The following is a 56,783-nucleotide window of genomic DNA, read 5'->3' as shown; positions in this document are numbered from 1 at the left end:
CATGATCTGTCCGGAACGGCCCCATGATCCTTGAAGTCCCTGCGCACAGTAGTCACGGCACCAAGCCTGCCAGTCGCATTCGTCAGAAGAATGAAGAGGCCATTATCAAAGCCGCCGAAGACGAGTTCGCTCGCCACGGTTTCAAAGGCACCAGCATGAATACCATCGCGCTGAACGCCGGGCTGCCCAAGGCCAACCTTCATTACTACTTCACTAACAAACTCGGGCTGTACGTCGCGGTACTCAGCAACATCCTCGAGTTATGGGACAGCACCTTCAACAACCTGACCGTCGAGGACGATCCGGCTCTGGCATTGAGCCGATACATTCGAGCCAAAATGGAGTTCTCGCGTCGTCAGCCTCAGGCATCGCGGATTTTCGCCATGGAGATCATCAGTGGTGGCGAATGCCTCAACCAGTATTTCAGCCAGGATTACCAAGCCTGGTTTCAAGGGCGCGCCTCCGTTTTTCAGGCGTGGATCGACGCAGGCAAAATGGACCCTGTGGATCCGGTGCACCTGATCTTCCTGTTGTGGGGCAGCACTCAGCATTACGCCGACTTTGCTACGCAAATTTGCCAAGTGACCGGACGCACTCGCTTGACCAAGCAAGACATGGAAGTTGCGGGCGATAATCTGATTCGCATCATCCTCAAGGGTTGCGGCCTGACGCCTCCAGGCGCTTAACTGGCGACATCTGTTTACAGCTGGAACCCCCGCATGCCCTTTACTCTGGTAGGCCCTTGCGAATTTCGCGAAGAGATTCGCAAGAGCCGCTTCATCACCCTAGCCGCGCCCATCTCCAGTGCCGCCGACGCACAAGCGTTTATCGAGCAGAACAGCGACCTCAACGCGACTCACAATTGCTGGGCCTGGAAACTGGCCGATCAATACCGCAGCAATGACGATGGCGAACCTGGCGGCACAGCAGGACGACCGATTCTGGCCGCCATTGAAGCCCAGGAATTTGATCAGGTGGTGGTGCTGGTGATTCGCTGGTACGGCGGCATTCAACTGGGTACCGGCGGCCTCGCCCGGGCCTACGGCGGCGGTGCCAATAAATGCCTGCAACAGGCTGAGCGTCTAGCGTTGGTTACTCGGGTGCCATTGAGCCTGTCGTGCAGCTTCAGCGAACTGGCGCTGGTCAAATTGCGGGTCGCCGAATTGAACGGATTGGTGCAGAACGAAGACTTCACGGCTAATGGAGTGGACCTTGCGATCGCGGTTGGCCCCGAGCAGGTCGAAGTGCTGCAGCGGCAGTTGGCGGATTTGAGCCGGGGCCGGATTGTATTGAGTAAAGACGGGGAATGATGTCGCGTTGTGGTGCGCCACATGCAGGCCCATTCGGGAGACTTCTGTTTGCCCGCAATCCAGTAGGACCTGTGGGAGCTGAGCTTGCTCGCGATGAAGCTGGACGCGGTTCACATTGGATCGCGTCCTACCTTATCGCGAGCAAGCTCGGCTCCCACAGATCTGCGCGATGTCGCGGGAGTGCGAACTCGGACTGCACACATTTACTGTGCATCCGGCTGTGGACAAGCTGAGTACATGCCGCCGCAAGCCTTGCCACGCTTAGCTTTCAGCCAATTGATTACTTTTTATACAAAACTGTCACATACCGCGAAAAGCATCGTTAAAACAGCGCCTTACAATCTCTTATCGTCAGACGCTACTAGCGACTGCCCGCTTATATCGCACTTTTGCGCTTGCACACATTTACTGTGGAGGAACCTGTGGATAACAGGTGCAAGGGTTGCGGTGACGCCGGAGTTGCCTGACTCGACAGCGACTGTATGTTTTTTACTCAGACAGGCTGGTCGAAATTGAATCATTCAATGTCCGAAACGCCCTGATCTGGTGCCGATGCTGGCGATCAGTTGCACCACTGGAGCCACCCTATCGCTCTTGCGGCATCGTCGTTACAAGCAAATCAGCATTTACCCGCAAAAACCTGACTGCCTGGCCAGGAAATTGCTTTATCCACAGGCGATCCTCTTACCTTGAGCCTGTCATGCCAAACCCTGTGACATCTGCACGCCTGCAGCTGCGTGCCATCAGCAAGCGCTATCCCGGCTGCCTGGCCAACGATGCCATTGACCTGAATATCGCCCCCGGAGAAATCCACGCCCTGCTCGGCGAAAACGGCGCAGGCAAAAGCACCTTGATGAAGATCATCTACGGCGTGACGCAGCCCGATTCAGGCGAAATCGTCTGGCAGGGACAGGCTCTGAAAATGCGTAACCCAGCCCAGGCCCGCAGCCTGGGCATTGGCATGGTGTTTCAGCATTTCTCATTATTCGAAACCCTGACCGTAGCTCAGAACATCGCGCTGGCGATGGGCGGCGCGGCCGGTACGCCAAAGCAATTGGAACCCAAAATCCGTGAAGTCTCCCAACGCTATGGCATGGCGGTCGAGCCGCAACGACTTGTCCACAGCCTGTCGATCGGCGAGCGGCAGAAAGTCGAGATAATTCGTTGCCTGATGCAGGACATCCGCCTGTTGATTCTCGATGAGCCGACTTCAGTGCTGACGCCGCAGGAAGCCGACGAACTATTCGTCACCCTGCGCCGCCTGGCCGCTGAAGGCTGCAGCATTCTATTTATCAGTCACAAGCTGGGTGAAGTCCGCGCCTTGTGTCATAGCGCGACGGTATTGCGCGGCGGCAAAGTGTCCGGCCACTGTATTCCGGCACAATGTTCGGATCTGGAGCTGGCGCGGTTGATGGTCGGCGATGCTGAAGGCCTGACCGCGCAGTATCCAAAAGTCGCGGGGCATAAACCGTTCCTGCAGGTGGAAAAACTCTCCTGGCATAACCCCGATCCGTTCGGTTGCTCTCTGGTCAATCTCGATCTTGAAGTGCGCAGCGGCGAAATCGTCGGCATTGCGGGCGTCGCAGGTAATGGTCAGGACGAGCTGCTGGCCCTGCTCAGCGGCGAACAAACAGTAAGCGACTCGCTGTCATCCAGTATTCGCTTTGCAGACTTGAACGTTGGTCATCTACGTCCCGATGCACGGCGTAAAAACGGCCTGGCGTTTGTTCCAGCGGAACGACTCGGGCACGGCGCGGTGCCGGACTTGAGCCTAAGCGATAACGCGCTGCTGACGGCATTTCAGCAAGGACTGGTCAGCAAGGGCCTGGTCCAACGCGGCAAGGTCCGAAGCCTGGCCGATGAAATCATCAAACGCTTCGCAGTGAAAACTCCGGACGCTCAAGCGCCCGCTCGAAGCCTGTCCGGCGGTAACTTGCAGAAATTCATTCTGGGCCGCGAGATCTTGCAGAACCCGAAACTGCTGGTCGCCGCGCATCCAACGTGGGGCGTCGATGTGGGGGCCGCCGCAGCGATTCATCGCGCGTTGATTGCCTTGCGCGATGCGGGCGCAGCGATTCTGGTGATTTCCGAAGATCTCGACGAACTCTTCCAGATCAGCGACCGCCTTGCCGCGCTGAGCAGTGGCAGGCTCTCCCCTCTTGTACCGACCGGGCAGACCTCGCCCGTGCAGGTCGGCGGCTGGATGGCCGGTGAATTCGATGCACCGCCCGGCACTCAACCTCAATTCCAAGCCGCCGCGCTTAATTAACGGAGTTTCCGATGCTGCTTTCTCTGGAACCGCGCGGGCAACAATCGCGGGCCATGCTGTGGTTTTCGCCGCTGCTGGCCGCTGTATTGACCCTGATCTGCGGCTCATTACTGTTTATCGCCCTAGGTCTGGACCCTTTGCTCACTCTGCATACGTTGCTGATTGCACCGGTCAGCGACTGGTATGGCGTATCCGAATTGATGGTCAAGGCGCTGCCCATTCTGCTCTGCGCGCTGGGTTTGGCAGTGGCTTACCAGGCGCGTATCTGGAACATCGGTGCCGAAGGCCAATTGTTGATGGGCGCGCTGGCTGGCAGCGCATTGGCAGTCAATATCATCGACATGGAAAGCCGCTGGGCACTGGTGCTGGTTCTGCTGGTTGGCACACTCGGTGGCGCGGCATGGGCGGGCTTGACCGCCTGGCTGCGCACCCATTTCAATGCCAATGAAATCCTGACAAGCATCATGCTCAACTACATCGCGCTGAACCTGCTGCTGTTCTTCGTGCATGGACCGTTGAAAGACCCTGCCGGGATGAATTTCCCTGAGTCAGCGATGTTTGGTGACGCTAGCCGCTTGCCACTGCTGACCGAGGACGGCCGCGTGCATGCCGGTGTGTACTTCGCCTTGCTGGCTTTGGTCGCAGTCTGGGTTTTGCTGCAACGCAGCTTTGTCGGTTTCCAGATCAAAGTGCTGGGGCTGGATAAACGAGCTGCAGGTTTCGTCGGGTTTCGCGAAAAACGTCTGGTCTGGCTGGCCTTGCTGATAAGCGGCGGCCTCGCAGGATTGGCCGGGGTAAGCGAAGTCGCCGGGCCCATTGGTCAGCTAGTACCGCAAGTGTCGCCGGGTTACGGCTACGCAGCGATCACCGTGGCCTTTCTCGGCCGCCTGAATCCAATCGGGATTCTGTTCGCCAGCTTGCTGATGGCGTTGCTCTATCTGGGCGGCGAAAACGCGCAAATGGCTCTTAACCTGCCGCAAGCCATCACACAGCTGTTTCAAGGCATGATGCTGTTTTTCCTGCTGGCCTGCGATGTGCTGATTCTCTATCGCCCACGCCTGAATGCGCGCTGGGCCAAACGTCAGATGGCACCCGCTGCCACGGGAGCTGTGTGATGGATATCGATCTGCTGAGCAATATTTTCTTCGCCATGGTGCGTTGCGGGACTCCGCTGCTGCTGGTCGCACTGGGCGAATTGATCTGCGAAAAAAGCGGCGTCCTCAATCTTGGGCAAGAAGGCATGATGCTGTTCGGTGCGGTGATCGGTTTCATCATCGCCTTGACCACCGGCAACCTGTGGCTCGGTGTGCTGCTGGCGATGATGGCGGGCATGCTGCTGTCGGGATTATTCGCGGTGGTGGCGCTGGTCTTCAATGCCAATCAGGTCGCAACAGGTTTGGCGCTGACTATCTTTGGCGTTGGTTTGTCGAGCTTCGTCGGCGCAGCCTGGGTGGGTAAACCGCTGCAAGGTTTCGAGCCAATTCTGATCCCTTACTTGAGCGACATCCCGTTGATCGGCCGCATGCTGTTTGCTCAGGACATTCTGGTGTATCTGTCCTTCGCGCTGTTTGCCCTCGTGGCCTGGACGCTGCTGAAAAGCCGCGTCGGATTGATCATTCAGGCCGTTGGCGAGAACCCGGACGCAGCCAGCGCCATGGGCTTGCCGGTGCTGCGCGTGCGAACTCTAGCAGTGCTGTTCGGTGGCGCCATGGCCGGACTGGCCGGGGCTTACCTGTCTCTGGCGTACACGCCGATGTGGGCCGAAAACATGAGTGCCGGTCGTGGCTGGATCGCCCTGGCGCTGGTGGTGTTCGCCAGTTGGAGAGTGTGGCGCCTGTTGTTGGGTGCGTACCTGTTCGGCCTCGCCAGCATCCTCCATCTGGTGGCGCAAGGTATCGGCCTGGCGATCCCGTCCAACCTGTTGGCGATGCTGCCTTACGTCGCGACCATCGTCGTGTTGGTGCTGCTGTCGCGCAATGCCCTGCGCACGCGTCTTTATGCCCCGGTTTCGCTAGGACAGCCCTGGCAGGCGGGGCATTAACGCAGCGCTGAAAAAAATGATGCTGTAGGAACACAACGAGCACCGCGAGGCCGCGATAGCGTTCGGCCTGAAACACCGCTATCGCCGCCTCGCCGTGCTCGTGGGCTCCTACAGTCGCTGGTTAATCGGGCGAACCGGCCACAGCTGCAACACCGCCCACATCATTTCCATGATCAGGAATCCCGCCAGCAACCACGTTGCTCCCTGCATCAGGGCATAGGCCTGCCACGTCGCGAAGAGCAGTCGACCTGCCGCGTCGTAACGTCCGAACACCATCTGCGGATCGCGAATCCGAAGCACTGACCACACGCAAACAATCGAACCCAACAAGTTGGCCATCAACATATGCATGGGCTCGAACGGTGGCAGCGCGCCGGGAACATTCCAGGCTTGGCTCACACTGGATAAAAGCCCATGCAATGCAACAAAACTCCATGGTGTTACAAAAGCAGCTGTGACGATCAGGTCGTACCAGCCACTGGCACGAACCAGTTGCCTATAGTGTTGCGGTTGCCACATAAAACGCTCCAGAGGATTTAATATTCCAACAGGCTAAAGGCTGGAGTACGCTCCAGGGTCAACCCCAAGGAACGGAAAAATGCGCATTGGTGAATTGGCTCAAGCCACCGCGGTCAGCCGCGACACTCTGCGGTTTTATGAGCAGCGTGGTTTGATTGCAGCGCAACGCAGCGATAACGGCTATCGGCACTATCCTGCGGAGATGGTGCAACTGGTGCAGTTCATCAAAACCGCGCAGCGCCTGGGTTTCAGCCTGAACGAAATCGGACACAGCGTTGCCGAACTCTGGAAGGCTCCAGCGCCAGACCTGGCCATTGCTCAATTACTTCGGGACAAACTCGTGCTGATTGAGACACGCATCGCTGAACTCGGCGAACTGCGCATCGAGTTACAGAATCGTCTGGGCCAGTGCTGCCCGCTGAGCCCCTGATAACTTTTCAAGGAGAAAACTCTTGTCCACTCAAAAAACTGCACTGATCGTCGGCGCCTCTCGTGGCATCGGCCTGGGACTGGTCAAACGGCTGACTGAACAAAACTGGAACGTCACTGCCACCGTTCGCGATCCACAAAAAGCAACTGATCTCAAAGCAATATCCGGCGTCCGTATCGAGACTCTTGATCTGGATGACGTCGCATCTCTGGATGCTCTGAAAAACAAACTGGACGGGCAAGTCTTCGATGCGCTGGTCATCAATGCCGGGATCATGGGGCCGAGGCCACAAAGTGCCGAGCAGGTCACCACGGCGGAACTGACTCAATTGTTCCTCACTAACGCTATAGCACCTATCCGGCTGGCTGAACGCCTCGTTCAGCAGATCCGGCCCACTACAGGTGTATTGGCTTTCATGAGTTCCAGATTTGGCAGCGTTACCTGTCCGGACGGGGCAGATGCTTCGCTGTACAAGGCGAGCAAAGCGGCCCTCAACTCCCTGACCAACACTTTCGTCCTGCAGTTGCCAGAACCTCGCCCCACCGTTTTGTCTTTACACCCGGGCTGGGTGAAAACCGATATGGGCGGCGAAGGTGCGGCTATCGACGTTGAAACCAGCACTAGCGGGCTGGTGGAACAGCTCGTGGCCTATGCGGGTAAAGGCGGACATCATTTTGTGGACTACAAGGGCGAAACTATTCCGTGGTGAAATAGCTATCAGAATCGGAACGTTCCTCTGTAGCAGCGACCGCCTGGCACCACGCTAACCGGTACAGGCTGTGTGAAAACCTCACGAGCCAATTAGCTGGCTAAAAAACGCTCAAAAAACCGCGCTCCTACGTGAGTTTGAGGTCTGTGACCCACACAAACTTTTAAAGATTTCACGTGAGCGCGCGCAGTTTGTTTTTGTCTAAGGGTTTTCACACAGTCTGGGTAGGAGCGAACTTGTTCGCGAGGCGGCAGACCTGCATCACCGCCCATAACCCTCTCGCCAACAAGTTGCCTCCTACCTGGCACGGCGTTAGCCGGTAGGAGCAACTTGTTCGCGAGGCGCAGACCTGAATAAGCGCGTATATCACCCTCGCCAACAAGTTGGCTCCTGCCGGGGTTCACAGGTAGAATCTCGGCCTCGCCGACGCTGCAAAGCGCAGGCGACCCTGGATCAGCAGACAGGGCAACACTGAGCTGGCTAACCTGAACCTGTCTTTCAGAGGAGCCGGCACGATGCCTGCGATCCGTATCTGGTTGAAAAATCCCCTCGCTGTTTTCACGGCCAATGCCCTTGATGCCCGAGGCGGTCTGGTGATTGAAAACGGTGTCATCGTCGAAATGCTCGGCGTGGGTCAGCAACCCGCCAGCCCGTGCGACCAAGTATTCGACGCCCGCGAGCATGTGCTGCTGCCGGGCTTGATCAACACCCATCACCATTTTTATCAAACCCTGACCCGTGCCTGGGCTCCGGTGGTCAACCAGCCTTTGTTTCCGTGGCTGAAGACGTTGTATCCGGTCTGGGCGAGGCTGACTCCCGAGAAGCTCGCGCTGGCCAGCAAAGTCGCACTGGCCGAGCTGCTGCTGTCGGGTTGCACCACAGCAGCGGATCATCACTACCTGTTTCCGGACGGGCTGGAACACGCCATTGATGTTCAGGTTGAAAGCGTCCGTGAGTTGGGAATGCGCGCCATGCTCACCCGAGGCTCGATGAGCCTGGGTGAAGACGATGGAGGTTTGCCGCCGCAACAAACCGTGCAGCAGGGAGAGGTGATTCTTGAAGACAGCCAGCGCCTGATCGAGCGCTATCACCAGCGTGGCGCCGGCGCGCAGATCCAGATCGCACTGGCGCCCTGCTCGCCCTTCTCAGTCACGCCGCAGATCATGCGTGAAAGCGCAGCGCTGGCGGAAAAGCTCGACGTGCGCCTGCACACGCACCTGGCCGAAACCCTCGACGAAGAAGATTTCTGCCTGCAGCGTTTCGGCCTGCGCACGGTGGATTATCTCGACAGCGTTGGCTGGCTGGGGCCGCGGACCTGGCTGGCCCACGGCATTCATTTCAACCCTGACGAAATCGCCCGACTGGGCGCAGCAGGCACCGGTGTTTGTCATTGCCCGAGCTCCAACATGCGCCTGGCTTCCGGCATTTGCCCGACACTGGATCTGATCGCAGCAGGCGCGCCGTTGGGGCTTGGCGTAGACGGCTCGGCCTCCAATGACGCCTCGAACATGATCCTCGAAACGCGGCAGGCGCTGTACCTGCAACGTCTGCGTTATGGCGCAGAAAAAATCACACCCGAGCTGGTGCTTGGCTGGGCAACAAAGGGCTCGGCGCAGTTACTCGGCCGTAGCGACATAGGTGAGCTGGCAGTCGGTAAACAGGCGGACCTGGCACTGTTCAAGCTGGATGAACTGCGCTTTTCCGGGAGCCATGATCCGTTATCGGCGCTGCTGTTGTGCGGCGCTGATCGTGCTGATCGGGTGATGATTGGCGGCCAGTGGAGAGTGATTGATGGTCAGGTCGAAGGGCTCGATCTGAAGGGGTTGATTGCTGATCACAGCCAGGCAGCGCGAGAGTTGATTCGCGGCTGATCAACGCGTTCCTGTTGGAGCGAGGCTTGCCCGCGAATGATACGCCTGGGTTCTACCAGAACGACCGCATCATCGCCCTTCGCGGGCAAGCCTCGCTCCAACATATTCAGCCAGTGGTGCGTTATTTCAAGAAAGCGCTATAACCCCAACAACGACAGCATGATGAACGTCGCGAACAACACAAAGTGGGTCATGCCCTCTATCGCGTTGGTTTCACCATCATTCAGGTTGATTGCGCTCACCAGCAGGGTGATGAAAATCATCACGGTCTGCACCGGGGTCATTGCCATTTGAAACGGTTGGCCGCTGTAAAGTGCCATGGCTTCCATGACGGGTACGGTGAGGATCACGGTCGACAGCGACGCACCCAGCGCGATATTCACCACCGATTGCATCCGGTTTGCCAAAGCAGCGCGCAATGCAGTCAGAATCTCCGGTGCCGCAGAAATGGCCGCCACCAGAATCGCCGTCATGACCGGCGGTGCGCCAGTACCTTCAAGCCCTAGATCAACGGTCTTGGACATGACTTCCGCCAGTGCACCAATCACCACCACGCCCAGCATCAGAATCCCGATCGACAGCGTCAGATTGACCGGTTCGCTCTCGGCTTCAGGTTGATCCTTGCGCTTCTTTTTCTCTGGATAGCTGTAGCTGAAAAAGTAGCTGTGCGGCCCGACCTGCATGCGCAGGAACAAGGTGTAAAGCAGGATCATCGCGCCAATGGTGAACGCCGAATACAGCTTCCAGTCGCCTTCGGGGATGAACTCGGGAACCACCATGGAAACGCCCATCGCGGTGAGAATCATCACGCTGTACGTGCGGGCTGAATCGTCGTTGTAGGACTGTTCGCCGTGCTTGATACCGCCCATCAGGGCAGCCAGACCAAGGATGCCATTGATATCGAGCATCACTGCCGAGTAAATCGTGTCGCGCACCAATGTTGGCGACGGTTCATTACTCATCATGATCGCCAGGATGACCACTTCGACCAGCACCGCCGAAAGGGTGAGGATCATGGTGCCGTAGGGATCGCCGACTTTCTCTGCAAGCAACTCCGCATGGTGAGCCACGCGCAACGACGCGCAGACGATAAAACCTACCAGCGCAATCCCCGCCGTCAGCGCAACGCCCTGCCCGTTATTGAGGAACGAATGCTCGAACACGTAGGCGACAACTGTCGCGATGATCGCGAGCAGGAGAAATTTTTCTTGCTTGAGTATTGAGCCCATTGACTAGCCTTTAAACCTTCCTGGGTGAAACGTCCGGATAACGTGTTCAAGGCGTTGAGAGTGCCGAGTGTAAGCAAAGGTTTCAAAACTGTTGATAACTTGATTGGAACGCCGCTACCCGTAGGAGCGCGCTTGCCCGCGATCCATTTGATCATTTAGCACCTCACCGCCTGGACTGACGCCATCGCGGGCAAGCGCGCTCCCACCCGTTCAGGAAAGGCGCACCAGTTGGCGGCAACACGTGCCTTTCTTGCACCGTCCAGCATCGCTTTGCGCTACTAAAAGCAGCTACAACCCCAGCCCTGTCATTAACTGTCCAGTTGGTCAGTTTTTTGCATTGTTCGAGCAACCCGCTTAGACGGCCGTGCCAACAAGACCACTAGGAGCTAGACCCGATGCACTCCACCACTCACCCGCGTCGCCCCCTGAAAAAATTGCTGTGCGCCATGGCCGCGGTCGTTGGCCTGGGTTCCAGCCTGCTGGCATCAGCGGCAGACCCGCTGAAAGTCGGCTTCGTCTATATCGGCCCGATCGGCGATCACGGCTGGACGTATCAGCATGAACAGGGCCGCAAGGCTATGGTTGAAGCTCTGGGCGACAAGGTCACCACCAGTTATGTCGAAAACGTGCCGGAAGGTGCGGACGCTGAGCGCGTGATCCGCAACATGGCCAAAGGTGGCTACGATCTGGTCTTCACCACCTCGTTTGGTTACATGAACCCGACGTTGAAAGTCGCCAAGCAGTTCCCGAAAGTGACTTTCGAGCACGCGACCGGCTACAAGCAAGACAAGAACATGGGTACCTATCTGGCGCGCACCTATGAAGGTCGCTACGTCGGCGGGTTTCTTGCGGCAAAAATGACCAAGACCAAAAAGATCGGTTACGTAGCCTCGTTCCCGATTCCTGAAGTACTGCGTGACATCGACGCCATTCAGCTGGCATTGAACAAATACAACCCGGGCACCGAGATCAAAGTCGTGTGGGTCAACTCCTGGTTCGATCCGGGCAAAGAAGCTGATGCTGCCAACGCGCTGATCGACCAGGGCGTGGACGTCATGTTCCAGCACACCGACAGCCCGGCGCCGATCCAGACGGCTGAGCGTCGTGGCGTCTACGCCGTGGGTTACGCCTCGGACATGGCTCACTTCGGCCCGAAAGCGGTGCTGACCTCCATCGTCAACAACTGGGGACCGCATTACATTCAGGCGACAGAAGGCGTGATCAACGGCACCTGGAAATCTCAGGATTACTGGGGCGGCCTGAAGGAAGGCACGGTTGAGTTGCCGATCAGCGATATCGTCCCGGCGGACGTCAAGGCAGAAGCCGAGAAGATCATTGCCGACATCAAAAGTGGCGCGTTCCACCCGTTCACCGGCCCGATCAAGGATCAGACCGGCGCAGTAAAAATCCCGGAAGGCAAGGTTGCGACCAATGCAGAACTGGCCTCGATGAACTATTACGTTGAGGGCATCAAGGCGGAATTGCCGAAGTAACCGGGGCGCACCATTGAAACCCTGTGGGACCGAATTTATTCGGGAAGGGGCCGGTACATTCGATAGATATTCATCGGCTGTGAAACCGCCTTCGCGAATGAATTCGCTCCTACAGTTAAAAAATCATAAGGACGGAACACCGTGAACCAACTCCCGATCATCGACATCGCCCCGCTCTACAGCGATGACCAAATCGCATGGCAAGACATTGCCCGGCAAATCGACCAGGCCTGTCGGGAGTGGGGTTTTTTCTATATCAAAGGACACCCGATCAGCGCTGAGCGGCTTGAACAAGTGGTCGGCACGGCGCAGCAATTCTTCGCCCTGCCCCAGGCTGAAAAGCTCAAGATCGATATCACTCAAAGCCGTCACCATAGAGGCTATGGCGCTATCGCGACCGAACAGCTGGACCCGAATATACCGAGCGATCTCAAAGAGACCTTCGACATGGGCTTTCATCTGCCCGCCGATCACCCTGAGGTCGTCGCTGGAAAACCATTACGCGGCCCCAACCGGCATCCCGACATGCCGGGCTGGGAAGCCTTGATGGAACAGCACTATCTGGATATGCAGGCACTCGCGCAGAAGTTGCTTCAGGCGATCACTGTCGCGCTGGGCATCGAGCGTGACTTCTTCGACAAGCGCTTTGTCGCCCCTGTGAGCGTGCTGCGCTTTATCCATTACCCGCCGCGCCATACCGCCACCAGCGCCGAACAACAAGGCGCGGGCGCACACACAGACTATGGCTGTATCACCCTTCTGCATCAGGACTCTGCGGGCGGATTGCAAGTGCGAGATGTGCGCGGCCAGTGGATCGACGCGCCGCCGATTGACGGCACGTTTGTGGTCAACATAGGCGACATGATGGCGCGCTGGAGTAACGACCGATATGTGTCCACGCCCCATCGGGTGGTCAGTCCACTGGGCGTTGATCGCTATTCGATGCCGTTTTTTGTCGAGCCCAACCCGGACACTGAAATTGAATGCTTGCCCGGCTGCAAGAGCGAAACCGAGCCAGCACGCTACCCTGTTACTACTTGCTCGGCATTTTTGCTGTCGCGTTTCGCCGATACCTATGCCTATCGACGGGAGCAAGAGGCCGGGTAAATTTGAACCGCTTGGTCAGGTTTTGCCCATCCCGAAGCACGACTCTGTAGAATGCCGGGCATCTGCACCTGATGAGATAAGCACATGTACGACTGGTTGAACGCACTGCCCAAGGCAGAACTGCACCTGCACCTTGAGGGCTCTCTCGAGCCCGAGTTGCTCTTTGCACTCGCCGAACGCAACAAGATCGCGCTGCCGTGGAATGACGTCGAAGCCCTGCGCGGCGCTTACGCCTTCAACAACCTGCAGGAATTCCTCGACCTCTATTACCAGGGCGCAGATGTACTGCGTACCGAGCAGGATTTCTACGACCTGACCTGGGCGTATCTGGAGCGCTGCAAGGCCCAGAACGTGATTCACACCGAACCGTTCTTCGATCCGCAAACTCATACTGACCGGGGTATCCCTTTCGAAGTGGTACTGAACGGCATCACGGGAGCCCTGAAAGACGGCCAATCAAAGCTAGGGATCGGCAGCGGTCTGATTCTCAGCTTCCTGCGCCACTTGAGCGAAGAAGAAGCAGAAAAAACCCTGGACCAGGCGCTGCCGTTTCGCGATGCGTTCGTCGCCGTGGGGTTGGACAGCTCGGAGATGGGCCATCCACCGAGCAAGTTCAAACGCGTCTTCGACCGTGCTCGTCATGAAGGCTTCCTGACCGTGGCCCACGCTGGTGAAGAAGGCCCGCCCGAATACATATGGGAAGCACTGGACCTGCTGAAAATCCAGCGTATCGACCATGGTGTGCGCGCCATCGAAGACGAGCGCCTTATGCAGCGCATCATCGACGAGCAGATTCCGCTGACGGTCTGCCCGCTATCGAACACCAAGCTCTGCGTCTTCGATGACATGGCAAAACACAACATCCTCGACATGCTTGAGCGTGGCGTGAAGGTCACGGTGAATTCCGATGATCCCGCTTATTTCGGCGGCTACGTCACCGAGAACTTCCATGCGCTGTATACCCATCTGGGCATGACCGAGGATCAGGCGAAACGTCTTGCACAAAACAGCCTGGACGCACGACTGATCAAGCCTTGAGCTGACTCCTTATCAGGCGGCAGCCGCGATCTTGTCGATCTCGCGCTGCCCGCTGGACGAAACTTGCAAGGTGCTGGACTCCTCTGTAATGCGCAGCCAGCCCATCTGAATAAAAAGCTGCAACAAACCTGCGCCTAACGCACCGCCCAAATGCGGCGTGACCTCGCTCCTGTCGGCACAGGCACAAACAGTCTCGCGCTGACGCAAAGCAAGTGCCGGCACGTAAATCCCCCTCTCTGCAAACCTCGCCACCCCCACGCTGGTAACTTCGACACGATGTTCCTGTTGTTCGATCCACCCCGCTCCCAGCAACCGTTGATACAACTCGGCAGCCATATCACCGCCAAGGTGATCACTGCAAATACGCGCCTCACGCAAAGGCATGGAAGGCAAAGGTTGCGCAACATTACGGTTGATCTGGGCTGCACTCGCGGCAGAGGCACATGCAAGCGCTTGAAGTGCCGTCGCCACCTGCGGACCCGCCAGACGGAAAAAACGCTTGCGGCCCCGCACTTCCTGCTTCAATAAACCACCAGCAGCCAGTCGCGCCAAATGCGCCCCGGCAGATGATGTCGTCAAGCCCGCAAGCAGGGCCAGCTCATTGGCGGATCGCGCACTACCGTCCATCAAGGCCCAGATCATTGCACTACGCTTCGGGTCAGCCAGCAATGTTGCAACGTGGCTGATGCAAGGTGCATATTCCATATACTGGGGCTTGCTAACCGTTACTAATGGACTACTTTATGGACAGCAGTTTACGAAACAGCAATGTGCAGTAGACCTGCTCTTGAACGGAGTTACTGATTCAATAGGTTTGGGGAATCTCGCCTATGGAGCTTGTTTGGGCCACTAAAGAGTTCGTAATTTCTGGGCGCTCTTATCCCGGTTTCCCTATCTTATTGATGGACACAATGGAGAGCTGTGTTCCTGCTAATGACTTCTTCCGTCACTATATTCTGCGAGGATCAATCGGCTCGAAAAAGACATGGCCAAGCGTCGGTCGTGCGATGTACGACTTTTTCAGCTTTCTTCAAGCACACGAACTTGATTGGCACGACGTTGATCGTGGCGAGGCTAAGAGCCTGATCGCTGCCTATCGAGGTTACTGCGAAGACCAGTGCGCCTTGGCGACTTCAACTATCAGACAAAGATTGCATTACGTCTGTTGTTTCTACCAGTACGCGCAGACCCAAGGGTGGGTTAGCAGACTCCCCTTTAGTTTCGAGGAGCGAACAGTTAGACGTGAGACAGGGTTCCTGGCTCACGCCGATGCCAGAGGCGGAAAAGGCATGACGAATAACGCGATGCCTCGGAAGACTAGAAACCTGCCCAAATTCCTAAGCCTGGCTGAGGTCAAGGTACTATTGGCTACGGCAGAGAACCCCCATCATCGAATGATGATCCGACTAGGCCTCCAGACCGGACTGCGGCGGGAAGAAATCTCCACATTTCCCTTAGCCTATGTCTTCGACCCCAATAAAGCTCGCAGGCACGAGCGCAATATTCTTATTCGTCTCGACCCACATGATGGTCATGGGATGCGTACAAAGGGAAATAGAGCACGCAATATCTATGTAAGTCGCCGCTTTCTATCCGACTTGCATCGCTACGTGATTCAAACTCGTGGTGAACGCAAAGACCTGAACATGCGCGAACAGAAACCTTTATTTTTAAACCAGTCGGGTGAACCCTTTGCCGATGATGGGAAGGGCATTGGTCGCATAGTAAGGGATATCGGCAAAAGGGCTGGCATTAAAGCTCATCCACACATGCTGCGCCATACTTATGCAACCCACACACTGGTCGCTTTACAGCGTTCATCGGCCGGCATAGAACCTTTAGTGTTTCTGCAACGCCAGCTAGGACATAGCTCTATTCAGACAACAATGATCTACCTGCATTTAATCAATGAGCAGGCTGATAGCGCGGTGCTTGACTATGACGAAGAACTGAACGACTTCCTGGACGACAACTGATGGGTAAACGCAAGATCTATATCAAGACCGACCTGACAATCCCAGAGGTACGGCACTCCGTTGATCAGGACAGGCATACCTTTGTCCCTCATGAAGTGATTCCCCCAACAAACACGCAGGTGGCTTTTGGTCGTAACGCGACCCGAATGCGATTTTATGATTTTGCACGCTGGTACGGGTCAGGGATAGATCAAATCGTATATGCATGCCACAAACAAATTGAACGTTTCCTGGCCAAACAAGATGCCGAAGTCGAAGCGAGTACCGTGACCAGCTATTGCAAAACAGGACTGCGTACGTTCCTTGACTTCCTTCTTCTACAGGCGACTGCTCTCCAACGCGAGCTCACCTTATCAGATATTAACCGAGACTTAATAGATTCTTATATCGCGCATAATGCTGATTGCGGGTTAGCAATTAGCTCCCAGCAATGTCGCTTGAGTTACACGAAGTCAGTACTACAAGCGCTTGGGCGCCGAGGGATAATCAACCTGATCGACTCAGGCGATTCCGCAACATTTCCTCTTAATCCATTCCCTAATAGTAACCGTACGAAAAAGGGCGAAGTTCCCCTCCTTAAGCAGCAGCGTCAAGAGTTTGCCGCCGCAGTCAAACAGGCGGTTATGCCAATTTGGGACAAGGACTTTCCCGTTACAAGCGAGCTAGTCAGCTATGCGCTACTTATCATAGCACTGCACACAGGACGCAATACTACGCCATTGCTAGAAATGAGCCGTGACTGTCTGCGCGCGCACCCCAAAGACAACAACACTTTCCTAGTTCTTTGGAAACGTCGCGGACACAACAACAGTAAAGTAATTCTGCGTGCAGACAGCACACACGAACGTCTATTGGAGGTCACTCCTACAATTAAAACTAACGTTGATCGCCTCATCCGGCATCTGATATTTCGCACCGCCGAGTTGGTTTCTGAAGCGCCCAGCGACCTTCAAGATCGTGTCTGGCTATATCGGTCACGCGCTTATAACCAGGCAGGCCAAGTGACAGCACTTACCCTGAATCAACTTGAAAAGTCGATTGAGCGACTTATCAATGAATATCAGCTTACAGAAAGTAATGGAAGTCCGTTACGTCTCAATATCTCCAGACTGCGAAAAACCTTCGGAAATAGGGTTTTCGAACTATTGGACGGTGACCTTACAGCTACCGCGACAGCACTTGGCAACTCACCGCAGGTAGCTGACACTAGTTATTTACTGCCCACTATAGAAGCCAAGAACAACTGGCGGTTCATGGGGCAAGTACTTGTTAAAGAATTGCTAAGCTACACCATAGGGGCAACGTTCAAGAAAGTACCAACGGGGCTTTGTCGCGACCCGGAAAATGGCCAATACGCACCTAAAAAAGAAGGTGCTACCTGTATCAATTTCTTAAATTGTGTACGTTGCCGGCATTACGTTGTGACAGCCGAAGACTTGTACAAGCTATTCAGCTTTTATTTCCGGATACTTTCTGAACGCAATCGCGTAGATAAACGGCGCTGGCAACAATACTACGCCCACATACCGCGCCTGATCGATGATTACATTGTAGCGGAAGGCCTGAAACGCGGGATATTCAGCAACACTGTCGTCGAACAGGCCCGTACTCAAGCGCGCGCGCAACCTCATCCTTTCTGGTCATACGATTTAATTACATCCCTGGAGGTCTTCGTATGAAAAAAAACACAGCCAAAGCCTTGCGTCAGGAAGGAGTTAAACCAGAACTATGGGATCTCCGTCAACTGCCCGAGAACGAGCGCAATGCGTTTATTGTAACGGCGCACAAAATCAGTGATCGCTGGGTCGTTCAAAGTCGCTACGGCGATGACCAGTGGAAGTTCAAAGGAGGTCCGAATAATAAAAATAACTACAGAAAACAGGTGAATTTTTTGCGCGTGCCGCCTCCATTCAGGGAGGTGATAAAGGGTGTCATGTTTCGCTACAAGCAGCGAGGTCGGGAGGGAAAAGTGAGACCCAAAGGAGCGACTCTATGTAGCTTTTTCGAGTCCATATTGCCCTTTCTGCGATATCTAGATTCACTCGAGATCGGCTATTTTAGTGAGATCCCCCAAATCGTCTTTGCGAACTATGTCGCGGACTACAAAGAAGGTAATACGGGGCTGGGGACACGATTATCTCAGGGGACCCTTTTGATGCGCCTCCAGGCAGTGGAGGCACTTTACGAGCTGAGTCAGTACACAAACGACCCTATACTTAAACACCCGTGGCCAGACGCCTCACCTCTGTCCTTGGCGGGGCTGACAGGTAGCGGCTCGCGCCATCGGCAAGGAAGCCTAACTCCATTGATTCCTGACGATATTTTCTGTGACTTGTTCGTCACGGCTTACAAAAAAGTGCAACAAGGCAAATATTTGCTAGATCTCCGAGACTCCGTTGCAAACATTGGTAAAGAACGCGAAGGCACTAGACACTACTTCGTTAGCGATGCAAAAAAACATTATCTAACCACCGTGGGCTGGGTTGGAGGACTTGCCTCGCTCAGCCGGAATCTAAACGATCTACGTACAGCCTGCTACATAGTCCTCGCCAGCACCTCAGGCTGTCGCAATCACGAGCTGGCTAATCTACGATTAGGGTCACATCGCCGCACCAAAGACGATGACGGTACAGTTTTTCATTGGATGCGTTCCAAGTCAGAAAAAACGAACGCTGAGGAACGTGATTGGATGATCCCCTCAGCTGCCGTAGAGGCATTGCGTTTAATGGAACGTTGGGCCGCCCCATACCAAGCCATTATTGCGGCTGAGATTGCTGAGCGGCGTCGAATCGATCCCGCGGATCTAGAAATAATAAACGCGAATGAGCACCGCCATGCTCTTTTTCTCGGAGTAAGCATTAAGAAAGGCAAGGAGGTTCGAACCCTGTCATTAGCCGCATTCAATATTAACTTGAAGAAATTCTGTCGCCAGGCAGGATTAAACTGGTCTCTCGCCAGTCATCAGTTCCGGCGTAAATTCGCCAACTACGCGGCACACAGTCAATTTGGTGATCTGCGCTATCTTCGAGAACACTTTGCGCATTGGTCTATGGATATGACACTAGGCTATGCCATGGACCCAGGGTGGGGTAGCCACCATGATCTAGAACTCTTAGACGATATTAATCAAGAGTACCAAGACATCAAACTTGGAGCAGTGACGGGTTGGTTTAGCGAGGATTCGCTAGGTGGTGGCCTTGGTCGCTCGCTCAAACAATGGCAGCGCGACCCATCAAACCTCGCCATCTTCAATGATCATGAGACGATGATAGTCTCTATTGCCGGAAGTATCTCTATACGAAGCAATGGCCATGCATGGTGCACTGCAGACCACGGTGGGTGTATTGGCAACACGGTAGAGCGGACGCGCTGTGGTGGCTGCAGCAACGGGGTCATAGGGCAGAATCATATTGGTCTTTACCGAGAGCTTTACGCGAACTTAAAGCAGCTACTCCTATGCGAGGACATCGGCGAGGGCGGTAGAGTTCGTGTTTTACGTGACATAAAAAGGTGCCGTGAGATTTTCACACAGCTCGGCTACGATCCAGAGGACCAGGCGGCATGACAACTAAACGCAAACCTTCCGCTAACCGTGAAAGAGATCTGAGGCTTGCGCTCTATCGTATTGAAAATGGTCGAGCTAAAACGGGAGAAACTAAAGTTACAATTGCAGCTGTAGCCCGCGAGGCGGGCATTTCCGCGGCACTAATTCATAACCACTACCCAAGCTTCGCAGAAGCTATCCGCGAAGCCCAAGGACGTTCCAGCCGAGCGCAGCGTGACGTTAAACATCAAGATTTACGTGCAGAGCAGGAGAGCAACCGCACCTTACGTCAAGAGATACAAACATTACGAACGAAATTGGCAAACCTAGCGTCTCTCAATGAGGTAATGCTCAACGAAATCAGGGTTTTGAAAGCAAAGCAAAGCGATGCCAAAGTCGTCGATATATCATGATCCATTTAGACCGGTCACCTTGGCAATATTGTTATATCTAGCTGATCCTCAGGACGTATTTACAGCCGTCCCAAACAGCCCCTGAAAAAATAGCAGCTAAGGTGAATAGAAATAACGTGACGGCATTTCGGCCGAGTTTGCTTATTCGCGATGCCGGTCCCCAATTCGACAGGTTTTGAGTAGAGTCAGTCAGCTGTGGTCATATCACCATAGCCAGAATCACCGGTGTTAAGCCGATGCCCCGAGCTGAGAGGGTCGGATGGTCCGCAGAGTGACGACCCAGGACATCGTGGAGGAAAAACGGCAGGTGAAAGCATAGCGCTTGCCTAATACCGGGCCGATGCGCGACATTACTGCTGACAGCTTAGTCGAGGAAAATACGATGAAGGGGCGGCGAAAATTAAGCACTCTAAAGTGGCATTTGAAAGCGAAAATTGAGGCTGAGGCTCGCGAGACGTTGCGGAACCGGACTGCAAAACAGGCTCGATTTCTGGATGCTGATCTGACGATAGGTCTTGAGAAGGAGCCTGTTGGGCGGCTTGCAGGATGAAGGAATAGTTTTGTCTGTGCCTCACCCGCGCTCGACGGTGAGTTAATGGTATTAACGGAGCCGATTTTTATTACGATGTCCATATTTAGGCCGGTCTCGGCTACCCTATGAGTTTTGAAAAAACCGTCTTATAATATTTTTACCTGTTTCTGAGTAATACATGCCATTCGGCCTGCTCCCCGCCTTCTAGGTTTTCCAATAAGTATTGGTAATCCTTCCTAGGTGTTTGATAAACCACTTGAGAAGGTTCGTTTTTAGTGTTTTTAACGGTGGCTTGAATTAGTCGTTTCATGACCCAGTCCCGGCCTGTTTCAGGCCCCGGGGGTAGGATTATCATTATTTTTTCAACTTCATATTGGACAGCCGCGTGTCGATAACGCTGGCATAGAAATTCCTCAACTTTTAAAAAGTGGTCAACTATGGATACGCTGTGACGCTTACCGTTCGATTCCTTACACCAGTGGAAAATCAAGAATATAGGGTGGGCTCCCGAGTGCTCGAACCTATCGAGAGCGATGCGACCTTCCAGTTCCCTGAGATCGCTAGGCGAGTCTTCGCCAAATTCGTCAGCTACTAAGATCATCAGCTCGCCCATTTAGGCTCTCCCTAACGAGTATGAATATTCACAGTATACTGTGAAGACGTCTGCATTGCTCTACCTCACAGTGCCTTCCTGATAGGAGGGAGTGAGTGGACATAGCAACTGCGTTTGGTAAGGTCTTGCGTGAAGCGAGGTTGGATCGCAAGATCACGCAAGAAGGGCTTGCTTATCAGGCTGGCTTGCAACGTAACTACATTAGTTTGATGGAGCGAGGCCATCATCAGCCAACGTTAGAAACAGTTTTTGCTCTTGCAGCTGCTCTAGAGTGTTCTCCGTTGGATTTGATAAGACTCACAATGGAGCTGAAATCAATTAAGTAGTGCTACTTACTCAAAATTTAAATTAAGTCATCATTGGAAAGCATTCCGGACACGTTAGCGACGTTTCATATCTGTAGGAAGCATCTGAGAGTCTTCATACCAAGCTTAAGCACCTACTCTATTTTTAACAAAGTAGCTTAAAGTAGCTTAAAGTGCCTGCGAAAACTCCCCGCCAAGGGGAGTCCTCGTTATGCTTGTTCCTTGTCTTTCCCTCGCTATTTGAAAATCTTATTCTTCGCGCTCAGAAGGCGAGAGAGTGTAATTCCTTTCGGCGACTGACTATAACCGTAAGCGTCCGGTTAATACACCTTGCTTAGGTTTTTGCTGTTATTGCCTCAAGGCTGAGTATTACTAGCGTTATGCTTGTTGAGATCAAATCTTTTCTGCATAAAAAACCGGTTGTATCCAACGACCGGGTAATTTTTAAGTTCTCCAAATATGCTGAAGCCGAGCCGGAGGTAAAAGTCCGGAGCTTGAAAAGAGAATGTGTCCAGCCAGATACCTTGACAGCCTTTCTCACGCGCCAGAGCTTCCGCCTTGTCCATCAACTTTGCGCCCAACCCTTGCCCTCGGGCGACTTCAGGTACTACCAGCAACTCAACAAATAACCACTGCCCAGAAATTTTTGCGTATAGCCCACCTTGCGTAGCCCCCGCGTCATCCTTGATTAACATCGCAAGTTTTTCAGTTCCGATGAGCCCCGTTTGTGCTTGGTTGTATTCGCGCAACGGTGCCAAAATCGCTTGGTAATCCGCCTCTTGAGGCGTCTCATGTATCTCTATCCGTAAGTCCACAGCTTTCTCCTTGAGTAGTTGTGATTAAACGGGCGCCCAACGATGTGGTAACAAGTTGGTAGCGTCACTTGCCCGCTGCGTGGGCAGACGAGTCAAAACGTCCTTCAGGTAAGTATACGGATCGTGCCCTTTCATGCGCGCAGACTGGATCAAGCTCATGATTGCCGCCGCCCGTTGTCCACTGCGTAGTGATCCAGCAAAGAGCCAGTTCTTGCGTCCAAGAGCCCATGGCCGGATCTGGTTCTCTGCCCAATTGTTGTCTATGGGTACTGCCCCGTCATCCAGGTAGCGCGACAGCGCTGCCCAGCGTTTCAGGCTGTAATCGAGTGTTCTGCTGATGGCCGATCCTTCGGGCACGAGGCCACGCTGGGCGATCATCCAGGCATGCAACGGCTTTTTCTTGCCGTATTCGGCGCCGTAAAGTAAGCGTCCGGCCAAGTCACCTAATAAACCCCCGCAATAAGGGCGATGTTCTCCACTTAAAAATACGTGGACACCATTGCCCTTATCGTCAGGATTATCATGCGCAAAAGAACTTCTTATCCCAAACCCGTTAAAGCCAAGATCGTTCAGGAATGCCTGCAACCAGGCGTTTCGATAGCCAGCGTAGCCCTGCACCATGGCGTCAATGCCAATCTGGTTCGAAAGTGGATACCTATCTACCGTGATCATCAGGTGCCCGCGTTGCCTGCCTTTGTTCCGATAAATCTAGCGTCTGTCATTCAGCCCAGTCAGCAAGCGCCTGTTACCATCGAGGTTCCTTTCGGCCAGCAAAACCTCACAGTGAAGTGGCCATCCTCAGATCCTAGTGGGTGTGCCCGTTTTATCCGCGAGCTTGCCCAATGATCCGTATCGAGGTTATCTGGCTCGCCACTGAACCGTTGGACATGCGCGCAGGCACCGAAACCGCCTTGGCCAGAGTCATTGCGGTATTCGGTGCGGCGAAGCCGCACTGCGCTTATCTCTTTGCCAATCGCCGGGCCAATCGTATGAAAGTTTTAGTGCACGACGGGATCGGCGTCTGGCTGGCCGCAAGGCGATTGAACCAAGGCAAATTCCACTGGCCAGGCATTCGACATGGCAGCGAGCTGGAGCTGGATACCGAACAACTTCAGGCCTTGGTGCTTGGCCTGCCGTGGCAGCGCGTTGGGGCTGGCGGTGCAATTGCTATCCTTTAAAAGGCTTTAATTAAAGCCTGAGCCTGAGCCTAGTGCCGCATGCGGTCTGCTTTGGTAAAATCCACGGCATGACTTCCTTGCCCAACCTCGACCAAATGCCCGCCGACCAACTGCGTGCACTCGCTGCGCAGTTGCTGTCGCAGATCGACACCATGGGCAGAAAGAGCCACCGCGATGACACCATCATCGAGCAGTTGACCCACGAAATCGCGATCCTCAGGCGGCATAGATTTGCCAAGCGCAGCGAGCAGATCAGTCCTGAGCAAGGCAGCTTGCTCGACGATCTGCTTGACACCGATCTTGAGGCTATCGACGCCGAGCTGACGGCACTGCTTCCGGCTCCAGTTCCAGCAGAGGCGCGCCAAAAGCCGAAGCGCGCGCCGTTGCCGCCACAGTTTCCACGCACCGTCATTCATCATGAGCCAGAAAACACTCAGTGCTCCTGCGGTTGCCAGCTCCAGCGCATCGGCGAGGACGTCAGCGAGAAGCTGGATTACACGCCAGGCGTGTTCACCGTCGAACAACACGTGCGTGGAAAGTGGGCCTGCCGTCAGTGCGAAACACTGATCCAGGCGCCGGTACCTGCCCATGTGATCGACAAGGGCATCCCAACCGCAGGCCTGCTGGCTCACGTGATGGTGGCGAAGTTTGCTGACCACTTGCCGCTGTATCGGCAGGAGAAAATTTTCGGGCGCGCCGGTTTAGCGATCCCGCGCTCTACACTGGCGCAATGGGTTGGGCAGACCGGTGTGCAGCTTCAACCGTTGGTTGATGCCTTGCGAGAAGCTGTCTTGGCACAGCGAGTCGTCCATGCCGATGAGACGCCGGTGCAAATGCTTGCGCCCGGACAGAAGAAAACGCACCGAGCTTATGTATGGGCTTACTGCACCACACCATTCTCGGCAATTAAAGCTGTGGTTTATGACTTCAGCCCGAGCCGGGCCGGTGAGCATGCGCGTAACTTCCTCGGCACGTGGAACGGCAAGCTGGTGTGCGATGACTTTGCTGGCTACAAAGCAGGCTTCGAGAAGGGCATGACCGAAATCGGCTGCATGGCCCACGCCCGCCGTAAGTTTTTCGATCTGCACGTGGCCAATAAAAGCCAGTTGGCAGAGCAGGCGCTGCACTCGATTGGCGGCTTGTACGAGGTTGAACGCCAAGCGCGAGACATGAGTGACGAGGATCGTTGGCGAATCCGGCAAGAAAAAGCAGCACCATTGGCGAAAGCACTGCACGACTGGATGTTGACCCAGCGCGATCTTGTGCCTAACGGATCAGCGACGGCCAAAGCCTTGGATTACAGCCTTAAACGCTGGGTAGCGCTGACGCGCTACCTGGAAGATGGGGCTGTCCCCATAGACAACAACCCAGTCGAAAACCAGATCAGACCCTGGGCACTTGGACGTTCCAACTGGTTGTTTGCTGGCTCGCTTCGCAGCGGCAAAAGGGCGGCAGCAATCATGAGCTTGATCCAGTCAGCGCGCATGAATGGACACGATCCGTATGCGTATCTCAAAGATGTGCTGACGCGGCTGCCGATGCAGCGGGCGAGTGAGATCGACCAGCTGTTACCACATCGCTGGATATCCACCGTACGACATATTCACCATGGACTTACTAAGATCGATACCTTCCAGGAGTTTTGAAATGATTGTCGAGCCATTTTTTCCTTACCAGAGCCTAGCGTCGGATTTACTCGCATTTCTACCCGAGGACAGCACGGACGGATCTCACGATCTTTCTCATATTCACCGAGTATGGATAAATGTTCGGCGGCTACAAGAAAAAGAAGGTGGTGACTTAGAAGCATTGCTCGCAGCAACTATTTTGCATGATTGTGTGGCAGTCGAGAAAAACTCGCCATTACGGGCGCAAGCATCAACTCTTTCGGCCAAAAAAGCCGCCTCTATTTTGGAGCGTATGGGTTGGTCTACATCGCGAATTGAGCTAGTTGCTCACGCGGTAAAGACCCACAGCTTCTCAGCAGGCTTCGATCCCATCACACTAGAAGCCAAAATTCTTCAGGACAGTGACCGACTGGACGCCATCGGCATGGTGGGAGTCGCGCGCTGCTTCTACGTTTCTGGGCGAATGGGCTCTGCGCTTTACGACTTTACAAACCCGGAAGCCGCAGGCAGGGATTATCAAGACAAACGTTTCACCATTGAGCATTTCCACACAAAATTACTCAAACTGGCTTCGGGATTTCAGACAGCCGAAGGTGCTCGGTTGGCAGCGGTCAGGCATGCACGCCTTAATAGTTTTCTAGATGATTTTATGGAGGAAATCGGAGCACCAGGCCGAACGGAATTGTGACATGGATGATATTCAGTTAGGTAGGTGACATCGCCAGACGCTTACCGTGCGCCATTTCGACGGTGCCGATAGCTGGGCATATCTAGACTAGGCAAGGGGCATTGGCTGGGCGCTTACGATCAGGTCACGAGATCGGCAACAACACAGGACAGTATTAGTGAGAACTTGAATAGGTTGCCTGCTGCGCCGCCGGGGAAGAATGATGCTAAGCAGGTACCGCAAAGGAGAGACTGACAATCTGCGGCTATAGAACTAACCCTTCATGTCGAAGTCCAGGGCAGCGCTGAAGTCGGGGATAACGTTCGAGGGGCTTCAAGGACGAGCACATCAAGCTAGGCTTAGCGCGGCTTAAAAACCCATCATGAGCCTGGCCCTGAGCGAAGCAGCAATAGTCAGGGGAAGCTGCCTATCTTCTACAGCAATTGACTCAAAACGAACGTCGTGACGGTGTTTTCAACACCTGGCATTGCAGCGATCATTTTCCAGACCAGATGGACACGCTCTGCGTGAACAGCCTCAATCCTAACCATCAAGTCGAATTCACCGCTCATGACTTCACACATGGTCACCTCCGGAATCGTACTGATTCCTTTAACCACGTCATCACCTCGCATCCGGTCATGTCGATAGACGAAGATGATGGCTGTAATGGGAGGAGATGAATTCCGACCCTCACCTGTAACGATTGTATAGCCTTTGATGGCCCCATCACGCTCCATGCGCTCAATACGCTGACGAACCGCATTGCGAGAAAGGTGAACCTTCAATCCCAGCTCAGCATGGGAGATCTTTGCGTTCGCAGTGAGCGCGGCCAAAATTCGCTCATCTTGGGGATCGAGAAGGCGTTTCATACATTAATCCTACACGCCATGAAGGAGCAGAGAGAGCCCATCAATATCACCTTTGCTTAATACAGTAGGATTGACGCTTGGATCGGGCGCAATGGGCACATCTGCATGCCATATCTTCAAATCTGAAAGGAGACGGGATGATTTGCTTGGGGCCAGCTGTGCCAATGTGACCATAGGACTTCCTAGACTACGGCGATACAGCCGTGCCGCCAGCGAACCTGTAGCGGTCTGAGGATCAACCGCCGTCCCAGCCTCTCTAAAAATAGAGAGCAGCTCCTCTCTCACGTGTTCATCATCAACAGCGTAAGAATCGAACAGCATCCGCGCCTGCAACCATTGTGTGTTACCAATGCTCAGCTTCCCGGAATCCTCGAAAGCATCCATGAGATGCTCCACAGTCGCGCCATCATGGTTATAGAGCTCCCAGATTAACCGTTCCAGATTCGAGAACAGCGAAAAATCCATCGAGGGTGAAAGGGAAAGACTTAGTTCGCCTTTCGAATAACTGTTCTGGTTTATAAAACGATGTAAAGCATCATTGGTATTGGTAGACACGATAACTTGGTTGATGGGCAACCCCATCCTCTGTGCGATATAGCAAGCGTAGATCTCTGCAAAGCTTGCTCCAGGGATACTGAACCCCAGAGGCCGAACGCTGCCCCCTAACTGCAAAGCGCTGTGGAAGAAGAATACGATTTGAGCTAGGACGCCGATCCAGTTCGTGGAGTTGAAGCTGACAGGTATCACGTCCCTAACAGGCCAATTCCTCAGCACTTTAGAAACAAGGGTTTGGCAGTCATCAAAGCTTCCATCAACTTCAATCAACTGCACTTGGTTAGAGATTGATGCCATCAGGCTGGCCAGGCGATCAGGTGGTACTCCGTCACGCGGATATAATGCCACCACCTTTACATTGGGCTGGTCTTTGAAGGCCTCGATAGCTGCGAGCCCTGTATCTCCATTGGTAGCCCCAATGAGGATAGCCTTTTCAGATGGCGTCAGAAGATGCTCGACAAGCCTCGACTGGAGCTGGGCAGCAAAATCCTTGGACGCTTGGGTTGGCCCATGGTGAAGCTGCAATAGCCATTCATTTTGGCCAATCTGCTGGAGAGGGGCTACGGCTCTATGGTCAAACTGGCCATAACACTCCTGAAGCATTACCTTCAAGGTTGAGCTGTCGATCTCGTCCCCGACAAAAGGGGATATGACTTGGTAAGCGAGTGAGTCGAAGGGAAGCCACGACCAGCTCGCGATCACATCGCTAGCGAAGTGGGGTAGGCTCTGAGGTACATACAGGCCGCCATCCGATGCAATTCCGGACAACACGACGCTCCGAAAACTGGATGTCTCTGCAGAACCACGTGTGCTTACGTACTGCATATGTACTCCAAAAAAAACTCACCAACGCCTATAATTGCGGCCAATCCTGATAAGTATCAAGCCTAGTAACTCGGGCCATTGAGGCAGACAACTTTGGGCTGAGTCATGTCTTCATAGGCGAATCGAACTCCTTCACGCCCCATGCTTCCATATTTGAAGCCACCAAACGGCATTGCATCAAACCTGTAATCTGACGAGTCGTTGATCATCACACCCCCAGCCTCAAGTAGTTTGGCAGCCTTCATCGCCGTGTTCAGGTTGCTTGTGAAAATACCGGCATGCAGGCTGTACTCTGGCGTATTAGCGAGACCCAGAGCGTCTTCCAGAGTGTTGATCTCCTGCAAGATCACGATGGGACTAAAAACCTCCTCTTGCCAAATCTTGCATTTGGAGTTCACGTCCTCAAGTACGGTCGGGTAAAACAGCGTGCCTTCCCGTTTGTTGCCGAGCAGAATCTTAGCCCCTTTGCTGACAGCATCTTGCACAGACGATTCCGCACGTTTTGCAGCCGCTTCAGAGATCATCGGGCCTACGTCAGTACCCTCATCGGCTTGGTTTCCGACTATCAGGCTTCGCGACTTCGCAATAAAGCGCTCTTTGAATACCTGATAGATCTTGGTGTCGATGAGGATTCGCTGAGTACCAATGCAGTTCTGCCCTGCCGCCCAGAACGCACCAGAGACGCAAGAATCAACAGCGGCGGCAAGGTCACAATCTCCCATGACAATCACAGGTGCATTGCCACCGAGATCCATAGCCATCTTCTTGAGGCCGGCAGTCTTTGTTATCTGCTCCCCTGTAGCAAAACCGCCGGTGAACGAAATCATGCGCACAGCACGATGGGCAACCAAGGCTTTGCCCAGTTCAGCGTCACCGGTCACTACCGATACAACACCTGGTGGCAAACCCGCCTTGCTCAAGTAGCTAACCAACTTAATCGCCGAGAGGGGAGTCAGCTCGGAAGGCTTTAGCACTACCGAGTTACCCCCGGCGATGGCCGGGCCAAGCTTATGTGCAACCAGATTCAACGGGTCGTTGTAAGGCGTGATAGCCAGGATTACACCCAAAGGCTCACGAGTGAACCAACCTTGGCGCGTCTCCGATCCAGCATAGGAATCAAATGGGATCACTTCACCAGCATTGCGCTTCGCCTCCTCAGAGGACAGCTTGAGCGTGTTGACACAGCGGAGAACTTCTTTGCGTGCTTGGCGAATGGTTTTGCCCGATTCGTCAGAAATAAGCTTTGCGAAATCGTCCTTGTCTTTTTCTACAAGATTTGCAGCCTGCTCCAAAATACGCGAGCGCTCAGCTCGGGAGAGTTCACGAGCGATGACGGCTCCTTGTAGGGCAGCGTTGATCACCGCATGGGCAGCCTCTGCTGGAATCTTCGAAACCTCGCCAATCACGGTATTGTCGAACGGGTTGAAGACGGTGATTCCCTCAACGGTCTTAGGCAATGTCAGAGTCAAGCTGTTCATGTCAGTTGGCCTGTTTGGTTTTTTTCTTGTGAATGCTGACGATGTCCGAAATCAACGCGTAGGCGGTCTCAATTCGACCAGCTCCTGCGCCTACTACCGTCACAGGGCCAAGAAGGTTGGTCTCAAAAGTGACGGCGTTAGTGGCACCAGTAACACCTGCCAAAGCGTCAGTATTAGTCAGGAGCTGAGGGCTCACCGAAGCGGTCACTGCGCCACACGCACTGCGCTTGGCACTGCCAATCAGCTTCCACCGAGCATCGATCTTCGCGGCGCTCTGAATATCCGCAGCCGTGATCTTGGAAATGCCTTCACAAGAGACATCGTTCGGTGTGAGCTTGGCGCCTAGCAACTCGTTGGCTAGGATCACTACTTTGAGCCGCACATCGTGCCCCTCGACGTCAGCTGTAGGATCGGCTTCGGCATAGCCCAATGCTTGCGCTTTAGCCAATGCGTCGCCGAAGTCCAGACCCGCTTGCATGCTGCTCAGAATAAAGTTTGAGGTACCGTTCAAAATACCTTTGAAACCGGTGATTTCCGAACCCGCCAAAGTTTCTTGCGCCATACGGATTACGGGCGTGCCGCTCATTACTGCCCCTTCGAATTCGAACGACGAGCCAGTGGTCGTAGCAAGCTTCTTTAGGCTCGCCGCATGCAGCGCTACCGGGCCCTTGTTGGTGGTAACCACGCTGATACCTTTTTGCAGGGCGGCGCGGCAGAACGACGTTGCTGGCTCGCCGTCGATAGGGTTGGTGAACGTAGCTTCAGCTACGATGTCCGCTCCTGAGTGACAAATGACGTTTCCGTTGGCAGGTTCCGCATTCCCATTTTCCAAGGAGGCGAATGCACCTTTTTCTGCTGGCACTGCGACCAATGTGTGCGGGTCAAGGCCGTGCTTGTCGATCACGGAACCCAAGAAGATATCGCTCACACCTACGATTTTTAATGTGAACCCGAGCTCATCAGCCCAAGCATCTTTTTTTTCAGCAACCAACTGCGCAAGTGCTCGATTAACGCCGCCGAAACCCAGCAAAGCGATTTTGTATTCAGTCACAGCAATGGCCTCATTTTGTCGTTCTTCAATGAGGAGAATCGTAAGCCGCAACGCTGGTTAACCGAATATGCCATTCAGATCGATCTGACGCGCAAAAAGCTCGAAACGTATGTCAATTTGAATTCTGTGATTTTTCTCCGACGTTAACCAGCCTGGATTCCTCCATCTTCCCTCCTAGTTTAAGCAAGGTGTATTGCGCGGACGTTTACGGCTCTGGTGTCCAGCGGGCACAAAAAAGCCCACCGGGGTGGGCTTTGCTGTGGGGGGTGATTTAACGAATGTCCCGTTATTCGACCCAGGCTAGGGCCTCTTCCTCATCCGTTTTGCCGCACCACTCACAGGTTTCACCGTAGTCAGGCTCGTACTCGCCCCTTTCGAAAATATGCTGGTCTCCCTCTCTTTTCGCGTCTTCGGCCACGCATTCGTCACACAAGTTCACGGTCGGGTATTGTTCGGCAGCGCTGTCGGAAAACAGGTCACCACTAATCATGCAGGTCTTCATAGGTCAGCTCCTTGATCGTGATAGCTCCAGAGCAGTGATTTAGCCTGGATGAAAGGCAGCACGGGTCGAACCAGGTGGTGGCTCGTTCAACACGGCCCAAAACTGACCCAATTCAGAGACCGCTGAGATGAGTTCGTTAAACCCGTTGGGCTTCACTACGTAGGCATTAACGCCAAGCTCATAAGCACGGGCTACGTCCTCTTCCATATTAGAGCTGGTCAGCATGGCCACCGGGATACGTTGCAGTTGCTCATCAGCTCGGACAGCCTCCAACACACCGAAACCGTCAACTTTCGGAAGTTTCAAATCGAGCAGGATCACAGAGGGATTGCCATCAGCACGCTCAGCAAAATCGTTGCGCTTATGCAGGTAGTCCAAAGCCTCTGAACCATCCCTAAGGATGATGACATCTCTCCAGAGCTGCGAGCGCTCAAGGGCAATCATTATTAGCTCAATATCCCTGAGATCATCTTCGACCAAAAGTATCTGTTTCAGCATGAAAGACCGTGTGTAGGGAAAAAAACGCCTACACATTACCAGACGGCAAAATGCGCATGTATAGCCTTTAGTCAGGAACACATACGCAGGCAGCTGTCCGCCTCCCCAGTAAAATGTAGGGCACATCCATCCCAAGCTCATGCAAGGTGCTTAGATAATTTGCATACGGGAGACGGGAACCGCTTTCATATCTGCTTTGTGCGTAAGCGCGGACATCCGCAAGTATTGCAAGCGCCCTAACGGACATCCCTTTGGCTCTACGCTCATGTCGTAAACGCTGACCGATTGTCATGGTGTCACTCCTTTGAAGAGGAGTAAGCATGGACCTACCTGTTCTAACTGAGAACCCTCAGGAAGATGGGTTGGCTGAATCGAGCCACTCAAAGGAGTGAGCGGACGTGCTGCGCAAAGGTGGTTATGGCACGTAATAAGGGATTAAGAACCTATGCGGGCCGCACCATTCGTGAATATCCTACGTAACAAGAAAACCTGTAAGTCTTTGATTTATAGGTTAAGAGCATCTTCCTTGTAATCAGTTACTCCCTAGTTCGACTTTCGACGCCCTCCTTATCTCTGCCACTTGTAATCGCCGAAAAAGCGACCCTCTCCTTGGGCCAGTCTGACTGATGCGAACGACAGCAAACGGCCCAGAGAGTGTAAAAACGCGCTAATGCACTGTCGGCGCGCAGCGCTGTGTCCCCATGCTCGCCCAACCCGTCAATTAGAGCTCTGCCCAAGCCCTTGCTCGCCCCGACTACCAAAGTTCTCATTATTGCCTCCTTGACCTACGCGGCCACCGCATGGCGTGTATGTAAGCACACGATTAATCGCCTAGAAACAAAGGTCCCCCTAGTCTTCAGCACGCTCGTTCGCTTCCTTGATGATGCCCGGTGTATCGCGCAGCCGGAAGGTAGCGGTGCCATCGCCGGCAAACCGGCTTCTTTAACGGTTATTCGACAATATCAGTTTCGGCTTGCCTGGGTACGCCACAACACAGGCCAATACACCTGATCCAGCCCCATGCATGGGATCATTTCAGCCGCATGCGTCAGCGTGAAACCGTTTCCATCGTAACGCCAGCGCAGCGCAGTGCCACAATTGCCCATACTCATCGCCCTTAACTGACTGCTAAGTTCACCCGTGGCCGGATCAAACTCTACGAAGCCCTGGGGCTCTCTTTCCGGCAGGTTTGGCAATTCGGAGATCAGCGCTGCACGCGCCTGCTCTGGGTGGTCTAGGGGCGCTTGGTAAATAGTGTAGAAACAGTTGTAGGCCCCACAGCCGGTTTCGATGATCACTAGCGCTTGATCTGAACCCAAGGCGTACGCTTTGGCTTTTGGCGCGACACCTTCATTCAGATCTTCTTGCCATGCCTCGCGCGTGGCAACCAACACGGCATCCGTGATCTCTTTTGCTTTGTCCGGAGTCAGCGCGGCAGGTGCCTGCCAACTTGGCGCTATTGGAGCGACAAAGGCTTGCGGCACGCTGCCAGCGGGCGCCGACCCCTTGGAAATCAGTGCGTCCTGCGTGCCGACCCGACCCTGAACCGAGTCCATCAGCAGCAGCGCCGCACTCATCCCGCTTAGCGATGCGTACGATTTACCCTCCTTGAGCGGCAGTACCAGGTAGTTCCCGTTGCGCAATTCTGTGATCAGGGCTTGGGCTGACTTACCGTTCAGCGCAAACACCTCGGGTGTATCGCCTTCTTTCAGTTCGCCAGGCTCAAATTGAGACTTGAGTGGTTTGTCATCCAGTGTTGGCTGGCCGCGTGGTTTTGTGTAGCTGAACACCCCGACATGCAAGGCGCCCTGCGGGCCGGCTTCACGTGTGATTCGTACGCTGAACGTTGAAAAGCCAGTGTCGTCACGCTGCTGTACGGCACTTATGGCAGTGCATGTTCGTGTGTTATCGCAGCCGATAATCCAGTCTTTGATTTCGCGCGCCAACGGCACCTTCTCGGCAGCGTGGACGCAGCCAATGCCTGCAGCCATAAGGAATATGAAAGTGCTTCGTATCATCAGACAGACGCCTTTGAACAAGTAAAGCCTATTAGGACAGAATTATTTGCTCATACCTATTGCATGGCCTCCAGTCACAACAGAATCGCCGTATTGAACAATCGGCAAGCAAAAATGGGGGCAGCCCCTAATCCCAGTCAGTTAAGCGAACACCGCCCTCTGTAGGAGCGAGCTTGCTCGCGAAAACGTCAACGATAACGCGTGTTTCCTGAATGAACGCGGTGCCTGTGAGTTTTTCGCGAGCAAGAGCTAGGCGCCCCCTCGCTCCTACAAAAAGTCTTAACTGACTGGCATTAGGGGCAGACCCTGATTTCACGCAACAACCATAACCCGGCTCTCCCATACAACCGCTCAGGAATCGCGCCGAGTGCCCTGGCGCAGCGCATCAAGATGTCGCTGTGCGTGCGCGGCTTGGCAATAGCTGTTGAGGATGTGTGCAATCTGGTCGCAATCCAGGCTGATGCCTTCATGCACCAGGCCGGCAGACAGGATGCGGATCTGCGGCTGGGGCTTTTTGAGGGCCATGGCCTGGTTGCCGAATATCTGTCGCGCGGAGCGATGAACAGGCAGGGGCGCATCGGCACGCAACATCAGTTTCTGCTCCGTCAGCCAGCCTTCGTCATTGATGGAGACGTCGACAATGTCCAGCAGATCCACGGGTGCGCTCAGGGTGTCCGCAAACAGCTGGCGGCGGGTCAAACGCATAAACACGTGTTGCCCGGCGTTGCGGTGCTGCCAGGTGATCAATGCAAACACCACCGCCATCACCGCAGCACACACGGCCAGGCTGGTGGCCCCGCTATTCAGGGCGTACCCCAGCAAGCCCAGGGAAACCAGCAAAAACAGCGGGCTGCGCACCTTGTAGCGTCGCGAGTTGGTGAATTCGGTCTGCTCGGGTACACGCTGGATAACTTGCTCAAGTTCGGCGATCGCACGCTCGCGCTGGGCGTCGCGGGAGTCGGCGTATTCCTGGCTGAGTGCGCCGGCGAGATCCGACAGCGGATCGGAAGGTTGGGTCATGGGTCATTCTCTTTGGACGGTTGGTATCGGCGGTGATACGGGCTGCGTGGCAGCCGACGACGCCGTATGGGTGAGCTGGGTGAACCAGTGTCGGTCGTGTTCGGTGGGTACACGGGTGGCCTCGGCCAGCAGCGCGTCATCCAGGGTTACGCCCAGTTGCTGGAGACGGAGTGCCGTCGGCGGGTGTGTATCGAACGGGTGCGCGATGGCGTGGTTCAGCGCCGCGTGGTTCAGACGCAGCGGCGTGTGTCGAAGGTGGTCGGCCAGGGCCTGGATCAGGTTGGAGTGGCGCTCGGCGAGCAGCGTGTTGATTTCAGCGTCCAGCGCGATCACCCGCAACAGCGCCTGGCAGAACAGGCGCTTGCCGCCGATGTTGCCGCCCACCCTATCCGCGGCCAATTCCTGAGCGCGGCCCCAGTGATGCACCGCCAGTTGAAAGTAATGCAGGAAACGTTGCGTCATCCAGATCGCCGGGCGCTCGATCCAGCCCGGGTCGGCATCCTCGGCACGGATAAACGCAAAGTGCAGGCACATCAGGCTGAAATGCGCACCGATCTCGCTGCCCCGCTCGGTGTCACGGCTACAGAAATGGCCCAACTCATGACCGATGATCGACGCGGTCTCGGCCTGGCTCAGGGTCGAGAGGTAGGTCAGCGGCAGGTAAAGGGTGCGCCCGCGGAGCAAGTCGCCGGCCGGTTGCAGGGCTACATCAACGCTGGTGACGAAAAACGATTGGTCGATGCCCACCACTATATGTTCGGGCACCGGCGCACCGGTGGCTGTGGCCAGTTGCTCAATCCATGTCCACAAGGCCGGGGCTTTGTCACGCCCCATCCGGTGCCCCAGGAACGCCGAGGACGGGCTATCCAGCGCATGCCATTGCTGGCGCAGACGCCCGATCAACAGGCAGCCCGCCCATAGCACGGCAATCAGCGGCACCGCCACCAGCAGTATGAGCCAGCCACCGGCTTTCAAATGGCTCCAGCCCCAGCTCAGCTCATACAACAGACTCAGGGCCAACGAGCCCATCAACAGCCCGGTGTACGCCGCCAGCCAATGCCCCAAGGCACGCCAGCAGAGGAACAGGCGGTCGTAGAGAAAATCCCTGGACTTCAGCGCACGCCAGGCATCCAGCCTCAGTTTGAGCCACGTCGCAGGCCCGGCCACCAACGCGGCGAGGGCCAGCCAGTAGGCCAACCCTGCCAACACCTGACGCACGCGGAGCCAGGCGTAGTCGCCGCCGATATTCTGTGCTTCGCGTAGCACGTCATCGACGCGTCCGCTTTGCACACTGGCCCAGGTCATGAGCACCACCGGCAGCAGCAATATCGTCAGCGGCCACGACCACCGCGCGAACCGGCCCATGGCTCAATTGGCCTGCAAATAATCGGTCAAAAACGCCTGTGCATTGCCTTGGCTGGACAGGAACTCGTCATAGCCGACATTCAGCGCCTGCGATTCGCCAGGCAGGTACAGCTCGCCCCAGCCCTTTTGCAGCACCAGTACCACGAATTTCTGGCCGTCCACGGTGGTGGAATAGCGGGTGTCCTTACTGGTCTTTTCCACGGTCATCTTCTGGATCTTCATGTTCCAGTCGTGGTCCACACCCTCCAACTGCACCAGCGCCTGATTGTCATTGCGCGCACCGATGCGCAGAGTCCAGACTTTCACGCCGCCTTCGCCAGCATAGGCCAGCACTTTTTCCGCGACTTCCGGGCGGTTTTCAGCCTGGGCGCCACCCGCGATCACGGCCAGAACCAGGCACAGCAGCGCTGCCCACTTGCGATACATCAACATTTAGGGTTTCCTCGGCAGTTCAAAGGCGACCATTGAAATCAACGCTCCGGCGCCTGCCAAGCGGTGCGGCCGTGACGCACAACAATAAGGCCGCGACGCACAACAAATGATCGAGCCGCCCAATGTCGATATCATTCAACGCTGCCCACCAGCCCTGACGGACACTTTGCCAATGGACCGCCGCAACCCCTATCTGGACATGCACTTCTGCTTCGATCACCCAGAGGCCCTGAACCAGGCCGGTGTATTCGATGACAGCGCGCGGCAGGTCATGGGCAGCGCGATCGGCCATTACCGCGCGCAGACGCTGCGGTCGCAGCTGCAGTATTTCGACTGCGATCTGCAATTCCCCGACCCGTTGCGCATCCACAAGGTGCTGCCCGACAGCGTGTGCATCGTGCACGTACTGGGTGGGCAATGGCAGCATCGGGTTGACGGTCGGCTAAATGAATACACGCCCGGCGCGCCGCATGTGCTGGGCTTGAGTGAAAGTATGGAAGCCATGGACCAGATGCCTGCCGGCAGCCGTGCGCGCATGGCCGGGCTGCGCATCGGCGGCGACTATCTACGCGAATTGGCTGAAGAAGACCCGTCACTGCAATCGCTGGCCAGGCTGCTCGACGATGGCATGCACTTTTCCGAACTGCACGGCTGCCGTGTCGTCGGGCGTTTGTTCGAGCGCCTTTATCACTCGCCATACCAAGGGACGTTGGAACGGCTGAATCAGGAAAGCCTGAGCCTGGCCGTGCTGGTCGAGCTGGCGACGCACCTGGCGCCACAGCCGGCCAATCCTGAGACCGCGTTGCGCAGCCATTCGGACCTGGCGCACGAAGCACGCTTCAAGCTCGACGCCAACCTGATGAACCCACCCGGCACTCTGGCGCTGGCACGGGAACTGGGCGTGGGTGAAACCACCCTGAGACGTGCCTTCAGCCGGGTGTACGGCCAGTCGATGCTCGATTACCTGCGCCAACAGCGCCTGGAACTGGCGCGCAGCCTGCTGCGCCAGCGCAAATGGCACGTGGCACAGATTGCCCACCGCCTGGGCTACGCCAACCCTGCCAACTTCAACCATGCCTATAAGGCGTATTTCGGCCATGCGCCAGGGGCGGAATTCTGACGTTCGCTGCGCCTGCTCTGTCGGCTTAGGCATCAGTGCGCCGAAAGGCTCACCTCTTTGCGTCTTGCTCGGCGCATCGTCAGCGTTCTCGACCCACTCGTGCCCTTCGGCCGCCCACTGTCTCTCGAGGCAATTGCTCGAATTTTCGAGCGGTTGTCTCCTCTGTGCTTATAGTCCGGCATCGACGGAGTTAAATCCATTGAAAACATGTTCGGGTTGAAGGGGCGTCCATGGCAGGCCGCTATCGGCCGATTCTGTTGGAAAAGTCGGCCATGGTTTCCGCGGCAGAAAAGTAAGCGCTTGAGATTGAAATCTTTACTTTGTACAGAGGATTTCGGGCTCAGATTTCGCGTAGCTGTGCGCAAAAAAGTATCCGTCCGGCCAAGTCATCTACTCAGCCCTGCAAGGCCACGACATGGTGTGCACTTAAATTAAGTGGGCACCAGTTCTAGCCTTTGAAGCGGGTATTTCATGCAGCCAACACGCCGTTCCTATTCCAAGTCCTTCAAGGCCCAGGTCATTCAAGAGTGTGCACAGCCCGGCGCTTCGATTGCCAGCGTCGCGCTCGGCCATAGCCTCAACGCAAACCTCGTCCACAAATGGATTCGGCTGCAAGCGCAGAAAAGCCCGGCGCTCCTACCTGCATTTATTCCGTTAGCCATGCCGCTGGCCGGGGCAAACTCCCATCCAGCATCATCGAATATCTGCGTTGAAATACAGCACCCGCGCGGCACCATCAAAGTGAACTGGCCAACTGAAAGTGCTGCCGCCTGTGCGACTTTTCTTCGAGACCTTTTGCGATGATTCGTATCGACTCCATCTGGCTCGCCACCGAACCGATGGACATGCGCGCAGGTATCGTCTGCCAGTGACCTGGGCCGGAATTGCCAATGCCCGGGAGGAGCAATATCGAAGGTGTCATTTCTTGTTTCTCAGAAGGGGTGTCCGCAGAATGTAGCGAATGACACATCGACCTTGGATGGCAAATCATCCGAAAGAAGCGTCGTCAACCGATGATTCATCGGATTACTCAGTAGAGGAAAAGCATGGGGCTGGACAGCAAAGATTGGCAGATACTGGAGGCACTGCAAAAGAATGCACGGCAAAGCCTGGCATCCTTGGGCAAGCGCATTGGGCTTTCCCAACCGGCTATGAGCGAGCGAGTTCAGAAACTCGAAGCTGCGGGTGTCATAGAGGGTTACAGCGCGCGGGTAAGTTTGCGTGAGGTAGGGTTGGGGTTGCAGGCGATTCTGCGCATTCGCACAACTCACCGTAAGCGGATGGCGAACACACCTACCGAACTCCAGTATTTAGGGCGATGGTGTCCGCGTATTTTAAGCGGACGCGATCACCCTTATCGCCAGGATTTCCATGCGCCAACGCAGCTCTTACCCCAAACCATTTAAAGCCCAGGTCGTCCAGGAATGCTTGCAACCTGGAGCGACGATTTCCAGCGTAGCCATCCATCACGGCATCAACGCCAACGTGATCCGCAAGTGGCTACCGATTTACCGGGATCAATCACCCGCAACTCTGCCGGCCTTCATCCCCGTACAAGCTGCACCCAAGCGCGCAACAGAAGAGACGGTGATCATCTCACTGGTTCTGGGCGATAAATCCGTCACCGTAAAATGGCCAGCCTCAGATCCGGACGGCTGCGCGTGTTTTATCCGTGGCCTGGCCCAATGATTCGTATCGACTCCATCTGGCTCGCCACCCAGCCCATGGACATGCGGGCCGGCACTGACACTGCACTGGCCCGGGTGGTTGCCGTGTTCGGTGCGGCGAAGCCGCACTGCGCCTACCTCTTTGCCAACCGCCGGGCCAACCGCATAAAGGTGCTGGTGCATGACGGCGTTGGTATTTGGCTAGCGGCGCGACGCTTGAATCAGGGCAAGTTTCATTGGCCGGGCATCCATCTTGGCGCGGAGGTCGAACTCGACCCCGAACAACTCCAGGCGCTGGTACTTGGGTTGCCTTGGCAGCGAGTAGGTGCAGGCGGCGCAATTACATTGCTCTAATACCTGGCTTATAGCTGTGACCGGAGGACTGCTTTGGTAAAATCCACGGCATGACTTCTTTGCCCGATCTCGATCAAATGCCCCCTGAACAACTGCGCGCGCTGGCTGCGCAGCTGATGTCCAAGGTCGACACCATGGGCAGAAAGATCCATCGTGATGAGACGATCATCGAGCAGCTCACCCACGAAATCGCCATTCTCAAGCGACACAAGTTTGCTAAGCGCAGCGAGCAGATCAGCCCGGCGCAAGGCAGCTTGCTCGATGACCTGCTTAATACCGACCTCGAAGCCATCGAGGCCGACTTAAAAGCACTTCATCCCGCACCCGCGCAGATAGAACCACGCCAGCAACCCAAGCGTGCGCCGTTGCCGCCGCAGTTCCCGCGCACTGTGATCCATCACGAGCCGGACAACACTCAGTGCGCTTGCGGCTGTCAGCTTCAGCGCATCGGTGAAGACGTCAGCGAGAAGCTGGACTACACGCCGGGCGTGTTCACCGTCGAACAGCACGTTCGTGGGAAATGGGCCTGCCGGCAGTGCGAAACACTGACCCAGGCCCCGGTGCCGCCGCAGGTGATCGACAAGGGCATCCCCACTGCCGGCCTGCTGGCGCAAGTGATGGTGGCCAAATTCGCCGACCACCTGCCGCTCTATCGACAGGAAAAGATCTTCGGCCGTGCCGGCCTTGCCATCCCGCGCTCGACACTAGCGCAGTGGATGGGTCAAACCGGCGTGCAGCTTCAGCCGCTGGTCGATGCGCTGCGCGAAGCAGTGCTGGCCCAGCGCGTAGTCCACGCCGATGAAACACCGGTACAAATGCTGGCTCCAGGAGAGAAGAAAACCCACCGCGCTTACGTCTGGGCCTATAGCAGCACGCCATTCTCGGCACTCAAGGCCGTGGTCTACGACTTCAGCCCCAGCCGTGCCGGCGAACATGCGCGTAACTTCCTGGGCACGTGGAGCGGCAAGCTGGTCTGTGACGACTTTGCCGGCTACAAGGCAAGCTTCGAGCTGGGCATCACCGAAATCGGCTGCATGGCCCACGCGCGCCGCAAGTTCTTCGACCTGCACGTCGCGAATAAAAGCCAGTTGGCTGAGCAGGCGCTTCACTCGATTGGCGGGCTGTACGAAGTCGAGCGACACGCTAAGGAAATGAGCGACGAAGACCGTTGGCGATTACGCCAGGAAACGGCGGTGCCCATCGCTGAAAAACTGCATGAGTGGATGCTGGCCCAACGCGAACTTGTGCCCAAGGGCTCTGCTACGGCCAAGGCCCTGGATTACAGCCTTAAACGCTGGGTAGCGCTGACGCGCTACCTGGACGATGGTGCTGTGCCCATCGACAACAACCAGATCGAGAACTTGATCCGGCCGTGGGCGCTTGGGCGGTCGAACTGGTTGTTTGCTGGGTCGCTGCGCAGCGGCAAACGGGCGGCGGCGATCATGAGCCTGATCCAGTCGGCACGTATGAACGGGCATGATCCGTATGCTTATCTCAAGGATGTGCTGACGCAGCTGCCGACGCAGCGGGCCAGCGAGATCGAGCGACTGCTACCACATAGCTGGGCGCCTGCTTAGCTACCCGACAGCAAGTTAGCTAAGAGCAGTCTCTATTCAACACGCTATACCGTGGAGGGGCATTGTGTGTCTTTGCCTATTACTTGTAGATCACTAATCTGCGCTTCAAGGTCGCTAGACTTCGTCCAATAAATAGCGTTCCACCCTGACTCACGTGCGGCTTGAACATTAGCTTGAGTATCATCTATCAAGAGTAACTCTTCCGGTAGAAATCCGGACAGTTCGGTAATTTTTTTATAAAAATCAAGGCTTGGCTTTCGGCAAGACAGCGCCGCCGAGTAAAAGATGCCATCGCAGTAGTGCTCCAGACCAAGCGATTTCATTAAAAAATTTGCGCGTAGGTGTTCTTGATTGGACGCGAGAAATACTTTCACACCACGACGACGATGACGGGCCAGATCCGACAGCAACCCAAGGTTGAGCCGAGCATCGTTTTCAAACCAATAACTCAATAATCTATGCCGAGAAAGTTTCGGAGCAATGTCTGCCAGCACTGACTCAAGCCTCTCCTCTAGGCATAACTTGCCTGTAACTATGGCATCCCAGTAAGGCTCGAAGAGCGCCTTATGGAGATCTGAGCTTGCTAGCCCGAGATCTTCCTCAAGAGATGAAGCCCAGCCCTCACCGTCGGAGGGGCGACCATCAACGACGACACCATCCACATCAACCATAAAAGCTTGAATCAACGTAGCCTCCGTCTGGCATCCCGTACTTCGCATTGCGAACAGATCCCAGCGTTTTCAGTTGGCATATTTCCCGAGTCGCAAGCATATGAGAACGGCTTGGATAGGTATAAGACTTGTTATGCATAACCTTAGGGCGCACTCAGTTGCCAGGTGAGTTCGCCGAACGCTTACAATTTCGCAAACTCGAACAAGATCTGGCTGCTCAACTGGCTGCGCTTGAGTCGATGAAATCCGATTCTGGCTTGCAGGCCGAGATGCAGTTTGAGAGCAAACTACGCGGTCTGCTGGCTGAGTACGGCTACAGCCTGCGTGACGTAATCAATCTGCTTGATCCTACGGCTGCTAAGCGTGGCAAATCGGCTCCGTTGTCTGCGCCTGCAGAGAAGGGTACTCGGAAGGCACGTTCGTTGAAAGTTTACAAAAACCCGCATTCGGGCGAGATCGTTGAGACCAAAGGTGGTAATCACAAGCTGCTTAAAGCCTGGAAAAATGAGCATGGTTCGGATGTCGTAGAGTCTTGGCTTTCGAAGTGAATTACAGTTAGCAGACGCAAAGGCCCTCAATGAGGGCCTTTTTTTTCGCAGTCCGCTTTGCCATGTCAACGCTTCGTACTAGCTAAAGATCCCACCTACTCGGTACCTAGGCCCCTATCGATACACGGGTACAGGTAAAGCTTTGCTGGTTTCAGCCGAAACATTCCGAACGGAGAAAAAACTGGCTACGGCAGGCTACTACTGAACCATCCTGGGCTCTATCAGACGTCGACTTCATAGAACGTTCGCCTTGGATAGCTTTAAACAACATCTTCAAGCCCTGAGGCCTGCCATGCTTAGAAATGCTCCTTTGAGTACAAAGCTACTGCTTATTTTGATGTTTCCCCTGTTGGGCTTTCTGGTCTTCGCCGGGATTTTTGTAGCTGACAAACGAGAGACACTGAGCGAGATGAACCGAGCGGTCACCGCTACCGGCACCGCGCAGAAACTCAGTGACGTAGTAACCACTATCCAGCGTGAGCGCGGCGCAAGCGGCGTGTTTCTGGGCAGCGGTGGTAAGACGATGCAGGACAAGTTGAAAGTCTTACGCCAAGAAACCGACCGTGCGGTGAGCGCGATGCATGCGCAATCGACCGAGGGTCTTATCGCGCCTGACAAGATGCTGCGCGCAATTGATGGTTTGGCCGGACTGCGTCAGCAGGTGGACACGCTCGCAATCAATAACGGCGAGTCCGGCACCCGATTCACCGATCTTATCAAAAATTTGATCGGCCTCTCTTACTCACTGGAAACCAGCATTGAGGATCCGGAAATCCTGCGTGGGCTGAGTTCACTCAATCAGTTCGTAGACATGAAAGAGCGCTCTGGTCGAGAGCGTGTACTGCTTGGCCTGGCATTCAACCAAAACCGTTTTGATGCGCCGCTGTTGTCACGTTTCAGCCGCAACATGGGCGAGTTCTCCGGCTATTTCGAGGCCTTTCAACGCTGGGCTCCTGCCGTGTTCAAAAATAAGCTGGATGCGGTTCTACAACAGCCCGCATCCGTCGATGTAGCTCGCCTGCAAAAACTCGGATTTGATACGCCTCTAGGCGATCCGCTTAATATCAAACCCGAAGACTGGTTCAACCTTTCCACCAGCCGTATCGACATGATGGCTCAGGTCGAGGCTGAACTGGGCCAGACGGTCGTGAGCCTAGCCAATGTCGCGCGTACCGATGCCCAGCGCAGTCTGTATGTCGCAATAGCCACCGTCATTCTGATGTTGATTGCGGTGCTGTGGCTCGCTTCGGTGATTATTCGCAATATCAAAATCGCTGTGGTCGACGTGAACCGCACCCTTATTTCGCTATCCACGCGTGACCTAACTGCCAGAACCCGTTACACCGGCAGAGACGAGTTTGGCGAGATCTCGCGTAACCTGGATAACATGGCCATACAGATCGGTGAAGTGATCCGTGAGATCGGGAGTGCCACGGCGCAGGTCGCGACCGCCGCCGAGCAGTCTTCGGCTGTGGCCCTGCAAACTAGCAATAACGTCGTCCAGCAGCGTCAAGGCACCGATCAGGTGGTCACTGCCATCAGCGAGATGAGCGCCACGGTCAAAGACGTGGCGCGCAGCACTACCGACGCCGCAGAGATGTCGCAGCGCGTTAATGCCAGCACTATGCAGGGCAAGACTGAAATCGAGAACACCATCAGCTTGATCAAAGGGCTTGAGGTTCAGGCCGAACAAACATCCCGAATCATTGAGGAGCTCAAGGGTGAAAGCTATTCCATCTCCTCGGTTTTGGATGTGATTCGTGGTGTAGCAGAGCAAACCAATCTGCTAGCTTTGAACGCTGCCATTGAGGCTGCCCGTGCCGGTGAGCAGGGTCGTGGATTTGCCGTGGTCGCCGATGAGGTGCGGAATCTGGCCAAAAAGACTCAGGATTCCACCGTCAGTATCCAGAAGATGATCGCCAATCTGCAATCCGGCTCCGACCGTGCCGCCACTTCCATGCAGGAAACTCTAGGGAAGGCTCAAGAAGGCGCGAGCAACGTAGTGCGCGCAGGGGAGTTGCTAGAAGAAATAGCCGAGGGCATCGCGACCATCAGCGACAGCAACATACAGGTCGCCTCGGCGGCAGAACAACAGAGTCAGGTTGCCGAGGAGATCCACCGCAACGTAAACGACATCAACACTCTGGTTATCCAAGTCAGCGCCGGTGCTGAACAAACCGCCGTCACCAGCCGCGAGTTAGCCCGCTTGGCCGAGCAACAGCAGGGGCTGGTGGGACGGTTCAAGGTGAACTGAGTTACAAGTTTTTTTACCGGATGCTCAAATGCCCGAGAGAATGACTTTCGGGTATTTGAGGATTGGTAGGTGAGAGGGTGACGCGCCTATAAGGGCTACTTTGCTCAACGCGATAAACGAGGCTTTTCATGACGCCGGATGAGGTCAGGCCATGGATTATCAGCCGTCCTACGGCTTTCTGAAGGACTGCTTATACCGTTCTGAGTCATACAAGGTGACTTTGGCAGACGCTTACAACTCACCAGCATATCAAGCGCTATCTGGAGTTGTTTAACAACATACCTGAGGTGCTAGAAGCTGACAGGATTACGGGAGAAGACTGCTTCATAGTCCGTTGCGCGTTTTCTCAGCCTGCTGATTTGGAGACTATAGTCGATGCGCTGGCTGTCCATGGTTCGGTCACGACATCGTTGGTTCTGTCCAATGCCGTGCACAAACAGGTACCTGTACGTCCGAGAAGTGACCCAGACAATTAACTGCTCGCAAGACGTGATTGCCAGACGCTTACGTTGCTACCCCCTTATAATTACGCAAGGTGTGCTGAGCGGACGCTTACCTCCGTTTCAAATAGCGTGCTTGATATTTTCCTGTAAGCCTCTCCAATGGAGAGACCATTATAAAACCTAGCTTGCCAGCTAGGTTTTATAACTTCTGAGGTTATGCTGGAGCCAGTTGATGCCACCTCACTGTGAAGGTAATCCAAGGATGCCTCACAGGATTTCGACCTCGCTCTCCTGGAGCCAGCCAGCAGCAACTACGTTTCGCTTGGCCAGTGTGGGCTGGGGTGTGTATACGACAATCGCCAGGCTTTTTTCAGCACGACTACACGTCACGTAAAGTAGCCTGCGAGTACGTGCTAGTGCGTTGTCCTTACCGTCACGCTCGTTGTCCCGATCAGTCTTTGTTGGTTCTTTTACACCCAGCAATTTGTCGTAGCTGAATAAGAAGCCGCCTGCCTCCTCATCATTGATGACAACCATGACTCGTGGAAACTCTAGTCCCTTTACACCTTGATGTGTGCCGTACGGTGAAAGGCCATCCGCATAACTCGCAAAGGCTGCCAGCTCCGAAAATGGACGCTCCAGAAATTGCTGGTAGGCGTAGTTGGTCATCGCGTTCGTATCTTCAGGATCTGGAGCCTCACCTGGGGCTCCCAACACCATGGCCCCAACCAGATTTTCAGGGACATCAAGCAGTTGGGTTTGCAGCAGAAGCATTGCGACCTCGCTCAGTGTTGGATTGCTTCTTTCGAAAAGAGAGAGCAGAGCTTGTGTCGCGTCCTCTACGCGCTGCATATGGGCCGATTGATCGCCTGTTGATTGCATAACATCCTTGCTCAGCAAGGGAGAACGAGAGCGTACGGCTTCAAGCAGGAGGAAGAGATCATCCTTAGCGTTAAGGATGGGAAGAACGCCTTCGCTGAAAACGCGCAGTGCGGGCAGGGTTCCATCTAGCAAGCCTGTTTGAAGGTGCTCAACCGCGTATAGGGGGGTGAACAGCTTCTCGAAACCCATCCGCCGTGCAGCCATCTTATGTTCGAGGATCAAGGTCTTTCGGCCTTCAGGGCCGGTAGCCCATCCGCTGTCATCGGTGATTAAAGCCATCGAATGAGCGATGCCTTCCTCCAGATTTGGAGCCTGTTCTTGGCTTTGACTAATGCAATACATGCGCACTATACCTTCAATGGCATCAGGCTTTGGGGTCTGCTGATGAGTGTCTGCAGTGCTTCGAATCACATTGATAAGATCTACCACCCTACGAGGGCAGCGGCGATTAACGACCTTTTCAGGTTTCAGCCAGTCACCCGGTATCGCTTTATCAAGGCGCGTAACTCCATGTCCGTAAATCTGTTGCATGGTGTCGCCCAGTAGTCCCAGGCAGAAACGTGTCTGCGCCGATTGCTGGACTTTCAGAAAAGCCTCCATTACTGGAGCGTGGGTATCTTGGCTTTCATCGATCAATACAACTGGGTAGCGGTCCACTAGAACATCCAGCAAAGGGCGTTCAGGAGCGAATGCTGCAGTTAACTTGATGACCTCATCGTGATTGAGCGCTTGCTGATCTCGGTTGTCGCCTGTGGGGCTGTAGATAAACTTCGTAATCTCGTCGAGGGTTTCAAGTCTGCGTGTTTTGCTTTGTAGCTTCCGTCTGTTTGCTCGAGAGGTTTTATTGTCGCCTTTCGAGCGTGCTAGCTCGCCCTCGATCTTCTCAATGTCCTGGGCAAGTTTGATCCTTAGCCACTCTCTGATCTCGTTGTCGAATCCTTGGATTAGGCGCCATGCGAACGCGTGAATAGTCGAGACTTCCACTAGTGGATCAAACTCTAGCCTCCGAAGAATCTCGTCGCAGGCTGCGTTTGTGTAGGTGATCACCGCAATGCGCCGGCCCTCGAACGTCAGGCGTTCTCGCTCGCGACTTTTGAGTTCGCGGATAGCCTCGACGAGTGAGTGGGTTTTTCCTGAGCCAGCACCTGCGTAAAGAAAAAAACTCTTTGGGTCTGCCAGATTCAGGCAAGCCTGCATAGTGGTGTCCGCATCTGCAGCAGCTGCTTCGCTCACGGCGTCACCTCCGCGCCCTCGGGCGGAATTACCAGCAGCTCTTTTTGTTTGCTTCGCAATTTGGACTCAAGCCAGTTGAGGCCGTCACTGATGTATACAGGGATTTCGAGGTTGGAAAAGTTTTTATCCCCCAAAACGAGCAGCACAAACTCTGCTTTCTTTCCTTCGCGTAGTTCGTTGAAAAACCCTTCCCCGACGGCTTCAGATGTTTGCGATTCATTTAAAACTTTAACGAAAGCCTTCATCAGACCAGTGCTCCCTACCTTTTCCGCAAAGTGACGGACGTTGCTAAGCACAAAGCTGTCTTCAAAGGTATTTGGAAGAGCTTGTATTGCTTCACCAGTAGCGGGCAGGTGGGTGGAAATAGGAGTTTGATATGCGATGCGTACCGAGTACAGGTCGTCGATCTGGTGTTCTTTTTGATTCGCTGGCAGCTCAAGTAGCTCGTCCACGGTGCTGCCCAGATGCATCAGTTTCATCCAGCTCCGCAATGTGGGATTGTTCGTAATCTGATCTGCGTTTCTTTGCACGGGTTTTGCAGCTTTATTGAGCCCTGCATCGAGGTCTGTAATAACCAGTGTGAGGATGCCAAGGGCGTCAATTAAGGGCCTTAGTCGGTGTGCGTGACTGCCACCGATATCGAGGGTTGTGATGTAGCAGCGGTCAAGGAATGGAAACTTATTCCGCAAAAAATGCGGCAGCATCATTCGCTCTGCTGAGCCCTCTACCAAGATGACGGCGTCGGCGAAGAAAATGTCTGCATGCTGTGCCCGCAGGTACCTGGTTACGAACTCCTTCGTCTTGGTTCCCTCGCCGAACACGTTAGAGAGATTAGAGACCGTAGACACCGGCACACCGATGCCATACATCCCAGCTGGGAGTCGCCTGAAATACCTAAGGTTCTGGTACTCTACTTCATGAGTTACATGACTGGAGTGCGTGCTCACCAAAAGCTGAGTCTTCAGATTTGGGTAGCGTTCAAGCAAAGCATCCCGGCATAGAACTTGGTAGGCGTGCCGTACGAAAACTTGTTGCACTTGAACATGAAGGTGGGCTTCAGGCTCCTCAATGAGCACGAGGTGGATGGGCTCGACGCGGTCTATTGCTTCCGTGTTGGCGGCCCTGGTTTTTCTCAGCCACTCGTCCCTGAAACCCATCAGCCGGAAAATCATAGATATCAGGTTTTGATATCCCAACCCGTTAGCGGTCTCTGGTAAATGAAGAGGAGGGGCTCCTGGGGCTCCTTCGATTGAATCCAACTCAAAAAGGACGGCCGCTTCATGGTTCATGCCATCAGTTGTTGCCAGGCGACTTGCGACTTTGATGCGTGGGTCATTGCGGCCAGGGTAGCCCAATCCCTCGACCTCTCTAATAGCGGGTTCGAAGCTGCTACCTAGCTTCGTATCGAATGCCGACTGAGCTGCTTCTATCGCCCGCAACGCTTCGAGATCTGAGATATCTGGACTGTCACCTGGATCAAGGTGTCGGGAGTAATAGGCTCTGAGTTGTTCCGAGAGTTTTCTAGCGCCGCTGGGTCTATTGTTATCGCCTTGATTGTCGTCCGAATGATCGCCGAATCCCCGCTGTGCATTGATTTCATGTACTCGAATTAATCCACTGAGGGGATTGCTTTCCAAGGGCAGCGCAGTAAGGCTCAATTGCTGCCTTTGCGCCATTCGAGTCGACTTGTCAGGCTTCCTAAGTTGTTGTGGATCTAGGCGGTACCAACGAACCTTGAATTTGTCTCCCAGCCGACGGTTCAAGTAATCATGAAGGCTCTGCGGCCATAGCTTCAGCGGGCTACCAGGCGGGTCTTCCCTCCCTAGAGCATCCTCAAGCTCTGCGACCCTCGCGCGCTCTTTGCGATAGTCCGTGTACAGCTTACTCATATCATCTGGCTCAAGCAGGAAACGCATTCCCACAAGGCCCCCGCGCCACTTAAAGCTAGGTATGAGATCGCGGATGAAGTGGAACTCTCCTTGATCTGCCGACACCCAGATATCCAAGCTAGGGAGCCAGTCGGCCCAGTCCTTGGCAGTAGGAATTTCAAAGTTTGCTGGTGGGTTCTCCCACTCTTTACCAATCTCGTCCAGCTTGGTGAGATGACAAAGAGTCAGATCCTGGAGCCGAAAAGCAGAAGCCTTAGAAACCAAGAATCTCCGGAGTGCCAGCATGGCGGAGGATTTGCCGCTGTTGTTTGCCCCTACAAGCAGCGTGGTCTCATTGGCGAATTCAATTCGCACAGAAAGCAGTTTTCGGAAGTTAGATATCTCTAAGTGTTGGATGCGCATGGGTCGTCCTTGAAAGCCTGAGAAGCGTCAATTAGCCACCAATGTAGCTAGCTACTTACAACAATCAAAGAGAGAAGGACGGAGACAGATTTATTTTTGTAGCTCTAAACGACTGCTATTGGCCGACTGCCAGCATATTGATCGGTGAAAGCGTCTTTTTTATGCGCTGCCACGTGAAGTCTTAGTCCGAATACCTCTGCGCCGATTCACGCAAACTTGTCGGGCGAATCGGCCAACGACAGTCAGTGCAGGGGGTGCCCCGCTAACGGAGGGATCTCACTCAACAGGTAAGCCAGCTCGTGCCAAGGATGCAGCCCGTACTGGCTGGCCACACAGTCGGGCGCATGCTCAAAGGTTTTTTGCGCCAGGCCTATGGACTGCGCGGCCAGGCACTGGGTACACAGCACGAAATCACCCATCAAACTCCAGCGCCCGGCCAACCCGATCTGCCGTTCATGAAGCAGCTCACTGCCATCCAAGGTTACGCAGCGAGCAAATACCGTATCTTTAGTCATACCACACCTCCATCCCGGAATCGGGTACAACCTCACATCACTCTTACTAAAGAGTAGGCCACGCCTTGGAAGTTGGATGACCGTTCAGCGCGTCACACTTCCACCTGAAAAGCGCGAATCGCCGCCGACTCGGCAAACCGGCCCACGGCCGTCAGGCTGGCCCAGGTGCGCAACGCTTCTCGTCGCGAGCGCACCAGCAGCCAGCGACTGCCTGCGCCGCCCAGACGGATGGCCAACGTCCACTTGTTTTCCTTACGACTCACCAGCACATCGCGCACCGCACCGCACCGCACCGCCCTCAAGCATGGCGCTTAACGCATCTTCGTGAATCCCTTGGGGCATGATTAACCCAGCTTCCTGATCCGGTTGGTAAAGTTAGTGACCTGCGCGGGCGACAGGCAGTTCAACTGACCGAAACGCTCCGGGTGCCGGATCATGGCTTCGTGACTGCCTAGCTCAGCAACGACGATGCGGCGGCAGGTCTTCTCCAGAATAAACCGGGCCAGTTCCGGGTTGTCGATGGTCGAGGCGTCGAACGCCAGCGCGACAGCCGTGGCCAGATCGCCCAAGTCGGGATCGGTACGTTGCAGTGCGCGCAGTGCATTCAGTTGCCGGGCGGTGACCCGGTTTCGAACACCGCCCCGTCGACACACCTAAAATGCCACCTTCAACTGCAGTAAACCGTCCAAAGCTCTTCCATTTTGGTCGTGGAGCTCTGGCTCGTCATCTCGCGCTGCATACCCCACGGCGGGTCGACCGGCACACTTGCCAGCCGCATGGTGCGGCGTCCCCACCGGGCATGTAATGTGTCCAGAACACCCGTGAATTTTTGACTGGCAGCAGGTTGCGAGGCGGCGACAGATCACCTGCTCTGCCCCCACGTTGGCTCAGGTCGAGCAGCAACACCTCTGTTTTGCTATATCGGAGGCCCGTACAGTAAACATGCTCCACATCTACAGGGCGGCCATGGTGAACCGAGCCACACCTGACGGCCATGTCTCCGCCCTTCGGGCTCAATCCTCGCGTCTTCGGCCTGAAGGCCTGCGCGCCCCGCTTATCTCTTAACACCCGATTTTCGTATGAATTTTCGCAGTCGCAAGATTCAGCATCAGGAAAAAATAGTTACCAGCGCTAAGCACATGAATTCAATGACAATTATCACTATTAACAGTTAGTAACGCTCCGGAAACCATATGTTCACTCCCTGTTGAAACATCGTCTATCGCGATGACATGGTGGCAGTAATACAGTTGTAACCAAGAAGCAAGACCGCCATAGTCGAGGCCGTAATGAGCCAGTGAAGTAGAACGCCTCAGGTAACTGACGACCTTTAACCTGGAAAGGCCTCAGGACACCCACGGCATTGATGACTGCGTTGGTACGGCTTATCAACTTATGCGCAGATCTAATGTGGAGCTCGTAAACAAGGCAACGGCCCGATGATAGACCGGGGCTTACATAACTATGGTCCAACCAACTCCGGACGATCAGTATAAGCCTTGGAACCTTTCACCCGATCAGGCAAACAGAGCATTGCATCAAGAGCATCCGGAGTTTCCTGATCAACCTTGCCCAATCTTTCACGCGAGGAGCATTCCTGAAAATATCACATGGGCGCCCATCGAACCCCGGCTACAAAGGCCCACATACCCTCGAACAGAAAATCCGCCATATCGTGCACGGCATTTTCCTACAACATGGACAACTAGAAACGCTCAATAAAATAAGACAAATAGTAGAGCCCATGTTCGCAGCTAACTGCCATCAATCATATTTACACTCGTCACTTTCCGAAAAGTCCGTAGGATAAATCCACAATCCATGTAGCATCTAGCCAGTAGCACTGAAGGAAGATAAACAGAAACTCACCTCAGCACTATTTATAGTGCACACAGACAATCAATCTGCATTCATTTGGTAATGAATACAGTGAAAGCGATCGACCGGGATTTGGTTGATATAACCGGGTTGGCTCCCGCACAAGGGCGGGAGCATCAATCAGCCCTGAATTACTGACGCGTCACGCTTGTGCTGCAAGCGACGGGTCAATACCGACATAGTGACCGCCAGCCCGCCACATAGACTGATGACCAGAGCCATGGGGACGGCAGTGCCATCGTGCAACACACCAACCAACGCTGCCGCACCGGCAGCCACGCTGAATTGCAGACACCCCAGCATCGCTGATGCGCTCCCGGCACGCGCCCACTGGCCGTTCATTGCACAAGCCGATGCGTTGGGGATGATGCAGCCCAGGCTGGCAATGCAGATGAACAACGGCACCAGCAACGGCCAAAGCTGCTCGGTACGCAAACCGGTAATGGCCAGCAACGTCAAAGCCGCAGCCAGATAAATCCAGACCGTACGCGACAGCAGGAACGCCGGACCTTTCTTGCCTACCAGCCTTGCATTGAGCTGGGCAATCAGTATGAAGCCAGCAGCGTTGGTGCCGAACAGCCAGCCATAATGCTCAGCAGGCACGCCATACAGTTTGATGAATACGAACGGCGAACCCGCGATATAGGAAAACATGCCTGCCATGGCGATGCCGCCCGTCAATGCATGCCCGAGGAAAATCCGGTCCCCCAGCAAACTGCGGTACTGCTTGAAAGCACCTGCCAGTGGCTGACGCGGATGGCTGGCCGGCATGCTTTCAGGCAACCCGAGCGCCACCGCCAACGATGCCAGTGCACTGAAGGCTGTAAGGCTGATGAAGATGGATTGCCAGCCATATAGATTGACCAATAACCCACCGAGCATTGGCGCAAGAATCGGCGCCAGCCCCATCACCAGCATCAATTGCGAGAAAACCTTGGCAGACTGCACCGCATCACATTTATCGCTGACAATTGCCCGGGAAATCACCATGCCCGCACAACCGCCCAGCGCCTGAACAAAGCGCGCGCCAATCAGCCACTCAAGATTCGGCGCGAAGGCGCAAGCCAGCGAAGCCAAAGTGAACAGGGTCACGCCAAACAGCAGTGGAATCCGCCGACCGAAGCGGTCAGCCACAGGCCCGTAAGCCAACTGGCCGATGGAGAGGCCCAGAAAGTAAGACGCCAGGGTCAGTTGAACGTGTTTCTCGTCAGTGCCAAACGCCAAAGCGATGGCCGGGAAACCTGGCAAGTAGAAATCGATGGCCAATGGGCCGAAGGCGCTGAGCGCGCCGAGAATCAGGATGGTGCGAAGGTTCATGAGGCGTCCAGACAGTACTCTTGCAGCCCGACAGTTTAACCGGGCCTGTGCGGGCTGAGTGTCAGGAGAAGGTAATTACTTCAAAAAGTTTCACGGCCGCGCCTCGTAGGAGATTTCACACTGTGGGAGATGCTTGCTCGCGTTAAGGCTGGATGCAGTTCACTTTATATCGCGTCCAGCCTTATCGCGTGCAAGCAGCGCTCCCACAGATCGAGTTCTAACCCACTCACGTATTGGCGATTTGCGCCTGATACCCCTCCTCGGAAATCAAGCCGATCACCTGCTCGCCGGTCAGGTCGCTTTCTACAATGACTTCGCCAGTCGGCAGATCGACTTGCACCAGCGCGCTGGGGTCCTGGTCCTTGATGGCGGTGGTCACCGCTTTGACACAGTGGCCGCAAGTCATGCCTTGAACGTTGAATCGTTGCATGGTGCTACTCCTTCAAACAGGGCTGTAGGTGAAGATAACGCCATGTTTCACCTTCCCATCGTGGCAAGGTCAAGTTTCTCGTTTGTCTGCCGGGCTGGTATTCGGCGCAAGGCTCGGCCAAGCTGCATCATCACCGTCTCTATCAGGAGTATCAGCGATGCGCTGGTCAGCATTGAGCCTCTTCGGCATTCTCGGCCTGTTCGCTGCTTCCCCGGCAGTTCAGGCTGATCAGGATTATGGCGTTCTGATCATTTCTCGCGAGCGACTGGAAGTCGCGACATCCTGCGAGATCGGCATCTATATTCAGGACCAGCTCGCGGGACGCTTGTTCCAGGAACAATCTGTGTCCTTCAACCTTCCCGCGGGTAATGTCGCCATTCGCCTGCGTGTGCTGCCAGGTGCGGTATTCGGTTGCGACCCCGGTATGGAGGCCCAGAGCAATACCAACATCAAGATTCAAGCCGGCGATATTCTCAAATACCGAATCGCCAGCAGCCTGAATGGCATGTATCTCAAACGCGCCAATCTGAATTATTGATCTGGACTTGACCTTGTCCTCGTGGAAAGGTTGATCCTTGCAGGCAACTGCCTTCAGGGAGAATGAACATGCTCAATCCGCTCAACTTCGATCTGCCGATTTCCGGCATGACCTGCGCCAGTTGTGCAGGTCGGGTCGAGCGTGCGCTGAACAAAGTGCCAGGGGTGAAGACCGTCAGTGTCAACCTTGCCAATGAACAGGCGCACATCGAGACGGACGGCGGGCCGGATACCGCCACCCTCATCGCCGCAGTCGAAAAAGCCGGATATACCGCTACTGCGCATCAAGACCCGATTGCGAAAGCCGACCAGCAGCTTCGCACACTGACCCGAGAGCGCTGGGCGCTGATTCTGGCAATCCTGTTAGCGGTCCCGTTGATTCTACCCATGCTGCTCCAGCCCTTCGGGATTCACTGGATGTTGCCCGCCTGGGCGCAATTCGCACTGGCCACCCCGGTCCAGTTCATTTTTGGCGCACGATTTTATGTAGCGGCCTGGAAAGCCGTGCGCGTCGGGGCAGGCAACATGGACCTGCTGGTAGCACTAGGCACCAGTGCCGGATACGGCTTGAGCGTTTATGAGTGGGTCACTGCCGCCCCCGGCGAAATGCCGCATTTGTACTTTGAAGCGTCGGCGGTAGTGATTGCTTTGGTGCTACTGGGCAAATACCTGGAAAGCCGTGCCAAACGTCAGACCGCCAGCGCCATTCGCGCGCTGGAAGCCTTGCGACCTGATCGCGCTCTGCGAGTCATTGACGGTCATGAGCACGACGTCCCCATCAGCGCTCTGAATCTGGGCGACCTGGTGCTGGTCAAACCGGGCGAGCGCTTCCCGGTAGACGGTGAAGTGATCGAAGGCCAAAGCCACGCCGATGAAGCCCTGATCAGCGGCGAAAGCCTGCCGGTACCCAAACAGGTCGGCGACAAGGTCACCGGCGGCGCAATCAATGGCGAGGGGCGCCTGCTGGTCCGAACCACAGCGCTAGGCACCGAAACGGTTCTGGCACGCATTATTCGACTGGTTGAAGACGCTCAGGCAGGCAAGGCTCCCATTCAGAAACTGGTGGATCGGGTCAGCCAGGTGTTCGTCCCGACCGTTCTGGTCATCGCCTTTTTTACGTTTGCCGGCTGGTTGGTGGCGGGCGCTCCGATGGAAAGTGCGCTGATCAACGCCGTTGCGGTATTGGTCATCGCCTGCCCCTGCGCGCTGGGGCTGGCAACGCCAACGGCAATCATGGCCGGAACCGGCGTCGCGGCGCGCTACGGTATTTTGATCAAGGACGCAGAGGCACTGGAGCGTGCCCATGAAGTGACAACCGTGGTGTTCGACAAGACAGGCACGCTGACTTCCGGCACTCCGCAAATCGCCCACTTCTGCGCCAAAGGCGGCAATGAAGAACAGGTACTGGAATGGGCGGGCGCGCTGCAACGCGGCAGCGAGCATCCGTTGGCCAAGGCGGTGCTGGACGCCTGCCGGGATTGGCACCTGCATCCGGCCAGCATTGAAAACAGTCGGGCCCTGCCTGGCGTCGGAATTGCCGGGACGCTGGACGGCCGCGATTTGGCCTTGGGCAATGGCCGAATGCTTGAACAAAGCGGTTTGCACATGGACGAACTGGCCGATGCCGCCCGTGCCTGGGAAGCCGAAGGCCGGACCTTGTCATGGTTGATCGAGCAAAGCCCGAACCCCGCGGTGCTGGGCCTGTTCGCCTTTGGTGACACACTCAAGCCCGGAGCGCGGCAAGCCGTTGAGCAATTAGCCGCACGCAACATCAGCAGCCACTTACTGACGGGTGACAACCATGGCAGCGCCAGAGTGGTTGCCGAGGCACTGGGTATTCGTGACGTTCATTCCGAAGTGCTGCCTGCCGACAAAGCCGCAACAGTGGCGGATCTGAAGCGATATGGCGTCGTGGCGATGGTCGGTGACGGCATCAACGATGCGCCAGCATTGGCCGCCGCCGATATCGGCATTGCCATGGGCGGTGGCACTGACGTCGCCATGCATGCGGCAGGGATTACGCTGATGCGCGGCGATCCGGCCTTGATTCCGGCAGCGCTGGAGATCAGCCGCAAAACCTACGCAAAAATCCGCCAGAACCTGTTCTGGGCCTTCGTCTATAACCTGATCGGAATTCCGTTGGCGGCCTTCGGCTTCCTCAATCCGGTATTGGCCGGCGCGGCAATGGCACTGTCCAGCGTCAGCGTGGTGAGCAACGCCTTGCTGCTTAAAACGTGGAAGCCTGAAGATCCGGGGGCAAAGTCATGAACATTGGGCAAGCAGCGAAACAGAGCGGCCTGAGTGCCAAGATGATCCGTTACTACGAAGCCACCGGCCTGCTGCAGGCGGCGCATCGCAGTGACAGTGGTTATCGCCTGTACGACAAGGACGATCTGCACACACTTGCGTTCATCAAGCGCTCGCGGGATCTGGGATTTTCTCTGGAGGAAGTGGGCAAATTGCTGACGCTTTGGCAAGACCGGCAACGCGCCAGCGCCGACGTCAAAGCACTGGCCCGCGAGCATATCGCTGATCTGAACCAGAAGATCGAGGAAATGGTGAGCTTGCGCGACACCCTGCAGGAACTGGTCGAGCACTGCCACGGCGATGACCGCCCGGACTGTCCGATTCTCAAGGACCTGGCTTCGGGTGGGTGTTGTGGGTAGGTAACCTCGCAGGTGAGACCCACACCTTGTGGGAGCCGAGCTTGCTCGCGATAAGGCTGGACGCGATCTAAAGTCAACCGAGTCCAGCCTTATCGCG

General features: G+C 55.1%; 56 protein-coding genes and 1 pseudogene. 32 read left to right on the top strand and 25 right to left on the bottom strand.

Translation table 11 applies throughout. The features are described from left to right. Positions 1 to 23 precede the first annotated feature (23 nt). The 5 genes from RX972_RS20315 to RX972_RS20295 all read left to right on the top strand — a co-directional run bounded on the left by RX972_RS20315 (position 24) and on the right by RX972_RS20295 (position 5,620). Positions 24 to 686 carry a TetR/AcrR family transcriptional regulator gene (locus tag RX972_RS20315; RefSeq protein ID WP_027901271.1) on the top strand — a complete coding sequence of 221 codons (663 nt, stop codon included), beginning with the start codon at positions 24 to 26 and terminating at the stop codon, positions 684 to 686. A gap of 33 nt (positions 687 to 719) precedes the next feature. Continuing rightward, the gene (locus tag RX972_RS20310; RefSeq protein WP_027901272.1) at positions 720 to 1,310 is read left to right on the top strand and encodes an IMPACT family protein; all 591 of its coding nucleotides are present in this window, start codon (positions 720 to 722) and stop codon (positions 1,308 to 1,310) included. Between the two features lie 700 nt (positions 1,311 to 2,010). Beyond that, complete coding sequence (locus RX972_RS20305; RefSeq protein ID WP_316877900.1) at positions 2,011 to 3,579, top strand: ABC transporter ATP-binding protein; 1,569 nt, start codon at positions 2,011 to 2,013, stop codon at positions 3,577 to 3,579. An 11-nt stretch (positions 3,580 to 3,590) separates the two neighbouring features. Further along, positions 3,591 to 4,694, top strand: a complete 1,104-nt coding sequence (locus tag RX972_RS20300; protein ID WP_027901274.1) for an ABC transporter permease — start codon at positions 3,591 to 3,593, stop codon at positions 4,692 to 4,694. Beyond that, a complete protein-coding gene (locus RX972_RS20295; RefSeq protein ID WP_316877897.1) occupies positions 4,694 to 5,620 on the top strand; it encodes an ABC transporter permease in 927 nt (308 codons plus the stop codon). The genes RX972_RS20300 and RX972_RS20295 overlap by 1 nt, the downstream gene beginning before the upstream one ends. A gap of 108 nt (positions 5,621 to 5,728) precedes the next feature. Here RX972_RS20295 and RX972_RS20290 read toward each other — a convergent pair whose 3' ends face one another. Further along, positions 5,729 to 6,139, bottom strand: a complete 411-nt coding sequence (locus tag RX972_RS20290) for a hypothetical protein (RefSeq protein ID WP_316877895.1) — start codon at positions 6,137 to 6,139, stop codon at positions 5,729 to 5,731. 79 nt (positions 6,140 to 6,218) lie between these two features. On the opposite strand from RX972_RS20290, the gene RX972_RS20285 reads away from it, so the two are divergent. From RX972_RS20285 to RX972_RS20275, 3 genes are all read left to right on the top strand, one after another. Further along, a complete protein-coding gene (locus RX972_RS20285) occupies positions 6,219 to 6,569 on the top strand; it encodes a MerR family transcriptional regulator (protein WP_316877894.1) in 351 nt (116 codons plus the stop codon). A 22-nt stretch (positions 6,570 to 6,591) separates the two neighbouring features. Beyond that, entirely contained in the window at positions 6,592 to 7,278 is a 687-nt protein-coding gene (locus tag RX972_RS20280) for an SDR family oxidoreductase (RefSeq protein ID WP_316877892.1), read from the top strand. A gap of 515 nt (positions 7,279 to 7,793) precedes the next feature. Then, on the top strand, positions 7,794 to 9,149 hold the full coding sequence (locus RX972_RS20275) for an 8-oxoguanine deaminase (protein ID WP_099269470.1): 1,356 nt from the start codon (positions 7,794 to 7,796) through the stop codon (positions 9,147 to 9,149). Between the two features lie 137 nt (positions 9,150 to 9,286). Here RX972_RS20275 and RX972_RS20270 read toward each other — a convergent pair whose 3' ends face one another. Further along, positions 9,287 to 10,378, bottom strand: a complete 1,092-nt coding sequence (locus tag RX972_RS20270; protein WP_027898103.1) for a calcium:proton antiporter — start codon at positions 10,376 to 10,378, stop codon at positions 9,287 to 9,289. A gap of 395 nt (positions 10,379 to 10,773) precedes the next feature. Here RX972_RS20270 and RX972_RS20265 point away from each other — a divergent pair, with 395 nt between their 5' ends. The 3 genes from RX972_RS20265 (at position 10,774) to RX972_RS20255 (ending at position 14,016) form a co-directional block, all read left to right on the top strand. Beyond that, a complete protein-coding gene (locus RX972_RS20265) occupies positions 10,774 to 11,871 on the top strand; it encodes a BMP family ABC transporter substrate-binding protein (RefSeq protein WP_027898104.1) in 1,098 nt (365 codons plus the stop codon). A 141-nt stretch (positions 11,872 to 12,012) separates the two neighbouring features. Then, a complete protein-coding gene (locus RX972_RS20260) occupies positions 12,013 to 12,978 on the top strand; it encodes a 2-oxoglutarate and iron-dependent oxygenase domain-containing protein (protein ID WP_316877886.1) in 966 nt (321 codons plus the stop codon). A gap of 84 nt (positions 12,979 to 13,062) precedes the next feature. Further along, positions 13,063 to 14,016: an adenosine deaminase gene (locus RX972_RS20255; protein WP_122707107.1), complete on the top strand. Its 954-nt coding sequence runs from the start codon at positions 13,063 to 13,065 to the stop codon at positions 14,014 to 14,016. Between the two features lie 12 nt (positions 14,017 to 14,028). On the opposite strand, the gene RX972_RS20250 is transcribed toward RX972_RS20255, so the two are convergent. After that, positions 14,029 to 14,721 carry an ArsR/SmtB family transcription factor gene (locus RX972_RS20250; RefSeq protein ID WP_027898604.1) on the bottom strand — a complete coding sequence of 231 codons (693 nt, stop codon included), beginning with the start codon at positions 14,719 to 14,721 and terminating at the stop codon, positions 14,029 to 14,031. 125 nt (positions 14,722 to 14,846) lie between these two features. Between RX972_RS20250 and RX972_RS20245 the strand changes: the two genes are divergently transcribed. Genes RX972_RS20245 through RX972_RS20230 form a run of 4 tightly spaced genes read left to right on the top strand, consistent with a single transcriptional unit; the run spans position 14,847 to position 19,949 of the window. Next, on the top strand, positions 14,847 to 15,992 hold the full coding sequence (locus RX972_RS20245; RefSeq protein ID WP_316877882.1) for a tyrosine-type recombinase/integrase: 1,146 nt from the start codon (positions 14,847 to 14,849) through the stop codon (positions 15,990 to 15,992). Further along, on the top strand, positions 15,992 to 17,671 hold the full coding sequence (locus RX972_RS20240) for a hypothetical protein (protein ID WP_316877879.1): 1,680 nt from the start codon (positions 15,992 to 15,994) through the stop codon (positions 17,669 to 17,671). The genes RX972_RS20245 and RX972_RS20240 overlap by 1 nt, the downstream gene beginning before the upstream one ends. Further along, positions 17,668 to 19,557: a tyrosine-type recombinase/integrase gene (locus RX972_RS20235; protein WP_316877877.1), complete on the top strand. Its 1,890-nt coding sequence runs from the start codon at positions 17,668 to 17,670 to the stop codon at positions 19,555 to 19,557. The genes RX972_RS20240 and RX972_RS20235 overlap by 4 nt, the downstream gene beginning before the upstream one ends. Continuing rightward, positions 19,554 to 19,949: a TetR family transcriptional regulator gene (locus RX972_RS20230; protein WP_316877875.1), complete on the top strand. Its 396-nt coding sequence runs from the start codon at positions 19,554 to 19,556 to the stop codon at positions 19,947 to 19,949. Before RX972_RS20235 ends, RX972_RS20230 begins: the two co-directional genes overlap by 4 nt. Before the next feature lie 689 nt (positions 19,950 to 20,638). On the opposite strand, the gene RX972_RS20225 is transcribed toward RX972_RS20230, so the two are convergent. Next, positions 20,639 to 21,094 carry a hypothetical protein gene (locus RX972_RS20225; protein ID WP_316877873.1) on the bottom strand — a complete coding sequence of 152 codons (456 nt, stop codon included), beginning with the start codon at positions 21,092 to 21,094 and terminating at the stop codon, positions 20,639 to 20,641. A 95-nt stretch (positions 21,095 to 21,189) separates the two neighbouring features. On the opposite strand from RX972_RS20225, the gene RX972_RS20220 reads away from it, so the two are divergent. Further along, positions 21,190 to 21,420, top strand: a complete 231-nt coding sequence (locus RX972_RS20220; protein WP_316877871.1) for a helix-turn-helix transcriptional regulator — start codon at positions 21,190 to 21,192, stop codon at positions 21,418 to 21,420. Positions 21,421 to 21,755: 335 nt separating this feature from the next. On the opposite strand, the gene RX972_RS20215 is transcribed toward RX972_RS20220, so the two are convergent. Together RX972_RS20215 and RX972_RS20210 are read right to left on the bottom strand one after the other, a co-directional pair. Then, positions 21,756 to 22,214 carry a GNAT family N-acetyltransferase gene (locus RX972_RS20215; RefSeq protein WP_316877869.1) on the bottom strand — a complete coding sequence of 153 codons (459 nt, stop codon included), beginning with the start codon at positions 22,212 to 22,214 and terminating at the stop codon, positions 21,756 to 21,758. 24 nt (positions 22,215 to 22,238) lie between these two features. Next, positions 22,239 to 22,604 (bottom strand): annotated as a pseudogene (locus tag RX972_RS20210) (IS66 family transposase); the annotation flags it as partial. Positions 22,605 to 22,736: 132 nt separating this feature from the next. Here RX972_RS20210 and tnpA (RX972_RS20205) point away from each other — a divergent pair. The 4 genes from tnpA (RX972_RS20205) (at position 22,737) to RX972_RS20190 (ending at position 25,708) form a co-directional block, all read left to right on the top strand. After that, complete coding sequence (gene tnpA, locus RX972_RS20205; protein WP_316877867.1) at positions 22,737 to 23,060, top strand: IS66-like element accessory protein TnpA; 324 nt, start codon at positions 22,737 to 22,739, stop codon at positions 23,058 to 23,060. Then, positions 23,057 to 23,392 (top strand): IS66 family insertion sequence element accessory protein TnpB, encoded by a 336-nt coding sequence (gene tnpB / locus RX972_RS20200; protein ID WP_316877865.1) that lies wholly within the window; start codon positions 23,057 to 23,059, stop codon positions 23,390 to 23,392. Before tnpA (RX972_RS20205) ends, tnpB (RX972_RS20200) begins: the two co-directional genes overlap by 4 nt. A 68-nt stretch (positions 23,393 to 23,460) precedes the next feature. Further along, entirely contained in the window at positions 23,461 to 25,038 is a 1,578-nt protein-coding gene (gene tnpC, locus RX972_RS20195) for an IS66 family transposase (RefSeq protein WP_316877863.1), read from the top strand. A gap of 1 nt (position 25,039) precedes the next feature. After that, positions 25,040 to 25,708, top strand: coding sequence for an HD domain-containing protein (locus RX972_RS20190; RefSeq protein WP_073170060.1), 669 nt, complete (start codon positions 25,040 to 25,042; stop codon positions 25,706 to 25,708). 413 nt (positions 25,709 to 26,121) lie between these two features. Here the strand turns inward: RX972_RS20190 and RX972_RS20185 are convergent, their stop codons facing one another. From RX972_RS20185 to RX972_RS20140, 10 genes are all read right to left on the bottom strand, one after another. Beyond that, entirely contained in the window at positions 26,122 to 26,559 is a 438-nt protein-coding gene (locus tag RX972_RS20185) for an Lrp/AsnC family transcriptional regulator (protein WP_025260490.1), read from the bottom strand. Positions 26,560 to 26,568: 9 nt separating this feature from the next. Next, positions 26,569 to 27,939 (bottom strand): pyridoxal-phosphate dependent enzyme, encoded by a 1,371-nt coding sequence (locus RX972_RS20180; protein WP_316877858.1) that lies wholly within the window; start codon positions 27,937 to 27,939, stop codon positions 26,569 to 26,571. Positions 27,940 to 28,001: 62 nt separating this feature from the next. Then, on the bottom strand, positions 28,002 to 29,417 hold the full coding sequence (locus RX972_RS20175; protein WP_025260492.1) for an aldehyde dehydrogenase family protein: 1,416 nt from the start codon (positions 29,415 to 29,417) through the stop codon (positions 28,002 to 28,004). Between the two features lies 1 nt (position 29,418). Next, positions 29,419 to 30,468 carry a homoserine dehydrogenase gene (locus tag RX972_RS20170; protein ID WP_025260493.1) on the bottom strand — a complete coding sequence of 350 codons (1,050 nt, stop codon included), beginning with the start codon at positions 30,466 to 30,468 and terminating at the stop codon, positions 29,419 to 29,421. Positions 30,469 to 30,754: 286 nt separating this feature from the next. Then, positions 30,755 to 30,970, bottom strand: a complete 216-nt coding sequence (locus tag RX972_RS20165) for a hypothetical protein (RefSeq protein ID WP_122397885.1) — start codon at positions 30,968 to 30,970, stop codon at positions 30,755 to 30,757. 39 nt (positions 30,971 to 31,009) lie between these two features. Next, positions 31,010 to 31,468 (bottom strand): response regulator, encoded by a 459-nt coding sequence (locus RX972_RS20160; protein ID WP_122397886.1) that lies wholly within the window; start codon positions 31,466 to 31,468, stop codon positions 31,010 to 31,012. A 962-nt stretch (positions 31,469 to 32,430) separates the two neighbouring features. After that, the gene (locus tag RX972_RS20155) at positions 32,431 to 33,420 is read right to left on the bottom strand and encodes a DUF1176 domain-containing protein (RefSeq protein WP_316877909.1); all 990 of its coding nucleotides are present in this window, start codon (positions 33,418 to 33,420) and stop codon (positions 32,431 to 32,433) included. A gap of 417 nt (positions 33,421 to 33,837) precedes the next feature. Beyond that, entirely contained in the window at positions 33,838 to 34,506 is a 669-nt protein-coding gene (locus RX972_RS20150; RefSeq protein WP_316877847.1) for a hypothetical protein, read from the bottom strand. A 3-nt stretch (positions 34,507 to 34,509) separates the two neighbouring features. Then, entirely contained in the window at positions 34,510 to 35,871 is a 1,362-nt protein-coding gene (locus RX972_RS20145; RefSeq protein WP_316877845.1) for a M48 family metallopeptidase, read from the bottom strand. A 3-nt stretch (positions 35,872 to 35,874) separates the two neighbouring features. Continuing rightward, a complete protein-coding gene (locus RX972_RS20140; protein WP_099270181.1) occupies positions 35,875 to 36,303 on the bottom strand; it encodes a hypothetical protein in 429 nt (142 codons plus the stop codon). Between the two features lie 172 nt (positions 36,304 to 36,475). Between RX972_RS20140 and RX972_RS20135 the strand changes: the two genes are divergently transcribed. The 6 genes from RX972_RS20135 (at position 36,476) to tnpC (RX972_RS20110) (ending at position 41,021) form a co-directional block, all read left to right on the top strand. Then, complete coding sequence (locus RX972_RS20135; RefSeq protein WP_316877842.1) at positions 36,476 to 37,423, top strand: AraC family transcriptional regulator; 948 nt, start codon at positions 36,476 to 36,478, stop codon at positions 37,421 to 37,423. Between the two features lie 471 nt (positions 37,424 to 37,894). After that, positions 37,895 to 38,227: an IS66-like element accessory protein TnpA gene (tnpA, locus tag RX972_RS20130; RefSeq protein WP_244394854.1), complete on the top strand. Its 333-nt coding sequence runs from the start codon at positions 37,895 to 37,897 to the stop codon at positions 38,225 to 38,227. Between the two features lie 242 nt (positions 38,228 to 38,469). After that, a complete protein-coding gene (locus RX972_RS20125; protein WP_316877838.1) occupies positions 38,470 to 38,829 on the top strand; it encodes an Lrp/AsnC family transcriptional regulator in 360 nt (119 codons plus the stop codon). Continuing rightward, the gene (gene tnpA / locus RX972_RS20120) at positions 38,795 to 39,112 is read left to right on the top strand and encodes an IS66-like element accessory protein TnpA (protein ID WP_015885959.1); all 318 of its coding nucleotides are present in this window, start codon (positions 38,795 to 38,797) and stop codon (positions 39,110 to 39,112) included. Before RX972_RS20125 ends, tnpA (RX972_RS20120) begins: the two co-directional genes overlap by 35 nt. Further along, positions 39,085 to 39,444 carry an IS66 family insertion sequence element accessory protein TnpB gene (gene tnpB, locus RX972_RS20115; protein ID WP_183141635.1) on the top strand — a complete coding sequence of 120 codons (360 nt, stop codon included), beginning with the start codon at positions 39,085 to 39,087 and terminating at the stop codon, positions 39,442 to 39,444. Before tnpA (RX972_RS20120) ends, tnpB (RX972_RS20115) begins: the two co-directional genes overlap by 28 nt. A 50-nt stretch (positions 39,445 to 39,494) precedes the next feature. Next, positions 39,495 to 41,021 (top strand): IS66 family transposase, encoded by a 1,527-nt coding sequence (gene tnpC, locus RX972_RS20110; protein WP_316877827.1) that lies wholly within the window; start codon positions 39,495 to 39,497, stop codon positions 41,019 to 41,021. Positions 41,022 to 41,065: 44 nt separating this feature from the next. On the opposite strand, the gene RX972_RS20105 is transcribed toward tnpC (RX972_RS20110), so the two are convergent. After that, positions 41,066 to 41,707, bottom strand: coding sequence for an HAD-IA family hydrolase (locus tag RX972_RS20105; protein ID WP_197676838.1), 642 nt, complete (start codon positions 41,705 to 41,707; stop codon positions 41,066 to 41,068). A 143-nt stretch (positions 41,708 to 41,850) separates the two neighbouring features. Here RX972_RS20105 and RX972_RS20100 point away from each other — a divergent pair, with 143 nt between their 5' ends. The 3 genes from RX972_RS20100 to RX972_RS20090 all read left to right on the top strand — a co-directional run bounded on the left by RX972_RS20100 (position 41,851) and on the right by RX972_RS20090 (position 44,970). Then, a complete protein-coding gene (locus RX972_RS20100) occupies positions 41,851 to 42,240 on the top strand; it encodes a histone-like nucleoid-structuring protein, MvaT/MvaU family (protein WP_034103374.1) in 390 nt (129 codons plus the stop codon). 337 nt (positions 42,241 to 42,577) lie between these two features. Further along, positions 42,578 to 44,494 (top strand): methyl-accepting chemotaxis protein, encoded by a 1,917-nt coding sequence (locus tag RX972_RS20095; RefSeq protein ID WP_316877815.1) that lies wholly within the window; start codon positions 42,578 to 42,580, stop codon positions 44,492 to 44,494. A gap of 248 nt (positions 44,495 to 44,742) precedes the next feature. After that, a complete protein-coding gene (locus RX972_RS20090; protein WP_316877908.1) occupies positions 44,743 to 44,970 on the top strand; it encodes an Lrp/AsnC ligand binding domain-containing protein in 228 nt (75 codons plus the stop codon). A 234-nt stretch (positions 44,971 to 45,204) separates the two neighbouring features. On the opposite strand, the gene RX972_RS20085 is transcribed toward RX972_RS20090, so the two are convergent. From RX972_RS20085 to RX972_RS20050, 8 genes are all read right to left on the bottom strand, one after another. Continuing rightward, positions 45,205 to 47,052, bottom strand: a complete 1,848-nt coding sequence (locus RX972_RS20085) for a UvrD-helicase domain-containing protein (protein ID WP_316877813.1) — start codon at positions 47,050 to 47,052, stop codon at positions 45,205 to 45,207. Further along, a complete protein-coding gene (locus tag RX972_RS20080) occupies positions 47,049 to 49,343 on the bottom strand; it encodes an AAA family ATPase (RefSeq protein WP_316877811.1) in 2,295 nt (764 codons plus the stop codon). Before RX972_RS20080 ends, RX972_RS20085 begins: the two co-directional genes overlap by 4 nt. 242 nt (positions 49,344 to 49,585) lie before the next feature. Then, a complete protein-coding gene (locus RX972_RS20075) occupies positions 49,586 to 49,858 on the bottom strand; it encodes a hypothetical protein (protein WP_316877809.1) in 273 nt (90 codons plus the stop codon). Between the two features lie 92 nt (positions 49,859 to 49,950). Then, a complete protein-coding gene (locus RX972_RS20070) occupies positions 49,951 to 50,121 on the bottom strand; it encodes a hypothetical protein (protein WP_410478247.1) in 171 nt (56 codons plus the stop codon). Positions 50,122 to 50,202: 81 nt separating this feature from the next. Continuing rightward, positions 50,203 to 50,511 carry a hypothetical protein gene (locus RX972_RS20065; protein WP_316877807.1) on the bottom strand — a complete coding sequence of 103 codons (309 nt, stop codon included), beginning with the start codon at positions 50,509 to 50,511 and terminating at the stop codon, positions 50,203 to 50,205. Between the two features lie 14 nt (positions 50,512 to 50,525). Continuing rightward, positions 50,526 to 50,636: a DUF4113 domain-containing protein gene (locus RX972_RS20060; protein ID WP_316877805.1), complete on the bottom strand. Its 111-nt coding sequence runs from the start codon at positions 50,634 to 50,636 to the stop codon at positions 50,526 to 50,528. Positions 50,637 to 51,856: 1,220 nt separating this feature from the next. Then, positions 51,857 to 53,053 (bottom strand): multidrug effflux MFS transporter, encoded by a 1,197-nt coding sequence (locus RX972_RS20055; protein WP_122707105.1) that lies wholly within the window; start codon positions 53,051 to 53,053, stop codon positions 51,857 to 51,859. 226 nt (positions 53,054 to 53,279) lie between these two features. Next, positions 53,280 to 53,483 carry a heavy-metal-associated domain-containing protein gene (locus tag RX972_RS20050; protein WP_316877802.1) on the bottom strand — a complete coding sequence of 68 codons (204 nt, stop codon included), beginning with the start codon at positions 53,481 to 53,483 and terminating at the stop codon, positions 53,280 to 53,282. A 157-nt stretch (positions 53,484 to 53,640) separates the two neighbouring features. On the opposite strand from RX972_RS20050, the gene RX972_RS20045 reads away from it, so the two are divergent. From RX972_RS20045 to cueR, 3 genes are all read left to right on the top strand, one after another. Continuing rightward, positions 53,641 to 54,021, top strand: coding sequence for a hypothetical protein (locus tag RX972_RS20045; protein ID WP_316877800.1), 381 nt, complete (start codon positions 53,641 to 53,643; stop codon positions 54,019 to 54,021). 68 nt (positions 54,022 to 54,089) lie between these two features. Then, on the top strand, positions 54,090 to 56,288 hold the full coding sequence (locus tag RX972_RS20040) for a heavy metal translocating P-type ATPase (protein ID WP_316877798.1): 2,199 nt from the start codon (positions 54,090 to 54,092) through the stop codon (positions 56,286 to 56,288). Continuing rightward, positions 56,285 to 56,686, top strand: a complete 402-nt coding sequence (cueR, locus tag RX972_RS20035; protein WP_316877796.1) for a Cu(I)-responsive transcriptional regulator — start codon at positions 56,285 to 56,287, stop codon at positions 56,684 to 56,686. Before RX972_RS20040 ends, cueR begins: the two co-directional genes overlap by 4 nt. Positions 56,687 to 56,783 lie beyond the last annotated feature (97 nt).

Source organism: Pseudomonas syringae group sp. J309-1 (genome assembly GCF_032582135.1).
Lineage (GTDB): Bacteria > Pseudomonadota > Gammaproteobacteria > Pseudomonadales > Pseudomonadaceae > Aquipseudomonas > Aquipseudomonas quasicaspiana.
This window is presented reverse-complemented; position numbering and strand designations above follow the sequence as displayed.

What these genes read in the sequence shown, in the direction of transcription:
- RX972_RS20315 (WP_027901271.1), top strand. Translation starts at nt 24, where the DNA reads ATGATCCTTGAAGTCCCTGCGCACAGTAGTCACGGCACCAAGCCTGCC.
- RX972_RS20310 (WP_027901272.1), top strand. Translation starts at nt 720, where the DNA reads ATGCCCTTTACTCTGGTAGGCCCTTGCGAATTTCGCGAAGAGATTCGC.
- RX972_RS20305 (WP_316877900.1), top strand. Translation starts at nt 2,011, where the DNA reads ATGCCAAACCCTGTGACATCTGCACGCCTGCAGCTGCGTGCCATCAGC.
- RX972_RS20300 (WP_027901274.1), top strand. Translation starts at nt 3,591, where the DNA reads ATGCTGCTTTCTCTGGAACCGCGCGGGCAACAATCGCGGGCCATGCTG.
- RX972_RS20295 (WP_316877897.1), top strand. Translation starts at nt 4,694, where the DNA reads ATGGATATCGATCTGCTGAGCAATATTTTCTTCGCCATGGTGCGTTGC.
- RX972_RS20290 (WP_316877895.1), bottom strand. Translation starts at nt 6,139, where the DNA reads ATGTGGCAACCGCAACACTATAGGCAACTGGTTCGTGCCAGTGGCTGG.
- RX972_RS20285 (WP_316877894.1), top strand. Translation starts at nt 6,219, where the DNA reads ATGCGCATTGGTGAATTGGCTCAAGCCACCGCGGTCAGCCGCGACACT.
- RX972_RS20275 (WP_099269470.1), top strand. Translation starts at nt 7,794, where the DNA reads ATGCCTGCGATCCGTATCTGGTTGAAAAATCCCCTCGCTGTTTTCACG.
- RX972_RS20270 (WP_027898103.1), bottom strand. Translation starts at nt 10,378, where the DNA reads ATGGGCTCAATACTCAAGCAAGAAAAATTTCTCCTGCTCGCGATCATC.
- RX972_RS20265 (WP_027898104.1), top strand. Translation starts at nt 10,774, where the DNA reads ATGCACTCCACCACTCACCCGCGTCGCCCCCTGAAAAAATTGCTGTGC.
- RX972_RS20255 (WP_122707107.1), top strand. Translation starts at nt 13,063, where the DNA reads ATGTACGACTGGTTGAACGCACTGCCCAAGGCAGAACTGCACCTGCAC.
- RX972_RS20250 (WP_027898604.1), bottom strand. Translation starts at nt 14,721, where the DNA reads ATGGAATATGCACCTTGCATCAGCCACGTTGCAACATTGCTGGCTGAC.
- RX972_RS20245 (WP_316877882.1), top strand. Translation starts at nt 14,847, where the DNA reads ATGGAGCTTGTTTGGGCCACTAAAGAGTTCGTAATTTCTGGGCGCTCT.
- RX972_RS20240 (WP_316877879.1), top strand. Translation starts at nt 15,992, where the DNA reads ATGGGTAAACGCAAGATCTATATCAAGACCGACCTGACAATCCCAGAG.
- RX972_RS20235 (WP_316877877.1), top strand. Translation starts at nt 17,668, where the DNA reads ATGAAAAAAAACACAGCCAAAGCCTTGCGTCAGGAAGGAGTTAAACCA.
- RX972_RS20230 (WP_316877875.1), top strand. Translation starts at nt 19,554, where the DNA reads ATGACAACTAAACGCAAACCTTCCGCTAACCGTGAAAGAGATCTGAGG.
- RX972_RS20225 (WP_316877873.1), bottom strand. Translation starts at nt 21,094, where the DNA reads ATGGGCGAGCTGATGATCTTAGTAGCTGACGAATTTGGCGAAGACTCG.
- tnpA (WP_316877867.1), top strand. Translation starts at nt 22,737, where the DNA reads ATGCGCAAAAGAACTTCTTATCCCAAACCCGTTAAAGCCAAGATCGTT.
- tnpB (WP_316877865.1), top strand. Translation starts at nt 23,057, where the DNA reads ATGATCCGTATCGAGGTTATCTGGCTCGCCACTGAACCGTTGGACATG.
- tnpC (WP_316877863.1), top strand. Translation starts at nt 23,461, where the DNA reads ATGACTTCCTTGCCCAACCTCGACCAAATGCCCGCCGACCAACTGCGT.
- RX972_RS20190 (WP_073170060.1), top strand. Translation starts at nt 25,040, where the DNA reads ATGATTGTCGAGCCATTTTTTCCTTACCAGAGCCTAGCGTCGGATTTA.
- RX972_RS20185 (WP_025260490.1), bottom strand. Translation starts at nt 26,559, where the DNA reads ATGAAACGCCTTCTCGATCCCCAAGATGAGCGAATTTTGGCCGCGCTC.
- RX972_RS20180 (WP_316877858.1), bottom strand. Translation starts at nt 27,939, where the DNA reads ATGCAGTACGTAAGCACACGTGGTTCTGCAGAGACATCCAGTTTTCGG.
- RX972_RS20175 (WP_025260492.1), bottom strand. Translation starts at nt 29,417, where the DNA reads ATGAACAGCTTGACTCTGACATTGCCTAAGACCGTTGAGGGAATCACC.
- RX972_RS20165 (WP_122397885.1), bottom strand. Translation starts at nt 30,970, where the DNA reads ATGAAGACCTGCATGATTAGTGGTGACCTGTTTTCCGACAGCGCTGCC.
- RX972_RS20160 (WP_122397886.1), bottom strand. Translation starts at nt 31,468, where the DNA reads ATGCTGAAACAGATACTTTTGGTCGAAGATGATCTCAGGGATATTGAG.
- RX972_RS20150 (WP_316877847.1), bottom strand. Translation starts at nt 34,506, where the DNA reads ATGACCCAACCTTCCGATCCGCTGTCGGATCTCGCCGGCGCACTCAGC.
- RX972_RS20145 (WP_316877845.1), bottom strand. Translation starts at nt 35,871, where the DNA reads ATGGGCCGGTTCGCGCGGTGGTCGTGGCCGCTGACGATATTGCTGCTG.
- RX972_RS20140 (WP_099270181.1), bottom strand. Translation starts at nt 36,303, where the DNA reads ATGTTGATGTATCGCAAGTGGGCAGCGCTGCTGTGCCTGGTTCTGGCC.
- RX972_RS20135 (WP_316877842.1), top strand. Translation starts at nt 36,476, where the DNA reads ATGGACCGCCGCAACCCCTATCTGGACATGCACTTCTGCTTCGATCAC.
- tnpA (WP_244394854.1), top strand. Translation starts at nt 37,895, where the DNA reads ATGCAGCCAACACGCCGTTCCTATTCCAAGTCCTTCAAGGCCCAGGTC.
- RX972_RS20125 (WP_316877838.1), top strand. Translation starts at nt 38,470, where the DNA reads ATGGGGCTGGACAGCAAAGATTGGCAGATACTGGAGGCACTGCAAAAG.
- tnpA (WP_015885959.1), top strand. Translation starts at nt 38,795, where the DNA reads ATGCGCCAACGCAGCTCTTACCCCAAACCATTTAAAGCCCAGGTCGTC.
- tnpC (WP_316877827.1), top strand. Translation starts at nt 39,495, where the DNA reads ATGACTTCTTTGCCCGATCTCGATCAAATGCCCCCTGAACAACTGCGC.
- RX972_RS20095 (WP_316877815.1), top strand. Translation starts at nt 42,578, where the DNA reads ATGTTTCCCCTGTTGGGCTTTCTGGTCTTCGCCGGGATTTTTGTAGCT.
- RX972_RS20080 (WP_316877811.1), bottom strand. Translation starts at nt 49,343, where the DNA reads ATGCGCATCCAACACTTAGAGATATCTAACTTCCGAAAACTGCTTTCT.
- RX972_RS20075 (WP_316877809.1), bottom strand. Translation starts at nt 49,858, where the DNA reads ATGACTAAAGATACGGTATTTGCTCGCTGCGTAACCTTGGATGGCAGT.
- RX972_RS20060 (WP_316877805.1), bottom strand. Translation starts at nt 50,636, where the DNA reads ATGCGGCTGGCAAGTGTGCCGGTCGACCCGCCGTGGGGTATGCAGCGC.
- RX972_RS20055 (WP_122707105.1), bottom strand. Translation starts at nt 53,053, where the DNA reads ATGAACCTTCGCACCATCCTGATTCTCGGCGCGCTCAGCGCCTTCGGC.
- RX972_RS20050 (WP_316877802.1), bottom strand. Translation starts at nt 53,483, where the DNA reads ATGCAACGATTCAACGTTCAAGGCATGACTTGCGGCCACTGTGTCAAA.
- RX972_RS20045 (WP_316877800.1), top strand. Translation starts at nt 53,641, where the DNA reads ATGCGCTGGTCAGCATTGAGCCTCTTCGGCATTCTCGGCCTGTTCGCT.
- RX972_RS20040 (WP_316877798.1), top strand. Translation starts at nt 54,090, where the DNA reads ATGCTCAATCCGCTCAACTTCGATCTGCCGATTTCCGGCATGACCTGC.
- cueR (WP_316877796.1), top strand. Translation starts at nt 56,285, where the DNA reads ATGAACATTGGGCAAGCAGCGAAACAGAGCGGCCTGAGTGCCAAGATG.